A 57,671-nucleotide genomic window follows, 5' to 3' on the forward strand; every position below is an offset into this window, starting at 1 on the left:
CGACACGGCCTTTGACGTCATCAACATAGGCGACTGCGTACGCGCCTCCGACATCGTCAATGCCGTCCGCACCGGCTGGGACGCCGGCGCAACCGTCTGACATCAACGGGATGCCGCAAGCGCCCGCCGCTTACGGCATCCCGTCCGAAAAGCTCCCCCCGCACACCGCCTTCCCCTCTGCAAGGAGTGCCTTTATGTCCACCCTCCGCCTATCCAATCTGACGCCTACCAAATGGTTGTGTTTTGCCATCGTTCTGTTCTGCATGTTCGGCGCTCCCGAGCTGGTGTCCGGCACCGGAGCCATGACCGATCTCGGAGCAAGGATCATATGCATCTACGTGGGCATGGCCTTCGGCTGGCTGACGCTCGACCTTGCCTGGCCCAGCGTTCTGGGCATTCTCGCCGTGGGTCTCTCGGGCTACTCCAGCGTGAACAACGTGCTCAAGATGTGCTTCGGCAACAGCAGCGCCCTGCTCGTGTTCTTCGTGTTCATCATTACGGGCGTCATCGACAAGGCGGGCGTCTCCCGCTGGATAGCCCTTCACATCTGCAGTCTTCCCATCGGCCGCGGACGGCCCTGGGTCATGACCTTCTGCATTCTCGCCGCCATCATGACTCTCACCCTCTTCATCGGCGTGTCCCCGGGCGTGCTGGTCGTGTGGGCCATTTTCTACAGCATCTGCGAAGTGTACGGCATCAAGCCCGGCGAACACTGGGCAACCATGGTCATGGTGGCCATTCCGTTCTTCGGCAGCGTCACCGCCTCCATCTTCCCCTTCAAGTCGGTTCCCGTTGTGGCCCTCGGCGCGTATTCCCAGCTCAGCGGCGGCGACGTCATCGACTTCCCCCAGTATTTTGCCTGGTCCCTCATCGTGGACTCCATGATCGTCGTGCTTACGCTGGCCTTCATGCGCTTCGTGCTCAGGCCGGACGTGAGCAAGATCTATAACGCCAAGGTGTACTTCAATCCCGAAGAGCTGCGCCTCACCACCTATCAGAAGATCGTGCTTCTCTGGTTCTTCCTGTTCATCGTCATGATGATGGTCCCCTCCCTGCTACCCTCGCACTGGGAACTTACCAAGTTCTTCAAGAAGCTCGGCAACACCGGTTGCGCCGCCCTCATGTGCGCCATCTTCTTCGCCTTCGATTTCGTGCAGAACGAATCCATGCGTAAGACCATCGCCTCCAGCGTGCGCTACGACGCCCTGCTCGTGAACTTCTCCGCCATCGGCATTGCCGGCGTCATGTCCAACGACGCCAGCGGCATCTGCCAGTGGTTCGTGGATCTGGTCACGCCGCTGACCTCCGGCCAGAGCACCGTGGTTATTCTCATGCTTCTGGTGGCCATGGCCAGCCTGATGACTCAGTTCCTGAACAACCTCGGCAGCACGGCCATCTACATTCCCATAGCCTACAGCGTGGCCGTGGCGGCAAACATCAATCCGGCGCTCGTGTGCATGTGCTGCATCGCCGCCCTGAACATCGGCATCCTTACGCCTTCCGGCAGCAACCCCGCGGCCATGCTCTACTCCAACGCCGTGTGGGCTCCGGGACTGCGGCCTTACGCCTATGCCGCATGCTTCCTGGCCATCAACTTCGCCGTGCTCATGCTCGTAGGCGTGCCCATTGCCGAATTCTTCTTCCCCAGCATCCTTCCCAATTCCGTGCTGTAACGGTCTTTTTCCCCTGCCGTGAAAGTCGGTGGCGTTCCTCCAGCGCCGCCGACTTTTCACATTCTGCCTGGCTTTCTCCCGGAGCGCTCCGCGCTTCCGCCGAAGGGAAACACGGACATCGCCCGAAATTCGGAACATCACCCATCGCATGCCTTCGCGTGCCCCGTTTTTCTGAGTCGGGCGGCCCTACTGGCAACAGTGCTGAAATGCACGCCGTTGCAAGCCCGCGCTTCTGAGACTCCGGGCCCATGGCCCTGTCACGCCGATCCCGCGCAAGCGCCGCCCCCGCGAGCAAAGCCCTGCGTCACTCCCTCTGTTCCCCCAAAAACGCCGCAAAAAAAGGGCGGCAGCCTGAGCCGTCGCCCCTTTTTCAGCAATGTTTCCGCGCTACGGAACCAGCGGCGCGAAGTTCAGTCCCGTGTTCACGGGAAGGCCGAACATGAGGTTCGCGTTGGCCACGGCCTGACCGGACGCGCCGCGGCAGAGGTTGTCGATGGCCGAGGTAATGATGAGTCGTCCGGTGCGCTCGTCCACGGTCACGGCGATGTCGCAGAACATGGTGCCGCGCACGTTGCGCGTTTCCGGCAGCTTGCCTGCGGGCATCACGCGCACCCAGGGGCTGTTCTTCCAGAAGTCCTCATAGAGGGCCTGCACGTCGGCCTGCGAAAGCGGCGTGGACAGCTTCGTGTAGATGGTGGCCAGAATGCCGCGGCTGATGGGCAGAAGATGCGGATTGAACGACACCGTCATGGACGTGCCCGCCGCCACGGAGAGTTCCTGTTCGATTTCCGGAGTATGACGATGTTTGCCGCCGATGTTGTAGGGGCGGAAGGAATCGGCCACTTCGCAGTACAGGGAACTGACCACGGCCTTGCGGCCTGCGCCGGTGGTGCCGGACTTGGCGTCGATGATGATGTCGTCGGTGCGGACGAGGCCGTTTTTCAGGGCCGCGTACAGGCCGAGTATGGACGCCGTGGGATAGCAGCCGGGATTGGCCACCAGCCTGGCTTCGCGCACCTTGTCGCCGTAGATTTCCGGCAGACCGTACACCGCGCGGGCCAGATATTCCTTGCGGGTGTGCGGCTTGTACCAGGCTTCATACACGTCTGCGTCGCGCAGGCGAAAGTCCGCGGACAGATCCACGACCTTCACGCCTGCGTCGTAGAGATCCGCGCCTATTTCCATGGCTACGCCGTGGGGCACGGCGAGAAAGACCACGTCGCAGTTTTCGGCGAGCGCCTTCACGTCCGGCTCCATGAGCACGACGTCTCCGCCGGGAAGCCCCTGAAGGAAGGGATACACGGCGTCGAGCCGCTTGCCCGCGTCCTGTCTGGACGTGGCGGCGGTCAGCCTGATGGAAGGATGGGAGGCCAGAATACGGGACAGTTCCATCCCGGTGTACCCGGTGACGCCGACCAGTCCGGCACGCAGCATGGCAATACTCCAAAAAAAGGGCCGGAATATCCGGCCCGCTGATGGTGAGGGGGAAGTCAGGAACGGGCCACGAACTTCATGCGCAGTTCATAAAGCACGTCGCGCATGAGCTTGCTTTCCTCGGGCGTGAGACCGTTGCGCGTTTTGTCGTCGAGCATGGTGAGCACGTCGATGGCGTTGCGGGCCAGGGCCTCGTTGCGGGCGGTGCTTCCGGTTTCCGGGTTGGGCACCTCGCCGAGATGCACCAGCGCGGAAGAGGCCAGAGACAGCACAAAGGTGGAAAACGTCACTTCCGGCAATATGGGCGAGTCGTTCCTGTCAGACATGATACCCCCGAATAACCTGAAGAAATTATTCCTGATAGTTGGGCTTCGCGTTGACCTTGGTCGTGTCCAGCGGATACAGGTACACGGCGCAGCGCGTCTTGATGCCCGTGGTAAGACCGGCGTAGGAGTTCACGGCCACTATCAGGTCGAGCTTGCCGTTGTTGTTCGCATCCATCACGGCCACGTCGCACACCGTGCCCTTGATGCGGCGGGTCTTCCACAGAAGTTCCATGCCCATGCCGTTCCAGAGCATGGCGTGAATTTCGCCCTGCGGATAGGTGCGGTAGTTGGAGAACAGCTTGCCGGCCGTGGTGACGGGCTTGTTGGCAATGAGTTCGTAACGGCCGTCGTGATCGAGATCCACCACGGGCATGCGCATGGGCACGTAGTAGAGCACGGCGTCGGAGCTTTCGCCGCTCGAGGAGAGCGCGCCGATGCCGCGGTCGCCTTCCACGTACACGGAGCTGCCGCTGTAGGTGTCTTCCGTGCCGGCTACGCGGTTGCCGCGCGCATCGTAGGTGACGAGCGTTTCGTTTTCGGCAATGAGCGCCAGATGGTCGCCGCGCTTGCCCTTGTCGGCGGGAATCCAGGCGAAGTTGAACACCGTGGCCTGCTTGGGCAGATTGGAGAGCTTGCCGCCGCGCACCACGTCGTCGCCGGAAATACGGCCTTCGTACACCGCGCCGCTGACCACCTTGCTGCGGTCGCTGTCCTGCATGATGAGCGTGGACGCGTAGAGCGGAGGAATCTTGACCACGTTCAGATAACGGCGCACGTTGCGCGCCACCACGTTGAACTTGCCGTTCGCAAACTGCAGCACCTGAGAATAGGCCGCGGTGTCGCTCTTGCTGTAGCCGCTGAGAATGATGTAGTTTTTCTTGTCCTGAACAAAGGTGCGCACCAGCACGGGCTTCATGGAGGAAGGCAGGCGGTATTCGCCGATTTCCACAAGCTTGTTGCCGTTCTGCCACACGTAGGCGTTCAGGGAGTTGTCGTTGAGCAGCAGAATTTCGTTCTTGCCGTCGCCGTTGATGTCGCCCACTTCCATGCCGAGGCATTCAAAGCCGAGCATCTGGCTGCGGATCTGGGCTCTGTCGTCTTCGGTGCCCTGGTAGCGCAGCGAAGGATTGAGATACGCGCCGTCCTGCACGCGGCCGCGGCTTTCGTTCATGAGAAAGGCGCTGCTGGGGGAACCGGCGGAACCTCCGGCGCGGACCACGTCGGTGCGGCCGAACACTTCGATGTTGATGCTGTCGGCCACGTTCTGCAGGCCGCCGATGAGCGCGTTCACCGGGCTCGTGGCGGCTTCCTTCCACACCTTGCCGTCGGGCGAAAGTGCGCTCACGTCGAGGCTGGCCTGATCGCCCATGACGGTGATGCTGCCCCAGATGACGTAATCGGCCCCGAACTTGCGGGCCATGGCGGAGGCGGCGTCCCTGGAAGCGGGAGCCTTTTCCTTCAGCGCCGCATCCTGACGGCTGGACGGCTCAAACTGCCCCTGAAGGTAGAGGCGCGAAGTCAGCATGGAGGGAACGGCCTGCCCCAGATAGGAATAGCCCTGCGCGCCGGACACCGAAAACGGCGCCACCACATAGGTGACCGCCATCGCGGGCACTTGCATCATCAGGAACAGAAGGGTAAATGCCCATATGGCGGGCAGAAAACGTCTGGACATAAAAGACTCCTTAAAGGATTTGCAAGGGACTCTACACTTTCTCGCCCCAAACGGCAACAGCACGACGCCGGCCTTTTTGTAACAACCACACCATCAACAGCAGTTTCACAGACATGACGACCACCCCACGCCGCTCCTTCCGCTTTGCCTGCTCCACGGACGACATTCCCGTTGTCGAAGAAATGCTCCGTCTGCAGGGTTTCCGCTTCGAGCCCGACGCCTTCTTCCCGCCCGCGCGGCGTCTTGTGGAGGGGCCCGGGCCTCTGGGCAACAGTCTCGCCGGATTCTTCGGCCTCATCTACATTCAGGACAGAGCCTCCATGCTGCCGCCCATTGCGCTCAATCCGCCGAAGGGCGCGTCGGTGCTGGACATGTGTTCAAGCCCCGGCAGCAAGACCAGTCAGCTTGCGTGGCTGGTGGGGCCGCACGGCCTCGTGCTCGGCAATGAACCTTCCCCGGTGCGACTTGCCAATCTGCGCCGCAATCTGCACGTCATGGGACTCATCCAGACCGCGACCTGCTGCCAGAGCGGTGAGCATCTGCCCCTGCCCGACGCCTCGTGGGACTACATTCAGCTCGATCCTCCCTGTTCCGGCTGGGGCACCGTGGAAAAGAATCCCCGCGTCATGGACATCTGGAAGGACGACAAGGTCGCCCCGCTCATCCGTCTGCAGAAGGATCTGCTGCGCGAAGCGGAAAGGCTGCTGCGACCCGGCGGCGTGGTGGTGTATTCCACCTGCACTACCGACGTGGAGGAAAACGAAAAGCAGGTGCTCTTCGCCCGGGAGGAACTCGGCCTCGAACTCGAACCGCTCGGCGACGTGCCGGGCTTCGACCTCCAGCCGCCGCAGGGCTGTGAAGGCGTGTGGTGCCTTTCCCCGAAAATGGGCGACACGCAGGGCTTTTTCGTGGCCCGGCTCCGCAAGCCCGGTCAGAGCTCCGGGCCGCTGCCTTATACGGACAATCCCGTGCAGGCCGAGGTGCTCAGCGAGCAGCAGCTGCGCGAACAGGGGCTTGACCCGCGCTTCGTCCACGCCGAAATAGGACTTTTCGGCGGGAGCCTGCACGCGCTGCCCGTCCCGGCGCTTGCCGCCCTTCCCGATTCGCTGCACTGGCAGGGCCTGTACATGGGCAAGGCGGGCAAGAACGGCGATGTGCGCCTCTCCCCGCGCGTGCGCATCGAAGGCCCGTGCGCCCACGTGGATCTCGAAGGCGCGGAAGGGCTGCGCGTCATTTCAGGCCTGCTGCAGGGGCAGAGCCTGCCCGCGCCGTCCTCGGTTTCCGCGAAGGATCGCGTGGCGCTGCTGCGCTGGAACGGACTGCCCCTCGGACGCCTGAACGTGAAGAACAAGCGTCTGCTCTGGTCGGAACGCTGAACTATAACCGAAATAAACGGAAAACATACCGTTTCCGAAAAATTATCATGCGCCGCGTCCTCCCTGCCGAAGGACGCGGCCTTTTTCTGCTCAAGGGGGCGCGGCATGGTCGGAGCAGCGCCGACGCCGAGGAAGGCTGGACCAGACAAATGCCGTCGCACGGCAGCGAGCGCCGCAGATCTGCCGCAGCCTGCGCATTTCCGGCAGCGCTTGCCGCACTACAGCTCAAGCCTGTCCACGCGAAGGGCCGCCCTGCCGTTCTTTCGCGCCTCAAGCAGCACAAAGACGGCCGGAGCGTCGCGCCGCGTGAACACGAAGCGCAGCCTCTCCGGGTGCAGCCGCGCAGGCAATGCCGCCAGCATGTCCGCCGTGCGCTCCGCGCCGCTCACGGCGGCAAGGCGTCCGCCGTTTTTCAAAAGCGCGTCCGCCGCGCCGAAAAAGGAAGGAAACGTTTCCGCCGTGCCGAAAAGCGCGGTGCGGCGCATGTCCGAAGGCGGGAGGCGTCCCGCGCCCTCGCGCCGCCACGGAGGATTGCAGATGACGGCGTCGAAAAGCGGCAGAACGCCGTTCGGCGCGCCGGTCTCCCCGGTCAGCGCAAGCCGTGCCGCCCGAAGATCGGAAGAAGACGCCACGTCGCCCAAAAGCGCGCAAAAGCGCTCCTCAAGCCCGAGGCGGGAGGCGTTGCGCCCGGCCGCGGCCGCAAGGGCCGGCTGAATGTCCAGCCCCACGCCCTTCCACGACGCCGCCTTCCGCAGCACGGCGAGCGCCGCCACGCCGCACCCCGTGCCGAGGTCGGCAAAGCACGCGCCTTCCGGCAGAGAAAATTCCAGAGCAAAATCGGCCAGCAGCAGCGCGTCGCCGCTGAAGCGGAAACTTCCCTCCGGCTGTTCCAGTCCGGCGGGAAACGCCACATTCATGGTTCGTATTTCTTCCGCGCTCATGCCGCATTCCCCCTTTCCCGTCATTGCGCAACGTGCCCGTTCCCGCTATAACAGGTCAACTGTCCGACTGCCGACAGCGTTCTTCCTACCTTCTTCCGCCGCGAGTCATCCATGTTCCGAGCCGACCTGCATATCCATTCCCGTTTTTCCCGAGCCACAAGTTCGCGTCTCACTCTTCCCCATCTGGCGGCATGGGCCGGAGTCAAGGGCATCGACGTGCTGGCCACGGGCGACTTCACGCATCCCGTCTGGCGGCAGGAACTGCGCGACGCCCTCGAACTCGACGAAAGCGGCCTCTTCCGCCTGAAAACGCCGCTTTCCCGCGAAGATCTGGCCCGCGAAATTCCCCACCTCGCCGGCATGGAACCGCGGGAACCCCGCTTCATGCTGGAGGCGGAAATCAGTTCTATCTACAAGAAGAACGGAGCGGTGCGCAAGATACACAGCCTGGTCTATGTGCCGGATTTCGAGTCCGCCGACAGGCTCTGCGAAAAGCTGGAAGCCATCGGCAATCTGAAGTCCGACGGGCGTCCCATTCTCGGTCTGGACGTCAAGGATCTGCTTTCCATAGTGCTGGACATTCCCCGCGCCTACATGATTCCCGCCCACATCTGGACGCCGTGGTTCGCGCTCTTCGGCTCCAAGTCCGGCTTCGACAGTCTGGACGAATGCTTTGAAGACCTCGCTCCCCATATTTTTGCGGCGGAAACCGGCCTTTCCTCCGACCCGGACATGAACCGCTGCTGGAGCCATCTCGACAGGCTGCTCATGGTGTCGAGTTCCGACGCGCATTCGGGCGAGAACCTCGCGCGCGAGGCCACGCTCTTTGACGGCGCCATTTCCTACGACGGCATCTTCGACGCGCTGCATCAGAAGAGAGGCGACACGACCTACGCCGGAACGCTGGAATTCTTTCCCGAGGAAGGCAAGTACCATCTCGACGGCCATCGCGCCTGCGGCGTGGTGCTCGAACCTGCGGAATGCATGAAGCTGAACAACATCTGCCCCGTGTGCGGCAAGCCTCTCACCGTGGGCGTGCTGCACCGCGTGCTGGAGCTTGCCGACCGCACCGAACCGCCCTGCCCGGGCAAGGATTTTCAGTCGCTCATTCCGCTGCCGGAAGTACTCGGCGAAATACTGCACTGCGGCTCGAAGACCCGGAAGGTGCAGGAAAAATACGCCGACCTGCTGGATCATTTCGGTTCGGAAATGACCATTCTGCAGGACACGCCGGAACACGATCTGCGTCACGCCTGGCCGGAGCTCGGCGAAGCCGTTTCCCGCATGCGGGCGGGCAAGGTCATCCGCCACGCAGGCTACGACGGCGAATACGGCACCATCCGCCTGTTTGAGGATGAGGAAAACGCCCCCTCCCTGCTGGAGCGCGTGCCCGCCGCCCGTCGCGCGCCCCTGAAAAAAAGCAGGGCTCAAAAAAAAAATCTGAACGCCGACACGTCGCCGACTGACGGCGGAAGCTGCAAAAAAAGCGCCGAAAATCGTCCCGACTTTTCCCCGGAATCCTTCAGTCCCATGCAGCGCAAAGCGCTGGAGGCCGGCCCCGGCCCCGTGCTGGTGCTGGCGGGCCCGGGCGCGGGCAAGACAAGAACGCTCGTGGGCAGGCTCGTGCGGCTGCTTCGCTCCGGCACTCCGGCTTCGGACATCGTGGCCATCACCTTCACGCGCCGCGCGGCCGAAGAAATGCGTTCGCGCCTTGCCGCCGCCATGGACGGCGAAGAAAACGCCCCGCTGCCGGAAGCCGACACCCTGCACGCGCTGGCCCTCAGGCACTGGCCCGGCGAGGCTCCGGTGGTGCTCTCCGAAGAAGGCGCGCGCAAGGCCTTTGCCTCGGCCAATCCCACGCTCGACAAGAAGGACGCCTCGCGCCTCTACGATCAGCTTGAGCTCGGCCGCGAAACGCTGAACGTTCCGGGCGAACTTGCGCCCCTGGCCGAACGCTACCGGCAATGGAAAAAAGAAAGGAATCTTGCCGACTACACCGATCTGCCGGAAACGTGGCTTGCCGAACTCAGAAGCCGGAACTACGGCGCGGCCAAGCCCTGGAAGCACATTCTCGTGGACGAAGTGCAGGATCTCTCGCCGTTGCAGAAGGCGCTCGTGGAAGCGCTGACCCCGGCGGACGGCTCGGGATTCTTCGGCATCGGCGATCCGGATCAGTCCATCTACGGTTTCCGCGGCGCGGATGCAGGCATTGAAGAATCCCTCCGCGCCCGCTGGCCGCAGCTGTGCGTGCTGGGCCTCACCGAGAGTCACCGTTCCGCGGCCGCCATTCTCGCGGCCGGACACGACGCTCTGGCCGGGCACGGCGCCTGCGGGGAGCTCTCCTCCGTCACCGGGACCTCGGCCACGCTCCAGTGGATGGGCGCGCCGACCGCCGAACGGGAAGCCGCCTGGATTGCCGACCGCATTGCCTACCTCATCGGCGGCACGTCCCATCAGCAGGCCGACCTGCACGAAACGCTCGCGGGCTGCCATCTCGATTCCGGTTCCTGCAGCCCGGGAGAAATCGCCGTGCTCTGCCGCATCAAGGCGCTCATTCCTCCCATCCGTGCGGCGCTGGAACGCCGGGGCATTCCCTGCTCCGCGCCCGAAGCCGACGCCTTCTGGACCGACGAGAGCGCCGACGCCCTGCTTCAGGCCGCGGCGCGCTTCCACCGGCAGGAGGAACACTCCCGCAAGGAAGCCGCCTTTCTCGACGCCGACCGCTTTCCCCTGCTGGCGGCCATGGCTTCCGCCGCGCCGACCGATGAAGGACGCAAGGAAGACGTGCTCGACGACGTGCCCGCCGAAACCTGGGCCGAAGGCCCGGACGCCGTGGTGGCCCGCTGCCCCGAGCGTTTTGCTCCGCTGTTCAGCGACTCTGCGGCGTTCAAGCGCCTCCGCCAGGCCTGGAAGGAACACGGCGGCTGGCCGAAACTTCTGGACTATGTATCGTTCCGGCGGGAAATCGACATGGTGAAGGGGCAGGCGGAATACGTGCAGCTCATGACCATGCACGCCTCCAAGGGCCTGGAATTCAAAGTCGTGTTCATTCCCGGCGCGGAAGACGGCCTGCTGCCCTTCCGCGGCGTGGGCGCGCTGCTCGGCAAAAGCGACGACTTCGCGCCGCCCCCCGTGGAAGAAGAGGAAAGGCTGCTCTACGTGGGCATCACCCGCGCCTCGGAAGCGGTGTTTCTGTCCTCCGCGGCAAGCCGCACCCTCTACGGGCACAAGCTTGCGCTGCCGCCTTCGCCCCTGCTGCCGCTCTCGCACTTTCACGCCGTCAGGCTGACGCGCCACACCAAAACCACGGCAAGTCAGCTGAGCCTGTTCTGACGCGCCCCGCGCGCCCGCCTGCGGGCAGACTTCCGGCGTCATCGAAAAAACAAAGGCCGTTCTCCCCAGGGAAAACGGCCTTTGTTTTTTTCGGAATCCGCGTCAGGACGCCTGCCCCGACGGCTCCCGCTTCCTGAACACGATGAGCGGGCAGTTCTGGCAGATGTCCGCCCCAGGGAAGGGGTGGCCCGAACGCGTGATGGACACGCCGCCCGTTTTTTCCACGCGGTCGGCCATGCGTTCCACCACGGCGCGGATGTGAGAGCCGGGAATCATCACGTTGACTTCCCCGCGCTCCATCTTGCCGGAATTGTAGCTGCCCGCGCAGGCCAGGGTCAGATTGGCCTGACCGTGAATGCAGCTGAACGCCGTGCCGCCGCACACCGCGGAATTGATGCACAGGGACGGGCGGAAGGGATGCACGCCGGTAACGGCCATCCAGTCGCCCACAAGATGATACGCCTGCATGTTGTCGCAGCAGAAATGCACGACGTCCGGCATGTTCTTCTGTTCGCGCAAAGGCCGCATGACCACGGCCAGCGGCGCTTTTTCCATGCGGGGCTTGCTCTCCACAAAACCGCGCACCTGCGCCTCATCCGTGCCGAAGCGCAGAAGATCGCGCACCACCGCGTCGCTCACTTCGTCCACGCCGAAGCAGCAGCGGGCGTCGAGACACCAGAGCTTCTTCATCTCCAGAAGCACGGTGCGCCCCTCCATGCGGGCCCCGAGCTCCGCCTGACAAAACGTCAGCGGCCGCACCGGCTCGCAATATTCGTTCTCCGCCCGAAACTGCTCCACGCTCTTTTCGTCGAACAGAAACGTGATGCCCACAGGCTCGTGCATGAGGCGAAGAAAACGCATGAGACACTCATGCATGCGCGCGTAATCCATATTCATCTTCTCTCCTCCCGCAGCGCGCCGGATCCCCGAAGGCCTCCGTCACGCCCTTGCCGTCGTCCGGCCCGTTCACGGCAGAACCCGCCTTCCGGTTTTGCCGGAAAGCGGGCCTCACTTCGCCGCAACGCGTCTGCAACGCGCTTCGCGGCGCTCTTCAACAGGAACAGTTCCGCATCAGTTGTCGGAATCCAGCGCCTTGACCTCAACCTGCTTTTCTTCGTTGAGCCCAAGGGAGAACCTGCGGCCGTACCTCAGCAGAAAATCGCCGTCGGCAATGAAGGTGACGTCTTCCACGGTCACGCTTTCATCCTCGTCCTCGTCCTTTTCCTCCAGAGCGAGCCCCAGAATGATGCGGGAACGGCAGCCGCCTCCCAGCGTGTATTCGCGCAGGCGCACACAGGTTCCTTCATCTTCGTCTTCCAGCATGGAACGGAGTTTCGCCAGCATTTCTTCATTGACAGTCACTGTGAACATGGTCTTCTCCCGTGTTGCGCAGGCACTTCTGCCGACGGTTCCGCCCCGTATCCTGCTTCCGGGCCTCCCGGAAAACGGATCCTGTCCCGACGCCTTTCCTAAGCGTTCAGAGCCGTCAGCACGACCTGCTTCTCTTCATTGAAGCTCAGCTCGTAAGCCTTGCCGTACTTTGTCAGAAAATCATTGTCTGCGATGAAGGGGACGTCTTCGACGAGAATCTTTTCATCCTCGTCTTCGTCCATTTCGTCCATGCCCAGACCGAGCACGATCTTGCAATGTCATCCGCCGCCCACTTTGTATTCGCGCAGACGCACGCAGATTTCCTCATCTTCATCTTCCAGCATGGCGCGAAGCTTTTCCAGCATTTCGTCGCCTATGGTCACGGTAAACATAGCTGCTCCTGTTGATTTTGCGCTGTCACACGACAACGGTGGAAAGGCCGTGTCTTCTGAAGCGTTCCCGAACTTCCCTGAGGGCTTCCGGCGTGTACTGTTCCACCGGCGGCAACGGCTTTCCGAGGGCCTGATACTTGCTTTTTCCAAAGGCATGGCACGGCATGATCTCTATTTCGGAACGGCCGTACCTGCCGAAAAACTGCGCCATGGCTTCAAGATTCTCGTCCGAATCGTTGAGGCCCGGCATGAGCGGCATGCGGATGCGCACTTCCTTGCCCGACTCCAGCGCCGCGCCCATGTTGCGGAGTATGAGGGCGTTGTCCTGCCCGGTAAGCTCCCGGTGTCTTGCAGGATCCATGTGCTTGCAGTCGAAAAGGAAAAGATCCGCCAGCTTGAGGGCCTTGTCGAAGCGTTCTTCCGGGCAGAAGCCGCAGGTGTCCACGGTCACGTGCCAGCCCTCATAGAGAGAGGCTTCCGCAAGATCGAGAAAAAACTCGCCCGCCGCCGTGGGCTCTCCGCCCCCGAAGGTCACGCCGCCCCCGGAATTTTCATAGAAAAGCGCGTCCTTGCGCACAACGGCGATCACTTCGTCCACGCTCATGACCCTGCCGCTCATTTCTCTGGCCTTGGTCGGACACGCCGGGGCGCAGGCTCCGCAGGAAAGGCACTTTTCCCTGTCGAGCAGAGACACGCCGTTTTCCATGCGCACGGCGCCCGCGGGGCAGACCTTTTCGCAGGCTCCGCAGCCCGTGCACAGATCCTGAAAGAACAGAAGCTGAGGGGCAAAGCTCTGGGATTCGGGATTGCTGCACCAGAGGCAGCGGAGCGGGCAGCCTTTCAGAAACACGGTGGTTCTGATGCCGGGGCCGTCCTTGGTGGACATGCGCTGAATGTTGTAAACCGTTCCCTTGCTCATGGATCCCCTCCCCGCGGGCGGCCCGTGCCGTTCCGGCGGCCTTCTGCGGCCCCCGTTTTCCGAAACCCCCGGGCGACCGGTGTTCCGCTCTTATGCGAGGCGGCGGAGCCGGGCCCCGCCGCCGTTCGTTTTACTGGGCGTACTCGGTACGCTTGATTATTTCATTCTGCACGCCGCGGTCGAGGCGGGTGAAGTAGGCGCTGAATCCGGCCACGCGGACCACGAGATCCTTGTAGTCCTGCGGATGATCCTGCGCGTCCTGCAGCGTGGCGGAGCTTACGCAGTTGAACTGAATGTGCGAACCGCCGTAGTCGCAGTAGGTCTTGATGAGCGAAATGAGATTGCGCGCGCCCTGCGGACCTTCCAGCGCGGAGGGCAGGAACTTCACGTTGAAGTGGTTCGCGCCGTAGCGCACGGTGTCGATGGCTTCCGCACCGGACTTGATGAGGGCGGTGACGCCTTCATGATCGGTGCCGGGCATGGCGGACACGCTGCCGTCGGTAAGGGCCACGCCTGCCTTGCGGCCCGTGGGCAGAGCGCCCATGAGCGAGCCGAAGTAGTTGTGGTAGGAGAGCGAGTAGGCGTCCAGAGGCGTTCTGTGGCCGAAGCAGTCCGGGCCGACGGAGCTGTGGATTTCATCCACGTCGCGGTAGAATCGCTGCACGAATTCTTCCACTTCGGGATAGTCGTTGCCGTGCTTGGGAGCCTCGAAGCACATCTTGCGGATGTCTTCATAGCCTTCAAAGTTGGCGTTGAGGGCTTCCAGCAGCTGTTCCATGGTGAGCTTCCTGGTGTCGAACACCAGATGCTTGATGGCGAGCAGCGAGTTGGCGGCGTCTATGCCCGCGGTCATGATGGGGTTCACCTGCGGATACTTGGTGCCGCCGGCTTCTTCGCACATGCCCTTTTCCACGCAGCCTTCGTACATGACCGAGCGGAAAATGCTCGGCACCACCTGCAGACGGGCCATCTGGCTGAGATCGGAGTGATGGCGGGAAATGGTGAACAGGTGCTTGAGCTGCGCCTTGCAGGCGTCGTACACTTCTTCAAAGGTCTTGAATTCGCGAGGATCGCCGGTTTCCGCGCCCACCACCTTCTTGGTGGAGGGATCCTTGCCGTTGTGGAGCAGAAGTTCCACGACCTTGGCGAGGCAGGGCTGGTCTTCCTGCGTGATGAAGCTGCCCATGCCGCAGATGCCCGTGGACACGCAGCCGTAGTTGCCGCAGTTGCGGGCGTCTTCGAGCGTGATGCCGCCTTCGTACTGAGAGAAGCGGGCGAGATTGCGTTCGATGACCACGGTGTTGTTGAGAATCTGAGGCTGGCCGGAGCCGCCGCGGATGCAGTCCACCACCTTGTTCATGTAGGAAGTCTTGAGCTTCGGATGATAGAGCAGGGTCAGCGTGGGCTGAATGCCGCGCATTCTGATCTGGGTTTCCAGCAGCAGTTCTTCCAGTTCGGTGCTGGCGTCGCGGCCGTAGGCGTCCACGCCGCCGATGGTGATGGTCTGGCCGGTGTGGCCGGAAAGCGTCTTGGCGTAGGAGCCGCCCTGGTATTCGCCGAGTTCCATGTGCTTGATCCACTGGAACTTCAGCAGGGTGATGACCTGTTCGCGGGTCAGCTTTCCTTCGTCGATGTCCTTCTTGTAGAAGGGATACATGTACTGACCATAACGGCCGGGGGAGGTGGCGCAGGCCATCTGTTCCACTTCGATGGCGAGGTGAATGAACCAGAAGGACTGGATGGCTTCACGGAAGTTGCGGGCGGGATATTCGGGCACGCGACGGCAGATTTCCGCGATTTCCAGAAGTTCGGCCTTGTTCTTGGGATCGGTTTCGGCTTCGGCCGTCTTTTCCGCAAGGTCGGCATAGCGGTGGGAATGGGCAATGACGGCTTCCGTGGCCACGATCATGGCGCGGTAGAGGTCATGCTTTTCCTTGTTTTCCAGCGTGGTGGGGCAGTCGAGGAGGCGCTTTTTCAGATCGTCCACCACCCAGCGCAGGCCCTTGTTGAGCGCCTTGGGATAGTCGGCGATGCCGGAACCGGAAGCCACGCTCACGTTGTCGTAGTACATGCCGGCCTTGGAATACTGCGCGGGATTCACACCGTACTTGTCCTTGTACATCTTGTTGTTCAGGGCAATGCAGGTGCGGTTCTTCCACTTCTTGTACACCTTTTCGAGCAGATCCTGGGTCTCCTGCGGAATCTTCATTTCGCCGAGAGAGGTCATCTTGGCGAGCTGCATTTCGTCCTTGATCCAGGACACGTTCCATTCAGGATACGGATTCACGCCGCAGCGGATGCCCGTAAGCGTGCCCACGATGGGGTTGCCGTCCAGAAAAATCTTCTTGGTCAAGAGCACGCGTTCAAACAGTTTCGCCCGGATGTAGAGCGTGGATTCGCCGGCGAATTCATCATACACGTCCAGAAGGCAGCGGAGGCGTTCCGGATCCATGACCTGAGGCGCGGTCATCAGGAAGTCCTTCAGCTCCTGAACGCGCTGTTCGGCGGTATCCCAGTTGATGCCGTAGCCCTGCCCTTCCACCGGGGCAGGCGAGGTGAACTGCATGACAGACATGAGGGGTCTCCTGTAGGAATGTTTTATGGGGACAGGAAAAAATTGCTTGCTTGTTGCCGTACACTATGCACAAAGCGTGCCAACTTTTTCTCAATGTAAATAATTTATTGAAATATTTAATTTTTATAAAACATGCCGCGCGCAAAATCCGGAATAATCTTTTTTCGGACCTAAAAAAACTTTCTTTTTAGAAAGAAATTTTCTATACATGAGAAAAATTTATCAGAGCATTCCAGCAAAGGATTCCGCATGCTCATAGACAGCAAGAACTTCAGCGACGTCAGCATGAACGACGTGATGACGCCGGCCATGCGGGCCATATGGGATCATATGAGCATAGGCGTGGCCATCGTGGACGGCAAAGGCATCTGCGTGTACATGAACGAGATTCAGGCGCGCGTGGACGGCTTCACCACGTCCGGCGTGGTGGGCAAGCACATCACGGAACTGTACGTGCCCAACGGCATGGCCCGCATTCCCACCATGGAATGCCTGTACCGGGGCGAGCCGCTTCTGCGCAAGGCCTACTGGTACAAGACCATCAACAATTCCCTCTTCTCCTCCGTCACGGACTTCTATCCGCTGTTCGATCACGGCATGAAGGACGGCGTGCTGGCCTTCACCATCTGGGTGGACAGCGCCCTGCTCACCGGCGAGGCAAAAATGAACACCCGCGCGCCGGCCTCAGCCAGCGACAGCACAAGATACACCTTCGAGAGCATCATCGGGCACGATCCGGCCCTGCGCGGAGCCGTCAGCGACGCCAAAGTGGCCGCCAAGAGCCCGGTTCCGGTCATGATCTGGGGAGAGAACGGCACGGGCAAGGAACTGTTTGCGCAGGCGATTCATGCGGCAAGTCCGCGAAGAAATCATCCGTTCATTGCGGTCAACTGCGCGGCCATTCCGGAAAATCTGCTGGAAGGCATACTGTTCGGCACCTCGAAGGGAGCCTACACCGACGCCGCGGACAAGCCCGGACTTTTTGAAAAGGCCGACGGCGGAACCCTGCTGCTCGACGAACTCAACTCCATGCCTCTGGGCCTTCAGGCCAAGCTGCTGCGCGTGCTTCAGGAAAAAAGAATACGCCGCCTCGGCGCCAGCTCGGAAAAGGACGTCGACGTCCGGGTCATCAGCATTCTGAACGAGCCCCCGCTCACGGCCGTGAGCCGCGGCATTCTGCGCAACGACCTTTATTACCGCCTCGCCGTGGTGGGCATTGCCGTGCCGCCGCTTCGGGAACGGTTGGAAGACATTCCGCTGCTCATCGCTTCGTTTCTTCAGCGCGCCGAAGACGCTCCCGCCGGCGTGCGCGTTTCCGACTCCGTCATGAAGCTGTTCTGGGGCTATTCCTGGCCGGGCAACATCCGCGAGCTTCTGCACGTCATCGAGGGCAGTCTGGCGCTGCTCGGAAGCCGCAACGTCATTACCGAAGACAGTCTGCCCCGGCAGTTCCGCGAATCCTGCCTCAGCAGACGCGCCGCCGAAGCCGCGCCTGCGGCCGTGCGGGAAGAGGACCTTCCCCTGCTGGACGACTACCGCAACGTGCGCCGCAACAGCGTGGTTCCTCTTAAAGAAAAGATCAACGCCTTTGAATCCCGCTGCATCCGCAACGTGCTGCGCGTGACCGGCGGCAACGTGTCCAAGGCCGCAAAAATCATGGAACTCACCGGCCCCGGACTGCGCTACAAAATGAAGCAGCTCGGCATCACCGAAGAGGATTATTGACGAAACATACCGATATCACACAAAATTCACTCGTTTTTCCGACGATTCCTAAAGGCCGCGCTCCGCAAAAAGTCCGCGGCCTTTTTGCCGCTCCTGCCGCTGCGTTCAGGCATGACGCCGCCGCTTTTCGTTGCGAAAATCCCCTTCCGCGCCCTTGCCGCACAAAAGAATAGGGGCGGGCGACACTTCCCGCCGTGCCACGGCTGCGCAGAAAAACCGGGGCCTCGTCGTCCGACGGGCGGCCAGTCCGATTTCTGCGTCGGACGATGCGCCGCTCAAAAGACCCTGCGCATGTCTTTGCCCTCCGAAATGGCAGGAATTTTCATCCGCAGCGTCAGCATTGCACCGACGCTCCGCAGGCGTGGAATTTCGCAGGCGTGCGCCGCGGCTGCGCGCCGAAAACGTCGTTTCGCGCGTCAGACCAGCTCCGCGTCGGCTGGATTCCGTCTTTCGATATGATATTTTTTGCACAAATTCAGCCGACTTTTCCGCTTCCATCCTCGCCTTTTGTCGCTTTTATTAATTATGATAGCTCTATTTTTCACATATTTCTTTCAAAAAAGAAAAAATTTTTTATTTTTTGATTATTTTCTTTTTTAAGATAATGATTTTTATTATCGGTTAAAAAAATTATCTTTTATTTTCATGATATTATCTGTATAGTCTCTTTCATTATCGGTTTTGGCATGGTTCTTGCTTCACGTGACCCATCTCACATTATCTCATTCAAACCCCTTCCCCAAAAGTTGTTTGCTTGTTGTCGGTCCGCAGTGCCCGAACCTCCCTTTTCGGAGATTCCCCGGGCGAACCTCGCCTGCTTCCGCAGGTTTCCCCTCTTCATTCAGCAGGAACTCACCATGTCAGAAGCCAAACTTACGAAATCCTTGTCTCCCATGCAGGTTTGCGCGCTCGCGCTAGGTTCCATTGTCGGTTGGGGCTGCTTTGTTCTTCCCGGCGACATGTTTCTTCCTTCCGCAGGACCTCTCGGCACCCTGCTCGGCTTCCTTGCCGGCGCCATCCTCATTTCCTTTGTGGGTGTGTGCTACAGCTACATGGTCAAATACGCCCCCGTGGCCGGCGGCGCATTCACGTATGCCTACATAGGCTTCGGCCCCACCGCCTCGTTCATCTGCGGCTGGGCGCTCGTCATCGGCTACATCGCCATCGTCATGATCGACATAGCCGCACTCTCGCTCATCTTCCGCTTCCTCTTCCCCGGCGTGTTCGAGTTCGGCGAACTCTACACCATCGCAGGATGGAAGGTGTATGTCGGCGAAGTGCTGCTCATGACCGCCGGCACCATCGTCTTCGGCTGGCTCAACTACCGCAGCGTGGGCATGGCCGGCAAGCTCCAGCTCATCCTCGCCTTCATGCTCACCTTCGGCATCGTGGCCTTCTTCTTCGGCTCCGCCTCCCTGGATTCCGCCGGCATCAGCAACCTCGTGCCCCTCTTCGCGGAAAACAAGTCCCAGGCCGCCTGCATCATGAGCATCTTCGCCCTCTCGCCCTTCCTCTTCGTCGGCTTCGACACCGTGCCCCAGGCCTCGGAAGAGTTCGCCTTCGAGCCCAGCCGCTGCCGCAACATCATGGTCGTTTCCATCTTCGTGGGCATGATCCTCTACGCCATGGTCATGCTGGGCGTGGCCATCGCCATCCCCTACCCTGAACTCCTCGCCAAGATGGAAGAAATGAGAGCTTCCGGCGGTCATGCCTGGGCGACCGGCTACGTGGCCACCCTCGCCTTCGGCAAACTCGGCTCCATCATTCTGGCCTGTGCCGTGTTCGGCGCCGTCTGCACCGGCATCAACGGCTTCTTCGTGGCCGCCAGCCGCCTGCTCCTCGCCATGTCCAGAGGCCGCATCCTCCCCGAATGGTTCGGACGCATCCATCCCACCTACCATACCCCCTACAACGCCATTCTCTTCACCGCCGTTCTCGCGCTCCTCACCCCCTTCGCCGGCCGCTCCGCCGTCGGCTGGACCGTGGACATGAGCTCCGTCGGCACCGGCATCGGCTACCTGTTCACCTGCCTCGTCGCCCGCCGCGCCATCCTCAACAGCGGCGAAACCCGCGGCAGAAGCATCGGCCTGTTCTGCTGCGTCATGGGCACCATCTGCTCCATCCTGACCCTCATCCTGCTCCTCACTCCCGGCTCCCCCGCCTACATCTCCTTCGCACCGCGCTGCGTGCTCGCCGTGTGGGTCATCATGGGATTCGTGTTCTACTTCTCCAACAAGAAAGTCTGGAGCAATCTCTCCACTGAGGAAATTTCCAGGAACATTCTCGGCGGCACCGACATCCCCATCCTGTTCAACAAGAAAACCGCCCCCTGCACCATCGAACGCGAAAACGCCTGAAAACCGCGCTCATAACTGAAGGAACGGGCCACCGGCAAAACCGTCGGCGGCCCGTTCCTCTCCCTCCTGCGCGCCGGAGGCGTCCCCCCCCTGCCGCCTCCGGCGCCGCCCTGATTTCTTCGCCGCAGCAAGACGCGCCGACCCCCGGCAGCGCGTCTCGCCCCAAAAGGCCGACGCCCTTCCAAGACGGGCTCAGCGATCCTCCCCGCTCCGACGCGTCACCCTTCTGCGGACTCTCTTCTTCCCTTTCTGAGGCGCAGGTCTGCGCCATCCGGCCCAAAACTCTCCGAAGCGCTCCATTTCTCCCACCTCGTATCGTCATCAGAGGCTCGTTCCATGGACACCACTTCGCTCATCGTTTTTCTCTGCTGGTTCGCGGGAGGCTTCGTCTCCGGCCTCACGGGCATAGGCGGAGCCATGGTCGCGGTTCCCGCGGCCGCCCTTGTTCTCCCCATGCACGTGGTCATTCCCCTCAGCTGCATCCTCAACGCGGCCATGGACGGGAGTCTGGCCTGCATGCACTTCCGCCACTGCCGCGTCAAAGCCCTCTGGCCTCTGCTGGTGGGCGCGCTGCCCGGATCGTTCGCGGGACTCTACATTCTTCAGATGGTGTCCGACGCCGTGCTTCAGGGCGCGGTGGGCGTGCTGCTCGTGGTCTATGTGCTCTGGCAGCGCGTGGCCAGGGCCGGAAGCAGGAAGGAAGATTCCTGGATTCTCGGCGGCACGGCGGGCTTCGGCGCGGGACTTCTCGGCACGGCCATCTCCTTCGACGGCCCGCCCGCCGGAGCCTACGCGCTCTACCGCGGATGGTCGCCGCGCGAAGTGCTGGGCACGCTCGGCGTCTTCTTTCTCGTGCGCAGTCTGTTTACCTGTCTTCTTCAGGCTCAGGCCGGATTCTACACGCCGCAGGTTCTCGGCTACGCCATGTACGGCATACCCGCCTGCATGCTCGGCGCCGTGTGCGCCTTTCCGGTGGTAAAGCGCATCCGCGTGGAACTGTTCCGCCGCGCGCTCATGGCCGTGATCGCTGTTGCCGGCCTCGTCTGCCTGTGGCAGGCCCTGCGCTGACCGCTATTTTGCGGCGGCGTCGAGCAGCAGTCCGGCAGCGAGCAGCAGACTGAAAATAAGAATGTTGCGCGACGTGAGCCCGAGGCAGCGGTTGAGCGCCCGGCCTTCGTAAATGGAAACAATGCGGCTCCACACCCGATAGTGCGGAACAAGGAAGAGCAGCGGCAAAAGTCCCGCCCAGAACAGACCATGCGGAATGAGACACAGCGCAAACGCGCAGGCGAATCCCCCCTGCGCCAGATAATACCGCAGGCCAAACTCCGCCCCGAAGCGCGCAATGAGCGTCTTCTTGCCGGAAACCTTGTCCTGATCGCGGTCGCGGAAGTTGTTGATGGTGAGCAGCAGATTGATGCACACGCCCACGGCAAGCCCGGCCAGCGTGGCCTGCGGAGACCATGCGCCGGCCTGCACGTAGTAGGTGAAGCCCACGGCCACCAGACCGAAGAACACCACCACGAGCACGTCGCCCCAGCCGTGCGCCGCAAGCGGATACGGCCCGGCGGAATACATGTAGGCGCACGCCAGGCACACCAGCGCCACGGCGGCCATGCTCCAGCCGCCGTACCAGACGAGCGGAAGTCCGGCGCAGAGCGCCAGCGCAAGATCAACGACAATGCCGATCTTCATTCTTCGGGGCGATATCCAGCCCTGAGCGCAGGCGCGGCGCGGCCCGAGACGGTCGTCCCTGTCGTTGCCCTGCTCGAAGTCGCACACGTCGTTGATGAAGTTCGACGCAATCTGCATGAGCACGGCAAAAAGCACACACAGAAAGGCCGGAACCGGACGAAAACAGCCCGCCCACACGGCAAGGGAACAGCCCACGACCACCGGAGCGAGCGCCGCCGCCAGCGTTTTCGGCCGACAGGCCAGTACCCACGCGTACAGAGAATCCTTGCGAACTTCAGTTTCCATTCCTTATGCTCCCGCGGCCTTGCCGCAAATGTCCGGCTTGACGCCCCTTCCCGGGCGAGGGCAGAATAGCGCATCTTACAGGCAAAGAAAAGAACACTCGCGCCGTGCGCGAACACGGCGTCTTTTTCCTGCACGCTCAGGCAACCTTCCGTTCGAGGGAGATCCTTCCATGACGGCGACATCCAGCACTCCGGCAGCGCGCGGCAAGGGCCGCCCCCGCAATTTCGACAGGAACACGGCCCTTCTCAAGGCCCTCGAAGTCTTCTGGCAACGCGGCTACGGCCCGGCTTCCGTTTCCGAGCTGTGCTCGGCCATGGGCATCAACGCGCCCAGTCTCTACGCCGCGTTCGGAAACAAGTCCGCCCTGTTTCTGGAAGCCGTAACCTATTACGAGCAGCGCTACTGGGCCGCCCCTTCCCGCAGATTCATGGAGGAAAAGGACTTCTACCGGGCCGTGAACAACTTCTTCATCGAGGCCGCAGGCATTCTGCGCTCCCCCGACACCCCCTGCGGCTGCATGGTCGTGCTTGCGGCGGTCAACATTTCCGAAAGCGAGCAGAACGTCATACGCACGCTGCGTCAGATGCGCCTCGACACAAAAAACATGTTCGCCGAAAAAATCCGGCAGGCCGTGCTCGAAGGCCAGCTTCCCGAAGACACGCATGTCGAAGCGCTGGCCGGAGCCTTCAACACCTTTCTTGAAGGCATGTCCCTCCAGGCCAGGGACGGCCTGAACGCGGAAGAACTCAGCAACGCCGCCTCCTACGCCGTGCGCATGCTGCCCAAGTGGCATAAGCGGCTGAAACCCGCACCCACGCTCAAACAACTGCCTTCTCATTATTAAAATAATAAATTACGAGCACTTATATATTTATATAACGTTCAATAAAAATATGTTGACTATTTTTATATCGTTCGATACATATTTAGACACATCAACGCATGAGGAGATCTCGCATGAGCAAGAACATTGTTATTCTCAACGGCAGCCCCAGAAAGCACGGCAACACCGCAACCCTTTGCGACGCCTTCGTCGAGGGCGCCGAGGCCGCGGGAAACCATGTGACGAGATTTGACCTTCAGACCATGAACATACACGGCTGTCTCGGCTGCATGAAAGGCGGCAAGGATCCGCAGAGCCCCTGCGTGCAGAAGGACGACATGGCCCTCATCTACCCCGCCTACAGGGAAGCCGACGTCGTGGTGCTGGCCTCCCCCATGTACTACTGGGGCTTTTCCTCCCAGCTCAAGGCCGCCTTTGACCGCCTCTTCGCCGTGGCGGAACTCGACAGCGAATACCGCAACCCCATCAAGAACTGCGTGCTGCTCATGGCGGCCGAAGGCAACACGCCCGAAAACGGCAAGCCTGTGCTCGACTACTATCACACCCTTCTTGAACAGCTCGGCTGGCACGACCTCGGCGACATTCTGGCCGGCGGCGTGCTCCAGCTCGGCGACATTCTCAAAAACGGCGGTCATGAAGCTCTGAAGCAGGCCAGGAAACTCGGCGCTTCGCTTTCCTGACGCAATCTTCGGCAAAGCCGCAGCGCCCCTTCCTCCCCGCTGCGGCCGAGCGCCCTTTTCGCCGTCGCGAATGTTCTTCGCGACGGCTTTTTTTGCTCATTTTCCCCGATCCGGCGGACTCCGACGCGCCTTCCAGAGCTGTCTCGCACCGCATTGCGCTTTTCCGGGCCCATGCGCATCCACGAAAACGCCCTCCCCCCCCCTTCCGGCAGGACGCCTCCCGCTTCGTCAATTGACCTTCCCCCGCGACAAAGGTATTCTTTTCAGCCGTCAGTCATTCAGGATATGCGCCCCGCCGCGAGGCGAGGGCGCATCGCTCCACCGCTGTTTCGCGCGCCCTGAACGCGCAGCAGCCAAACGACATGAGGCCTCCATGAGCCAGAACACCCCCGCCCCTGAAGCGGAACGTCCCCAGGGCGTCGATTTTCTCCGCGCCCGCATCAATCAGGATAATCTTACCGGCCGTTTCGGCGGACGCGTACACACCCGCTTTCCTCCCGAACCCAACGGCTATCTGCATATCGGCCACGCCAAGTCCATCTGCATCAACTTCGGACTGGCCAAGGAATACGGCGGCCTGTGCAACCTGCGCTTCGACGACACCAACCCCGTGAAGGAAGACACCGAATACGTCGATTCCATCCAGAAGGACGTGCAGTGGCTCGGATTCCAGTGGGCGGGCGACGTCCACTACGCCTCGGACTACTTTGATCAGCTCTACGAATACGCCGAAAAGCTCATCATGATGGGCAAGGCCTACGTGGACGAACTTTCCGCCGACGAAATCCGCGAATACCGCGGCACCCTCACCAGGCCCGGCACCCCCAGCCCGTGGCGCGACCGCCCCGCCGAGGAAAGCCTCGACCTGTTCCGCCGCATGAAGGCCGGCGAATTTGAAGACGGCAGATACGTGCTCCGCGCCAAGATCGACATGGCGTCTCCCAACGTCATCATGCGCGATCCCACCATCTACCGCATCCGTCACGCCACCCATCACCGCACCGGCGACAAGTGGTGCATCTACCCGATGTACGACTTCACCCACTGCCTCTCCGATTCCATCGAAGGCATCACCCACTCCATCTGCACCCTGGAATTCGACAACAACCGCGAACTCTACGACTGGGTGCTCGACACGCTGGGCGTCTATCATTCCCAGCAGATCGAATTCGCCCGTCTGCAGCTCACCTACACCGTGCTCTCCAAGCGCAAGCTCATCCAGCTCGTGAAGGAACACTACGTGCGCGGCTGGGACGATCCCCGCATGCCCACCATCTCCGGTCTGCGCCGCCGCGGCTACACTCCCGAATCCATCCGCGACTTCTGCTCGCGCATCGGCATCGCCCGCAGCGCCGATTCCGTGGTTCACTACAGCCTGCTCGAATTCTGCTGCCGCGAACATCTGAACGCCGTGGCTCCGCGCTGCATGGCCGTGCTCAATCCGCTCAAGGTGGTCATCACCGACTACCCCGAAGATCAGGTGGAGGAATTCGATCAGCCGCTGCATCCCGAAGACGCGTCCTTCGGCAGCCGCAAGGTTCCCTTCTGCCGCGAAATCTACATCGACCGCGACGACTTCCGCGAAGATCCGCCCAAGAAGTACTTCCGTCTCGCTCCCGGCGCGGAAGTGCGCCTGCGCTACGCCTACTACATCACCTGTCAGGAAGTCGTGAAGGACGCAGACGGCAACATCGTGGAACTGCACTGCACCCACGATCCTTCCTCCCGCGGCGGCTCCAGCCCCGACGGCCGCAAGGTCAAGGGCACGCTGCACTGGGTGAGCGCCCGTCACGCCGTTCCCACGGAAGTGCGCCTCTACGAGCAGATGTTCACCACCGAAAGCGACAGCGACATCGAAGAAGGCAAGACCTTCCTCGACTACTTCAACCCCGATTCCGAAAAGATCGTCACGGCCATGGCGGAACCCTATCTCGCCACGATGCCCGCAGGCAGCCACGTGCAGTTCGAGCGCGTGGGCTATTTCTGCGCCGATCCCGACGGCACGCCCGAACACCCCGTGTTCAACCGCACCGTGACGCTCAAGGACTCCTGGGCGAAGATAGAAAAGAAGCAGTAATCGACGGGCCTTCTCCCGCGCCTTCCGGCTCCGCGCTCTGCGGAGCGAAACGCCCGGAGAAGGGCCCGGTTGCGCCCGGCCCGGGATCGCAGAACGCGTCCGGCCCGGGCACGTCACACCGCATACCTTCGCGCGAACGCGCGACAACGGGCGGGAGCTTCCCGCCCATGAAGACCGGACTCCTCAGAAGGAGGCAGCATGTCCATTTTTGAGAAGAACCAGGCGCTGGCGACCCTCTTTGAACAGCACAAGGCCCGCCTGTGCGAAGAAGAAGGACTGACGGAAGAAGAAATCCGTTCCGCCATCGAAGCAGGCACCATGGTGCTGCTGGGCAACCCCAACCACAAGGACGTTCGTCCCATTCTGGTAGGTCAGCCCTCCAGAGTGAAGGTCAACGCCAACATCGGCACCTCTCCCTTCCACTGCAGCGTGAAGGGCGAAATGCGCAAGCTCAAGATAGCCCTGGACGCCGGAGCCGACACCGTCATGGATCTGTCCATTGCGGGCGATCTCGACGACATCCGCCGTCAGATGCTGGAAGCCTGCCCCGCGCCTCTCGGCACGGTTCCCATGTACGGCGTGGCCCAGATCTACATCGACCGCGGCGAAGACCCGGCCACCATTGATCCCGAAGTCATCTTCGCGGACGTGGAAAAGCAGGCCGAACAGGGCGTGGACTTCATGACCCTGCACTGCGGCCTCACCCGTCAGGGCGCGGAATGGGGCGCCAAGGGCGGCCGCGTTCTGGGCATCGTGTCCCGCGGCGGCAGCATTCTCTCCCGCTGGATGCTGCGCAACGACAAGGAAAATCCCCTGCTCACCGACTTCGACCGTCTGCTCGACATCGCGCTGCGCTACAACGTCACGCTGTCTCTCGGCGACGGCCTGCGCCCCGGAGCGAACAGCGATTCCGGCGACGCCGCCCAGTGGATGGAAGTCATCATGCTCGGCCAGCTGGCCAGGCGCGGTCTGGAAAAGGGCGTGCAGTGCATGATCGAAGGCCCCGGCCACGTGAGCCTGAACGAAGTGGAAGCGCAGATTCTCAGCATCAAGAAGCTCACCCACGGCGCGCCTCTCTACGTGCTCGGACCGCTCGTGACCGACACCACGCCCGGCTACGATCACATTGCCGGAGCCATCGGCGGCGCGCTTGCCGTGAAGGCCGGCGTGGACTTCCTCTGCTACCTCACGCCCGCCGAGCACCTCACCCTGCCCGACGAAGACGACGTGAAGCAGGGCGTGATGGCCTCCCGCGTGGCGGCGCAGGCCGGTGAAAACGCGCTAGGCACGCCCCGCGCCAGGGCCCGCGAAGCCAAGATGTCCAAGGCCCGCATGGAACTCGACTGGGACGCCATGCGCGAAGCCGCCATTGATCCGGAACTCATGGACAAGCGCCGCGAACCGCACAAGAATGAAGAAGCCTGCGCCATGTGCGGCAACTTCTGCGCCGTGCGCATGATGCGCGAAGGCAATCCCGCGGCTCAGGTGCCCAGCCACTGCCAGCACCATCGCAAGTAATCTCATCACTGCGCGGGCGTCTCAGGCGTCCGCGCCGCTCTTTTTCCGGAAAGGCCGCATCTTGCCGATGCGGCCTTTCTGCCTGCGGACTGAAACCATGCGCACAACGGCTGTTCTTCTCACGATACTGCTGATGCTGCCTTCCCTTGCTCTCGGTGCGGCTCCGCGCCACGCCGCGCCGCTGAGCGCGCGCCAGGCATTTGCCCTCATTCCCACCGAAATATTTGAAAATACGCGCGCGCCTCTGACCGAAGACGAAAGGGAGCTGCTGGCCGATCAGGGCGTGAACGCCCACTGGAGCATTGCCGAAGACAGCCCGGACGCCCTGCGCTTCTCCTCCGCGGACGGCTTTCCCGACGTGTGCCTGCGCCTGTTCCGCTCCGAACGCGGAGCCGTGGCGGCCTTCCGCACCGAAGACGACGACGGCGTGTGCATTTCCGAACTGTGGTACATCAGCGCCAAAGGCCACGCCGCGCCCCTGCCGCTGCCCCCGGAGCCTCCCGTCGATGACTTTTTCCGGCCCGAGCGCGACCTGCCGGGGCGTCTTTCCTCAAGCTGCACCTACTGCGTGTTCGACAGTGGCCTCGAAGTGCTGCCCTCCTTCGCCTCCGACGGCGTGCCCTGCGCGCTCAACCCGGACAACGCCGTGTATTACCTCTGGAACGGCCGAACCTTCGTCAAAAAAGTAAAGAAAATAAACAAGCAGCAGTGAAGTCCGGGCGCGCCTCTGCCGGAATTTCCCGGAAGACGCGCACAAAAAAAGGGCGGCCGAAGCCGCCCCGTCCTTTTTTGCGGACGCCCCTGCTACTTCACGATTTCGGTGCCGATGCCCTGATCGGTGAGCAGTTCCAGAAGCAGACAGTTTTCCACGCGGCCGTCCACGATGGTCACCTTGTCCACGCCCCTGGCCAGCGCGTCGAGGCAGCAGTTGATCTTGGGAATCATGCCGCCGCTCAGGGTGCCGTCTTCCAGCAGACGATGCGCGTCGGCCGTGTCGATGTGCTCGATGAGCTTTCCTTCCTTGTCCAGAATGCCGGCCACGTCGGTGAGCATGAGCAGGCGGCGGGCCTTGAGCGCGCCGGCCACGGCTCCGGCCACGGAGTCCGCGTTGATGTTGTAGGTGTTGCCCTCGGAATCCACGCCCACGGGCGCGATGACGGGCACGAATTCATCCTTGATGAGCGAGCGCAGAAGCTGCACGTTGACGGCCGTCACTTCGCCCACGTTGCCGAGATCGATGATTTCCGGCGGCTGCTGTTCGCCGTGGCTGATGGTCATGGCGAGCTTGCGGGCCTCAAGCAGCATGCCGTCCTTGCCGGAAAGGCCCACGGCTCTTGCGCCCGTCTTGTTGATGAGGTTCACCACGCTCTTGTTCACGGAGCCGACCAGCACCATTTCCACCACGTCCATGGTGGCCTTGTCGGTCACGCGGTGCCCCTGCCGAAATTCCGACTTGATCTCCAGCTTGCTCAGCATTTCATTGATCTGCGGGCCGCCGCCGTGAACCACCACGGGATGAATGCCCACCAGCTTGAGCAGACTTATGTTGCGGGCGAAGGCCAGCTTGAGGCTCTCTTCGGTCATGGCGTGGCCGCCGTATTTGATGACCACGGTTTCTCCATGATATTCGCGCAGATACGGAAGGCTCTCAATGAGCACCTTCGACTGCAGGCGGGCCTGTTCCACGGGATCGGCAAAAACGGCCATATGTGCTCCTTGCGCCGGGAATCGCCCGGACTTCGTGTTTTTTCCGCATAGTCCCCGCATTCGTGGCGAATGTCCAGCCCTTTCCCCACGCGGCGCAACGAAAAAAGTATGCCCGCCGAAGACGGCATCCGCCGCTTAAACCATTGCGTAAAAAGGCGCAACAGGTTAAGAAGGTGTGGTCAATGACGCGGACATCCTTCCGCAAAATCAATTCTGGAGAATCTATGTTCACTTCCATTGCCTACGCCGCCGGCAACGCGGGCGGCGCCGCTCAGAGCGGCCCCATGGGAGCCGTCGCCTCTTTCGTTCCCCTCATCCTCATGTTCGCCGTGTTCTACTTCCTGCTGATCCGTCCTCAGCAGAAGCGCAACAAGGAACACAAGGCCATGCTTGAATCCCTGGGCAAGGGCTCCTACGTCATCACCTCCGGCGGCCTGCTCGGACGCATCGTCGACCTGGAAGGCGACATCCTCGTCATCGATCTCGGCGAAACCAAGGTCCGCATGCCCCGCGGCTTCGTGAGCGGCACCTACGATCCCAAGGCCGTGAACAAGACCGCCGAAGCGGCCGCTCCCGCCGAAAACAAGTAAGGCCCGTTCCTTCGAGTCTTCCGACTCCACGCCCCTCCTTCCGGGGAGGCGTGGAGCTTTGTGCTATTCATTCACTAAGGTCTTCCGACCTTGTCATCGTGTTTCAAGGATACAACCATGAAAGCTCTGCGTTTGCGCCTGGCCGTCTCCCTCATCGTGCTGCTCGTGGTGCTTGCGTACGCCCTGCCCAACATTCCCGCCATCGGCAACTCCCCTCTGGGCGCGTTCATGCAGGACCGCATCAGTCTCGGCCTGGACCTCAAGGGCGGCATGAATCTCACCCTGGGCGTGGATGTGGAAAAGGCCGTGCAGAATACGCTGTCCGTCAACGGACAGGACATCCGCGACCGCGCCGAACAGGAAAAAATCACCGTCATGAAGCCCCGGCTCAACGCCGACGGCCTTCTCGAAGTCACGCTGCCCCGCGCCGATCAGGCCGGAGCCTTCGAGTCCATGATGGGCAAGTGGTTCCCCAATCTGCAGCAGGTCAGCTCCGACACTTCCGCCGCTGGCCGCGTCTATGTCTTTGAACTCTCTCCCGCCGCCCGCAAGCAGACGGAAGACATGACCATGGAACAGGTCGTGCGCACCATACGCAACCGCATCGACCAGTTCGGCGTGGCCGAACCCGACATCCGCAAGCAGTCGGACAATCAGGTGCAGGTGCAGCTGCCCGGCATGACCGACGCCGAACGCGCCATCCAGATCATCGGCCAGACCGCCCATCTGGAATTCCACATCGTGCGCGACGACGTGGATCCCACGTCCATCATGCTGCCCGCCGGCACGGCCCGCTATCCGCTCATCGTGAAGGGTCAGTACGGTTCGCAGACCGAGAGCACCATCATCCTCGACACCGAAGCCCTCATGGGCGGCGAGGACATCACCAACGCCCGCCCCGCCTTCAACGAATTCGGCCAGTCCTACGTGGCCCTGGAATTCAACAACCGCGGTGCCAGCAACTTTGAACGCATCACCGGCGAACACATCAAGAAGCGCATGGCCATCGTGCTCGACGGCAAGGTCTATTCCGCGCCCGTCATTCAGGACCGCATCGCCGGCGGCAAGGCCTCCATCACCGGCAACTTCACCACCGAAGAGGCGCAGGATCTCGCCATCGTGCTGCGCGCAGGCTCCCTGCCCACCCCCGTGTCCGTGCTCGAAGAGCGCACCGTGGGCCCCTCCCTCGGCAAGGAATCCATCAACAGCGGCATCAAGGCCTCCCTCGTGGGCGCGGCCGCCGTGGTGCTCGTCATGCCCCTCTACTACGGGCTCTCCGGCCTCATCGCCGACGTCATGCTCTGCTTCACCATCACCATTCTGCTCGCCGGCATGACCCTCTTCGGCGCCACCCTCACCCTGCCCGGCATTGCGGGCATCGTGCTCACCATCGGCATGTCGGTGGACGCCAACGTGCTCATCTTCGAGCGCATCAGAGAAGAGCTCAAGGCGGGCATGTCCGCCATGGAAGCCGTCAGGGCCGGTTTCAGCCGGGCCAGCATCTCCATCATCGACTCGAACCTGACTACGCTCATCACCGCGGCCATTCTGTACCAGTTCGGCACGGGCCCCGTCCGCGGCTTCGCCGTCACGCTGTCGCTGGGCATTCTGGCCTCCATGTTCACGGCCGTGTTCGTTTCCCGCGCCGTGTTTGAATCGTGGGTCGCCCGCTCCGCCAGTCAGAAAATCAGCATTTAGGACAAAGAGGTCCGTTCCATGGCATTCGCACTTCTTTCCCGTCAGACCAACATCGACTTTGTCGGCTTCCGCCGCATAGCCTACAGCATCTCCGGCTTCTTCATCATTCTCGGCCTGATCGCCATCTTCTGGAACGGCGGTCTGCGCTACGGCGTGGACTTCGCCGGCGGCGTCATGGTGCAGATTGAATTCGCCCAGCCCATTCCCGACGAACAGGTGAAAACCGCCCTGAAGGACGTCGATCTGCCCGGCCTCACCGTGCAGCAGGTCGATACCGAAGACCGCGACTATCTGCTGCGCTTCTCCATGCCCACGGCGGAAAATCAGGATCTGCGCGAGCAGGTGTCCTCCGCGCTGAAGTCCAGCATTCCCGACAACCCCTCCACCATCCAGCGCCTGGAATCCGTGGGCCCCAAGGTGGGCAACGATCTGCGCAACATGGCCATCGAAGCACTGTTCTACGCCGTGCTGCTCATCACCGTGTACATCTCCGGCCGCTTTGAATACAGCTGGTTCATGGCCGGAGCCATGGCCATCGTGCTCTGCGCCGCCGTGTACGGCGCTTCCTACCTCGACTTCAACCGGCTGTGGGGCGTGGCCATCGGCATGATCATCACGCTTCTCTGCTGCTGGAAGCTCAAGCTCAACTTTGCCCTGGGCGCCATTCTGGCCCTCATTCACGACGTGATCGTCACGCTCGGCCTGCTCACCCTGCTCGGCGTGGAAATAGACCTCAACGTCATTGCGGCTCTGCTCACCCTCGTGGGCTACTCCATCAACGACACCATCGTCGTGTACGACCGCATCCGTGAAAACCTGCGCGCCGTGCCCGCAGACGCCCATCCGAAGCCCACCATGGGGCAGATCATCAACAAGTCCGTGAACCAGACGCTCTCGCGCACCATCATGACCTCCGCCACCACGCTGGTGGCCAGCCTGGCCCTGTACCTGCTCGGCGGCAACGTCATTCACGACTTCGCCCTGACCATCACGCTCGGCATCGTGTTCGGCACATTCTCCTCCATCTTCGTGGCCTCGCCCATCCTCATCGCCTTCGGCGACGTGGATCTCTACCACTCCAAGACGAAGCAGAAGGACGACTACGAACGCCCCGGCGAACACGGCATCGTGTAGCGCCGCCGCGCCCGCAGCGCTTTTTCCTCCGCTTTCCTCCGGGAAGGCGGAGGATTTTTTATGCCGAAACTGCAGGGGGAAAACGAACGCGAGAGACTCCGGCCGACGGGATGCGCCGTCTTCCGCGCGACCTCCGGCCACCCGCAGCCAGCCTGAACGCCCGCGTATCGAGGTGCGCCGTCAAGGCTGCAACGTCGCGCGTGGACCTCGACTCTGAACTTCTGCCGCTCCTCGCTCCTCCGCCGCGCCGCCCCCCTCGCCGCCCGACGCTCCACGTCTCCCAAGCCTCGCGGCGTTCTCGATCACGAGTCGCGGCTGTTCCTTCCTGCGCCTTGCCCGCCGGGCCGCTCCGCCTTCTGAGCGTGCGCACGCGCGCCGCAACTTCCCTCTCTTTCGCCCCTAAAAAACACAACATCGCAGGCGCAAAAAAAGAGCGGCCTCCGTGGGGAAGCCGCCCTTTCATTCGCGTTTGCCGCAATCAGTCGAGATACTCGGTCAGATCGCTGCGCAGAATGTGATCCAGTTCCGCACGGTCGGAAGCCAGCGTCTCAGTGAACAGGAAGCCGAACACCGGACCGGCATGATAGTCGATGGGACGCAGTTCCATCACGTTGCGGAAGGAGGCGCGGAGCCTGTCGTAGTTGAACACGTCGGAAGGCTTGAGGCTCGCCGGCGGATTCAGCACGATGAAGGAATAGATCTTGTCTTCCTTGCCCTTCAGCAGGCTGTCCCAGTCGGGACGAACGTTCCGCAGGAAATAGTCGTAGGTGCGGAAGCCGTAGGCGTGCAGAGAAAGATCGGTGAGGCACCAGCCCGCAAAGCGCAGCGGATTGGCCTCGATGGGGATGATGCGGCCGTTGTCCACACGCAATTCCAGATGAATGGGCAGATTGCGCGCGCCCATTTCCTCATTCATGCGGTTGAAGAACTCAGTGAACGGCTCAAGATGCTCACGGATGATGGACGCGCCGGAGCAGTACAGTCTGTCGCTCACGTCGTCCGCCGAAGCGAATTCGTGATGGAAGATGTTCACGATGACGGCCCGGCCTTCGTCGTCGTAGTAGAAATCGACCGCGTATTCCTCGCCGCCGATGTACTGCTCAAGGATAAAACGGCTGCTCGCCACCACGCTTTCATCGTAGTGCTTCTTCCAGTCGTCGGAGTGCAGACGGATGTCTTCCAGCGCCTTCTTCCAGTCGTCCTCGCTGAAGATGGTGTACACGCCCACGCTGAAAAAGCCCACGGAAGGCTTGAGGATGAAGGGCGTCTTCAGTTCGCTGAAGTCGATCTTGTCGAGATCGGCCGTCTCGACTTCGCGGAACATGAAATCGGGATAGATTTTCGCGAGCATGCGGCGGAAGGCAGCCTTGTCCTTGCACAGGGCTATGCCCTTCTGCAGCCCTTTGTCGGGCGAATGCTTCAGCACCCACGAAAGGGAATTTTCGCAGGTGGTGTAGATGCGGTCGCCCTGCGCGAGCAGCGCGTCGGCCTCTTCGTCGGAAACGAGACGGAACGCCCCTTCGGGCGCGGCGGCCAGCGCGGCTTCGTTGCGGAGCACGGGCGTGCGGCTTTCAACAAGATAATCCCGAAGTTCCCGGGACACGTACTGTTTGTCAAGAATGATCATGCAGTCCTCACAGGGGGAAGTGGCAGCGCACGGCATGCCCTTGGTTGACGGCAACAAGCGGAGGCTCTTCTTCCCGGCACTGCGGTCTTGCGTGCGGGCAGCGGGGATGGAAGGCGCATCCGGCAGGCGGAGAAAGCGGACTCGGCATTTCTCCGGAAAGAATCGCGCCCCGGCCGCGGCGGGACGGATCCCGCGACGGCGCGGCGGCCATGAGCGCTTCCGTGTAGGGATGCGCGGCATGGGAAAAAAGTTCGTCGCAGGAAGCCATTTCCACAAGACGCCCGAGGTACATGACGGCCACACGGTCGCTCATGAAGCCGATGACGCCGAGGTCGTGGGAAATGAACAGGTAGCCGAGGCCCATGTTCTGCTGCATGTCCTTCAAAAGATTCAGCACCTGCGCCTGCACCGAAGCGTCAAGGGCGGAAACGGGCTCGTCGCACACCACCGCGCCGGGCCGCGCCACAATGGCTCTGGCCACGGCCACGCGCTGACGCTGTCCGCCGGAAAACTCGTGCGGATACCTGTCGATGTGCTCGGGCTGAAGCCCCACATGCACAAGAATCTCCTGCACCTTTTCCCGCCATTCGGCCCGCGACAGCGGCCGTCCGGCGGCCTGCGCGGCGAGGCGCAGCGGTTCGGCAATGCTGGATCCCACGCTCTGGCGCGGATCGAGCGAGGAAAACGGATCCTGAAAGATCATCTGAATGCGGCTTGCGCGCTCAAGAGGCGACCACGCTCCGATGGGCCGCCCCGAAAGCAGAACCTCGCCGGAAGAGGGCGAAAGCAGCCCCACGGCCATGCGGGCGAGCGTGGACTTGCCGCAGCCCGATTCTCCCACAAGCCCCAGAGTTTCTCCGGCGGAAAGCTGGAAGCTTACCTCGTTCACGGCCTTCACGCTTGCCGGACGGGGATCGAAAAAGCCCCGCCGCACGGCAAATTCCCGGCTCACCCGTTTCAGTTCCAGCAACGCATCCATAGAAGTTCCCGCATAGTTCCTGTTCGTCGAGGGGCGAAAGTTCCGCCCGGGCGACATCCTATCTTAGCCTTCCCCGTGCCGCAAGGGGATAAAATCTCTGGACATGGAGCCGTTCCGGCTTTAAGTAGGGAGGAAGGAGAGGAACCGCTGAGACATTCGAGCTTCATGCCGACAAGCCGACCGCCGCTGCGGTCATGTCCACGCGGCTCCTTTTGCATTCCAGGCTCCACACTCATTCATGGACAGCAAATCCCAATACTCAGGGAGTTACTTCCTATGTTTCACCGCATGATTTTTTCTTTCTGCCTGCTTGCGGCTCTTTTTGCGGCTCCTCTTTCCGCCGGCGCCGCGGCGCCCTTCGCCTTTGCCGACGTGCAGGCCAAGGCGCAGGATCTGGCCGGAACAAAGTACGTTCCCACCACTCCCGTGCCGGAATTTCTCACCAAGCTCAATTACGGCGAATGGAGCGGCATCCGCTACCTGCCGGAAAAGGCGCTCTGGGCCGAGGATAATCTGCCCTTCACGGTGCAGTTCTTCCACCCCGGACTGTACTACGACAGAACGGTGCGCGTACACATCGTCAACGACGAAGGCGTGGAAGACGTGGCCTTTGATCCTTCGCTGTTCCAGTACGGCAGCGAAGACCTGGCCAGGCAGGTCGCCCAGACCAAGGACATGAACTTCGCCGGATTCCGTCTGCATTATCCGCTGAACAAGCCCGAATACAAGGACGAAGTGGCCATTTTCCTCGGCGCGTCCTACTTCCGCGCGCTGGCTGCGGATACGCACTACGGCATCTATTCCCGCGGCCTCGCCCTGGACACCGCCACGGCGCAGGGCGAAGAGTTCCCCTACTTCAAGGAATTCTGGATCGTGAAGCCCGCCGCCGACGCCAGGGACATCACCATCTACGCGCTCATGGACAGTGAAAGCATGGCCGGAGCCTACCGCTTCATCATCACGCCCGGATCTCCCACGGTCATGGACGTGAAATGCGCGCTCTTCACCCGCAAGGGAGCCAAAAACTTTCAGAAAATCGGCCTTGCTCCCCTCACGAGCATGTTCTTCTACGGTGAAGAGAAAAACGGCCGTCCCGGCGACTACCGGCCCGAAGTCCACAATTCCGACGGCCTGCTCTTCGTGAACGGCGACAAGCACTGGTTCTGGAGCCCGCTCGCCAACTTCAAGCGCCTCAGCGTGAACACCTTCCCGCTTCAGAATCCGCGCGGCTTCGGCCTTCTGCAGCGCGACAGCGACTTCAAGAGCTATCAGGACATCGAAGCCGCCTATGAACGCCGTCCCTCCCTGTGGGTGGAACCCCTGGGCGACTGGGGCCCCGGCACGCTGAACCTGGTGGAAATTCCCACGGAAGACGAAATGCACGACAACATCGTGGCCTTCTGGACGCCCGACAAGCCCCGCGACAAAAACAATCCCGATCAGCCGGAAGCGGAACTGCGCTATCCAGACACGCAGATGTACAGCTGGAAGCTCTACTGGATGCAGCCCCAGACCCAGCAGCACGACCGCGGACAGGTCACCTCCACCCGCGTTTCCCGCAACGGCGACACCATGACCTTCCATGTGGACTTCGCCGGCGGCGAACTGGCCACGCTCCCTGCGGATACCGGCCTTTCGAGCATCGTGGAAACGCCCGAGCCCATTCCGCTGCTGGAAAAGAAACTGCTGCGCAATCCGGCCACGGGCGGCTGGCGGCTCACCTTCACCGTGCGTCTGCCCAAGGAAGAAGGCGTCATTCAGAGCCTCATGGCCGCACGCAAGGGGCCCGTCACGCTGCGCTTCCGCGCCCTGCTCAAGAAGGGCGAAAACCTGCCCGATCCTCTGACCGAAACCTGGATCTACGACTGGCAGCTGCAGCAGCAGTAAGCCGCCTCTGCCGGAACGCGCCCGTTCCCGGAGCGCCGAACGCAGGGAGAAAATTTTCCTGCCGCCCTGCCTCCGTCAACCTCTTCAAAAGGTCTTCGCATGAACGCCTATCAGGATATGGATTTCCGGGTCCGCGACCGCATTCTGCTCTATGCGCGCGGGCTGAACCTCTCGCCGAAGGCCAGCGTGGAACTCGCGCTGGAAAGCCTGAAACGCTGCGAATCCGATCATCCGAGCTACCACGAGGCCCTCGCCTGCCTCCACGCCATTCTGGCGGAAAAAGGCCGTGAACTCATTCCCGGCGACGAAGCGCCGCATCTCGTGTCCGCCCCGGGCATGACCCGCAGCTCCATGCTGGCCGAAGAACTCGACCGCACGCCGTGGCTGAGCATCTTCAAAAAAACGCTGAGCCGTCTGTTTCGCATCTTCCGCCCCTCCGGCATGGCCGCGCGCGCATCCTGGAAGGACAGCGCCGACAGACAGCGCCAGCAGCTGGAATGGGAACGCGTGGCGGGCCGCCGCCGCACCCTGCTCATGACGCTGATTCTCGTGCCCGCCGTCATCGGCGCGTACCTCATGTACAGCATTCTGCCGCAGCAGGGCATTGAAGCCGTCAAAATCATGACGGCCGTGCTGTTCGCCATTCTGTTCGGATGGATTTCCATCGGCTTCTGGATGTGCGTGGCGGGCTGCTGGGTGCTCTCCCACAAGGTGGACCGCTTCACTCCCACGCGCGGATGCGACGCCGTGAACATTCCCGACACGACCCGCACCGCCATTCTCTTCCCCGTGTACAATGAGGACACCCGCAAATACATGGCGGGCATTGCCGCCACCTGGCACTCCCTGGTGCAGACCGGCGAAAGCGACAAGTTCGACATCTTCATTCTCAGCGACTCCACCAGTCCCGACTCCTGGGTGGCCGAAGAGGAAGCCTGGTACGAATTCTGCCAGAGAGAAAACGTGTTCAACCACATTTTCTACCGTCGCCGCCGCAACAACACCAAGCGCAAGAGCGGCAACGTGGCCGACTTCTGCCGCCGCTGGGGCGCGCAGTACAAGTACATGATCGTGTTCGACGCCGACAGCGTCATGAGCGGCCGCACCATGGTGCGCATGGTGAAGTCCATGGAGCTGCATCCCGAAATGGGCATGATCCAGACGCCGCCGCTCGCCGTGAACATGAACAGCCTCGTGGCCCGCGTGCAGCAGTTCGCGAACCATCTCTACGGCCCCGTGTTCGCCACAGGCCTGCATTTCTGGCTGCTCGGCGACGCCCAGTACTGGGGACACAACGCCATCATACGCGTGGATCCATTCATCAAGCACTGTCAGCTTCCCACCCTGCCCGGACGCGGTCCCCTCGCCGGCGACATTCTGAGCCACGACTTCGTGGAATCCGCCCTCATGCGGCGCGCAGGCTACGGCGTGTGGCTGGCCTACGACCTCGACGGCTCCTGGGAAGAAAGTCCGCCTTCGCTCATCGACGAACTCATACGCGACCGCCGCTGGTGTCAGGGCAACCTGCAGCACAGCCGTCTCATCTTCTCGGGCGGCATCTTCCCCACGCATCGCGCGCTGTTCATCAACGGCATCATGTCCTACGCCTCGGCCCTGCTGTGGCTGTTCTTCCTGGTGTTCAGCTCCATTCAGGCCGTGACGGAAGCCTTCATTCCGCCCTCCTACTTCCCGAACGGCCCCACGCTGTTCCCCGTGTGGCCCACCTGGTATCCCAAATGGGCCCTGCTGCTGCTCGTCAGCACCTGCATCATGCTGTTCATGCCCAAGATTTTCGCTATCATTCTCACGCTGCGCAAAGGCGGCGCCAAAAACTTCGGCGGAGCCTTCAGCATGTGCATGAGCGTGCTCGGCGAAGTCCTCATTTCCACGCTGCTCGCCCCCGTGCGCATGCTCTTTCACAGCTTCTTCGTGGTCACCACCCTGCTCGGCTGGAAGGTTTCGTGGAACACCCAGAACCGCAGCGACACCGGCACAAGCTGGAGCGACGCCATCCGCTTCCACTGGTGGGGCACGCTCATCGGCCTTTTGTGGGGCGGCGTCATGTGGCTCATCAATCCGGGCTTCTTCATCTGGTTCTCGCCCATCGCCGTCGGTCTCGTGCTCTCCATTCCGCTTTCGGTGTTCACCAGCCGCGTGAGCTGGGGCCTGGCCGCCAAACGCATGGGCCTCTTCATCACCTCGTCCGAACTCAAGGCCGAGCCCGAACAGGCCGACATGCACAGGGAACTCGAACGCCCCGACCGCTATTCGCCCTTCACCATCGCGCGCGACAAGGGCTTCACGCGCGCCGTGGTCATTCCCCGCGTGCACGCGCTGCACATCGCCCTCATCCGTCGCCGCAAGTGGGAACGTCCCATCGGCGAAGAGCGCGAAAAGATGCGCCGCGCCCTGCTGGCCAAGGCTCTGGAAACCGGGCCGCGCGGCCTTTCCAAGCAGGAGAAGTCGGCGCTGCTCATGGATCCTCGCCTCTTGAACGAACTGCACAGGAACGTCTGGCAGCTGGATCCGGAAAAGGGGCACGACTGGGGCGTGGCGCAGAACTGACGCCGCGCTTCCCCGGCGAGCCTCGGCAAAAAACGCCGACGCCGTCCGACGACATCCGCTTCATCAAGGCCGATCCCACAACGGGGTCGGCCTTTTTCATGGTCAAGGCCGGACTCGACCGCCTTGCCGGAAAAGCTGCGCCGCAGGTGGCCGGACTCTCGGAAAATGCGCGTAAAAGACCGAATGCGCGCCGACTTTGCCGGGAAAGGCTTCGGACTCAAGGACGCCGCGCCTGAGCGCCGGACGCACGCAGCTCTTGCCGGAAACCGGAAAAGCCTCGGGAAATCACGCCGGAAATTTCCCCACTCCCTCCAGCACGCTTTCTCCCCCGTGCGCCGCACCTAAGAACTCGGAACATGAGGCAAACGGCCCCTTCGACTCCGGCGCCGACGCGCCTTCCAGAGTCCCTCTCCGCCGCTCTCCCGCGCTCTGCGCTTCCCTGAGCCCTTTGCTCAGGTCTTTCGGCTCCGCGCCGTGCAGGGCGCGCCACGGCCCGCAGCGCCGCAGGTATGGTATTCGCGCCCAGTCTGGCGACAAAAAAGGGCGGAAAGATCGCTCCTTCCGCCCCTCAGGGTATGTCATTGTCAGACGGCAGACGCCGCCCGTTCAACGCGCGCTCTTTGGATCATCAGTCCAGAGAGGCCGCTTCCTCCACCACTTCAAAGGCTTCGATGACGTCGCCGACCTTGATGTCGTGGAAGTTGTCGAGGCCCACGCCGCATTCAAGGTTGCGCACGACTTCGCGGGCGTCGTCCTTGAGGCGCTTGAGGGAAGCGATCTTGCCGGTGTACACCACCACGCCGTCGCGCAGCAGGCGCACGTTGGCGGTGCGGGTGAGCTTGCCGTCCGTAACCATGCAGCCCGCAATGAGGCCGACCTTGGGCACGGAGAAGGTCTGACGCACTTCGGCCTGACCGAGATACACTTCCTTGGACACGGGAGCCAGCAGGCCGGCCATGGCGCTCTTGATCTCGTCCACCAGCTTGTAGATGATGTCGTAGAAGCGGATGTCCACCTGTTCCTGTTCGGCCACTTCCTTGACCTTGGCCGTGGGACGGACGTTGAAGCCGATGATGATGGCATTGGACGCCGCAGCCAGCATGACGTCGGATTCCGAAATCGCGCCCGCGCCGCCGTGGATGATGTCGATGCGCACCTTGTCGGTGCTGAGCTTGCGCAGCGACTCGGTAATGGCTTCCAGAGAGCCCTGCACGTCGGCCTTGAGAACCACGTTGAGCACCTGCGTTTCCTGCGCGTCCGCGCTCTGCTTGAGGAAGTTTTCAAGGGTCACGCGGGACACCTTGGCCAGTTCCTTCTCGCGCAGCTTGGTGGCGCGGGATTCGGCGATGCGGCGGGCCGTCTTTTCATCTTCGAGGCACACAAACTCGTCGCCGGCTTCCGGCACGCCTTCAAAGCCCTGGATTTCCACAGGCATGGAAGGTCCGGCTTCCTTGATCTTGCGGCCCTGATCGTTGAAGAGCGCGCGAACGCGGCCGGAGAACACGCCGCACACGAACACGTCGCCCTGATGCAGCGTGCCTTCCTGCACGAGCACTGTGGCCACGGGGCCGCGGCCCTTGTCGAGCTTGGCTTCCACCACGTGACCGCGGGCGGGCTTGTCGGGATTGGCCTTGAGTTCCAGAATTTCGGCCTGGAGGGCGATGAGTTCCAGAAGATCGTCGAGGCCCTTGCCCGTTTTGGCGGAAACCATGGCCACCACGGTGTCGCCGCCCCAGGCTTCGGGCTGCAGTCCGAGTTCGGAGAGCTCGCGGAGCACGCGGTCGGGATTGGCGGTTTCCTTGTCTATCTTGTTCACGGCCACCAGAATGGGCACGCCGGCGGCGCGGGAGTGGTTGATGGCTTCGCGGGTCTGTTCCATGACGCCGTCGTCGGCGGCGACCACGAGCACCACGAGATCGGTCACCTGCGCGCCGCGGGCGCGCATGGCGGTGAAGGCCGCATGACCGGGCGTGTCGAGGAACACGATGTCGCCGCGCTTGGTCTTCACGAGATACGCGCCGATGTGCTGCGTAATGCCGCCCGCTTCGCCGCTGGTCACGCTGGTCTTGCGGATGGCGTCAAGCAGAGAGGTCTTGCCGTGGTCGACGTGGCCCATGATGGTCACCACCGGAGGACGGGGCTTGAGCATCTCGGGCGTATCCACCACGGTGGGCACGAGGTAATCTTCTTCGGAGAAGCCCACCTTTTCCACTTCGTAGCCGAATTCCGAAGCCACGAGCGTGGCGGTGTCGATGTCGAGGGCGTTGTTGATGGTGGCCATCACGCCGAGACCGAACAGAACCTTGATGACTTCGCTGGACTTCACGCCCATCTGATGGGCCAGTTCCGACACGCGGATGGATTCTTCCACGCGAATCTTGCGCTTGGTGGCCTTCATGGGCTGAGTGGACTGGCTCACCGCCTGATGCTGCTGCTTCTTGGGCTTGTGCGAGCGGCGGGTGCGGACCATGCCCTCGTCGTCATCCATGTCGGGGCCGCCGTGACGACGGCTGAAATCGTCGGCGTCCTGCGGGAAGTCGGTGGAACGACGGCTCTTGCTGTTGCGCTTCTTGCGGCTCTGCTCGTTTTCCATGGGAGGCTGCTGACCGAAGGGCGGCGTGAAGGAACCGCCGGCGGAACGGCCGCCCGCCGGACGATTGCCGGAAGGACGGTTGCCGCCGGAGCGACGGTTGTCGCGATTGTCTCCGTCGCGGCCGTCGCGGCCGTCACGACCGTCGCGACCGTCGCGGGCGTCGGGACGCACGGGACGCGCGTCGCGGCGACCTCCGTCGCGACGATTGTCGCCGTCGCGGGAAGAGCGGTTCTCCGAGGGAGACGCGGGACGAATGATGCGGGCCTGCGTGGGATCGGGGCGGGAAATGACGCGCACGCGGGGCGTGCCGTCGGCGGCGGGCTGGGCCTTCTTGCGGGCGTCTTCGCCTTCATGCTCTTCGGAGACGTGACGGCGTTCCTGCACGGGAGGCAGCAGGCTGGGCTGGGAAGAGCCTTCCGGCTCGGCGGAAGCCGCAGGAGCTCTGCGGGCGCGTTCGGACTTCGCCGGTTCAGCCGAAGCGGCAGGACGAACTTCCGGCTTTTCCTCCTTCGCGGGAGCGGGCGCGGGGCGGGGCGTCACGATGCGGGCAGCGGGAGCCTCCGTCCTGCGGGCGGGGGCCGTCTTGTCCGCAGCCTCGTCGGCGGGCTTTTCCACCACCTTGGCCGCAACGGGCTTTTCCGGCGCGCTCTTTTCCGCAGCGGGCTTTTCGACCGCAGGCTTCTCCACCACCTTGGCGGCAGGAGCCGGCGCGGGCTCGGGTTCCGGAGTCACCACGCGGGCGGGGCGCACGATGCGCGCCACAGGCGCGGCTTCCCGGGGCGTTCTGGCCTTTTTCGGGGCCTTTTCCGCGGCGGGCGCGGCCTTTTCCGCAGCTTCGGCTTCGGGAGCGGCGGGAGTCTGGGCTGCGGCGGGCGCCGCGGCCTTCTCTTCGACTACGGGAGCGGCAGGAGCTTGCGCCGCTGCCGGCTTGGAACGACGACGTATAATAACGTCCTTGCGGACAACTTCCACAGAGGCCTCCGACTTTTTAACCTTGACTTTTTCGTATTCTTCCGGGGAGATGGACCCTTTCACCGTCTTTTCTATCCCGGCCTCGCGCAGGCGGGCAACAAGCTCTTCGGGCTTCATGCCCTGTTCGAGCGCGGCATCTTTTATCTTTATCTTATCCATGCTTTCTCCCCTTGTGAGATTTGCGCCTGAATTTCATGCCCGCAAAACGCTCCCGGCAGACCGGATCATCGCACACGTACCAGCCTCGTCCGGGCCTGGTCTGCGCGTGATCTGCTTCAAGGCCGTTGCCGGCGGCAGCGCCTTCCGGGGCAGACACATGACGCAGGAGCCGCGACTTGGCAAAACGCCGTCGGCATACGACACACATGCGCACGGGCTCCTGCCTGTTCTCCATGCTCTATTCCTCTCCGGCTTCCGCCTTTTCCTCTTCGGCGCCTTCGCCTTCCACAACGGGGCTGAGGAAGTTCACGGCGGCGCGCAGATCGGCAATGCGCGCGGCGGAGAGCTCAAGCTTTTCGGCAAGCTCGTCGTCCGAGGCGGCGCGCAGGGCGTCGAGAGAACGGAAACCGGCGTCCATCAGTCTGTCCACGGGAATCTCGGCCACGCTGGCCACCTGTTCCAGACCGCGGCCGGCGGCGTTGGCTTCGTGGTAGCGGGACTCGGTGAAGATGTCGATCTTCCAGCCGAGGAGCTTGGCCGCGAGCTTCACGTTCTGACCCTTGCGGCCGATGGCGTTGGTGAGCTGATCGTCCGGCACGGTGACTTCCAGAAGGTTGGAAGCCTCGTCCACGTTGATGCGCGACACCAGAGCCGGAGCCAGCGCGTTGCGGGCGTAGGTGGCGATATCGGGGCTCCACACCACGATGTCGATGCGCTCGCCGTGCAGCTCCTGCACGATGTTCTGAATGCGGGATCCGCGCACGCCCACGCAGGCGCCCACGGGATCGATGTCGCGCTCGCGGGAGAGCACGGCCACCTTGGCGCGGGAACCGGGATCGCGGGCCACGCCCATGATCTGCACGCTGCCGTCGTCCACTTCGGGCACTTCGCGGCGGAAGAGCGCGGCCATGTAGTCGCGGTGCGCGCGGGAAATGATGACCTGCGGACCGCGGCCCTCGCGGCGCACGTCGATGATGAGCGCCTGAATGCGGTCGTTGCGCTTGTAATGTTCTCTGGGAATCTGTTCCTCGCGGGGCAGCAGGGCCTCGGTACGGCCCAGGTTGATGACCCAGCCGCCCTTGTCGCGGCGCTGCACCATGCCGCTCACGATTTCGCCCACGCGGTCCTTGAATTCCTCGTAAATGAGTTCCTGCTCGGCGTCGCGCATGCGCTGGATGATGACCTGCTTGGCGGACTGGGCGGCAATGCGGCCGAGATCCTCCACCTTGAGGCGGAAACCCATTTCGTCGTCGATCTGAATGGAAGGATCGTGCTGACGGGCCTCTTCCAGGGAAATCTGAGTGAGCGGATCCTCCACCTCGTCCACGACGAACTTGAACTGGAACACCTCGATGTCGCCGGTGTCGTCGCTGTAATGCACTTCCACGTCCAGATCATCGCCGTACTTGCGGGTCACCGACGTGCGCACGGCTTCCTCAAGAGTGCTGATGAGCATATCGCGATCCAGCCCTCTGTCCTTGCTGATCTGTTCAATGGCTTTCTTCAGTTCCAGGCTCATGCTTGCTTACCTCCGCCTTTGCCGGCAGCTTTTTTCGCGTTCTTTCCGGCTCCGGGCTTGCTGGTGTCAGGAAAAACAGGGACGAGGCGCGCCTTTCTTACCCAGTCCCATCGAATGGAAACATTGGAGGGAACGGGCTTTTCGCCCGCAACGGGCGCAAGAAGCACCTCCACGACGAAGGCGTTGTCCGAAGCGCTCACGAGCGGTCCCCGGAACTTGCGCCGACCGGCGATCTCGGGATGGGGATCCGCAAGAGTCACGTCTATCTCCTGCCCGACGTAGGGAGAAAGCTGCGCGGGCTCAAAGAACAGCCGATCCATGCCCGGGGAGGACACTTCCAGCACCCAGGCGTCGGCAAACACCTCGTCGACCTCAAGGGCCAGACCCACCATACGGGAAATTTCCGCGCACTGATCCACGGACACGCCTTCCAGCATGCCGTCCTCACCGTTGTTGCCACCCTCGGCAACGTCGCCGCCGGCGGGGGCGTCCACATACACGCGCACCACTGTGCGCCCGCCCGCCACAACCTCGATGCCCCAGAGCATCAGGCCGAACGACGCGACGACAGGTTCCGCCGCCTCGCGGACGCGGCGGACGATCTGTTCAGGAGAAAGTCCTTTTCCCATGCATCATACCTTATATAATAAAAAAAGGGAGGCCGTCGTCAGGCCACCCCTACCAGACCGCCTTGCGCGGTGCATCAGGATGTAGAAAGACAGAGCTGAAACAGCCCCCGCCTTCCACTGCGTGAAGACGTTTTACCCATGACGACGGCCCTTGTCAAGAGCTCCTCCGCGCCCCCCCGCTGCACAAAAATTTTTTTGGGCCGCCCGGGAGCCGCGCCCCGAGACGAATCTCATCATGAGAGCATCGGATAACCTTCAGTTCTTTTCCAAACGATGCTTGACCCACTCCCCTCGGCACGCTAGGCTCTTCTTCTCAGGTCGGTAAACATGCCTTTTCATCCTGGCTCCGCGCATCGAAAAACGTGCGCCGCAAGGCATGAGTCCCGAGTATTTTTGTCTTTATATCCGCGCAGTTGCCACAAAAGCCGGGTAGCTGCGTCTTTTCCTGGCCTCTCCAGGATTCCCCAGGCTTCACAAGGAATACACAGGTTGTACAGGTTATGATTCGCTTCATCAAAAAACGCGATTCTCGAGTGGTTCCCTTTGACATCGCCAAGATAGATGAGGCGATCTTCCGAGCGGCGAAGGCTCAGGGCGGCACCGATCGCGCCATGTCCCGCAACCTCGCCGATCAGGTGCTCGACATGCTCGAGGCCGAAGGCGGCGACACGCCCGACGTCGAACACGTGCAGGATCTCGTGGAAAAGGTGCTCATCGAAGCCGGTCATGCCCGCACCGCCAAGGCGTATATTCTCTACCGCAACGAACGCACCCGCGTGCGCGAAATGAAGACCAGACTCATGAACACGCTGAAGGATCTCTCCTTCACCGACGCCAAGGAGCTGGACCTCAAACGCGAAAACGCCAACATCGACGGCGATACGCCCATGGGCACCATGCTGCGCTACGGCAGCGAGGCTGCCAAGGCCTTCTACAAGAACTATCTGCTCTCGCCCGAATACAGCCGCGCGCACGAGGAAGGCGACATTCACATTCACGACCTCGACTTCCTCTCCCTCACCACGACCTGCTGCCAGATCGACATCAAGAAGCTGTTCAACGGCGGTTTCAACACCGGTCACGGCTTCCTGCGCGAACCCAACAGCATTCAGTGCGCGAGCGCCCTCGCCTGCATCGCCATCCAGTCCAACCAGAACGATCAGCACGGCGGCCAGAGCATTCCGAACTTTGAATACGGTCTCGCTCCCGGCGTGGCCCGCAGCTTCATCAAGAACATCGACCTCGCCCTCGACATGCGCGACGCGCCCGAAGACTTCCGCAACGAAGTGAAGACCGCGCTGCGTTCCCGCGCCTTCCCCACGGGCGAATACGCCTCCTTCCGGTCCATCCTCAACGAGGAAGGCCTCGACTTCGTGAAGCAGCAGCTCATGACCCGCCTTTCCGAAAAGGAAGCCGCCCACGTCATCGACAAGGCCCTCGCCAAGACCGACAAGGACACCTATCAGGCCATGGAAGGACTGATCCACAACCTGAACACCATGCACAGCCGCGCCGGCGCTCAGGTTCCCTTCAGCTCCATCAACTACGGCACCGACACCACGCCCGAAGGCCGCATGGTCATCAAGAACACCCTGCTGGCTGAAGACGCGGGTCTCGGCAACGGCGAAACGCCCATTTTCCCCATCCACATCTTCAAGGTGCGCGACGGCTACAGCTTCAACCCCGGCGATCCCAACTACGACCTGTTCAAGCTCGCCTGCCGCGTGTCCGCCAAGCGCCTGTTCCCCAACTTCTCCTTCATGGACGCGCCCTTCAACGCCCCCTATCTTAAGGGCGACGATCCCAACCATGAAGTCGCCTACATGGGCTGCCGCACCCGCGTCATGGCCAACCGCTACGACCCCGAACGCGAAACCACCTTCGGCCGCGGCAACCTCTCGTTCACGTCCATCAACCTGCCCCGCCTCGGCCTCAAGCACCGCGGCGACGTGGAAGGATTCTTCGAGGAACTCAACGAAAAGATCGATCTCGTCTTCGGTCAGCTTCTTGAGCGCCTCGAAATTCAGAGTCACAAGCGCTGCCGCAACTATCCCTTCCTCATGGGACAGGGCATCTGGCTGGATTCCGAAAGCCTGGCCCCCGGCGACGAAGTGGGCGAAGTGCTCAAGCACGGCACCCTGACCACCGGCTTCATCGGCCTCGCCGAATGCCTGAAGGCGCTCATCGGCGTGCATCACGGCGAATCCGAAGAAGCGCAGGAACTGGGCCTGCGCATCGTGCGCACCCTGCGCGAGCGCTCCGACGCCAAGGGCGAGGAAACCGGACTGAACTTCACCGTGATCGCCACCCCCGCCGAAGGCCTCGCCGGCCGCTTCGTCAAGTACGACCGCAAGCTCTTCGGCAGCATTCCCGGCATCACCGACAGGGACTACTACACCAACTCCTTCCACATTCCGGTGTACTTCCCCATCAACGCGTTCAACAAGATACGTCTTGAAGCGCCGTACCACGCCCTGACCAACGGCGGCCACATCAGCTATGTGGAAGTGGACGGCGATCCGCTCAACAACCTTGAGGCCTTTGAAGACATCGTCAAGGCCATGAAGGAAATGGGCATCGGCTACGGTTCCATCAACCATCCCGTCGACCGCGATCCCGTATGCGGCTATACTGGAATCATCGGCGACGTCTGCCCCCGCTGCGGCAGACACGACGGCGAAGGCATTCCTCTTTCCGTTCTGAAACAGATCAAGGGCTATATCCGCGACAGCCGCACCAGCGACGAACGCAGCGAAGCCCATGACAAAATTCCGAATATCAAACTCTAAGGAGCGTTCTCATGATCCATTGCAAGTCCGATGTGGCTGCCACCACCGATCAGATTCTCGTCGGTTCCAATGTCAAGTTCGAGCGTATCCGCCGCATCACCGGTTACCTCGTAGGTACTCTCGACCGCTTCAACGACGGCAAGGCCGCGGAAGAGCGTGATCGCGTCAAGCACTGCAGCATGGACAATTGGAAGTAATCCGGTCCTGCGGCTGAAAAACATGCGGGACGGGCCTTTTGGGGCCCGTCCCTTTTTTCATGCCCAAAGCGTGAGGAGCTCTCGCCGCCTTTCCAAAAAAGCGCCCGGGGCTGAGCCCTGCCGCGGCGCAGGAGCCTCGCTCCGGCGCGGATTCCCCGGTTCCTCAGGATTTCCCCGGAGCTCCACGGATCTCCACGGGGCCGCACGCGCCGCCTGAGGCGCAGAATGATCCGGCCCGACTTCCTGATGAAAAAAGCGAATACTGTGCCGCAAACGGGCCCGTGAGCGCGGAAAACAGCTATACCGGCCCCCCCGGCAAAACACACGGACAGCCCTGTTCGCGGAAAATCCGCCCGCCGCTCCGCCAGACGCCCCGTCTTCTCCCCCTCGTCCGACATTTCAAGCACAGCGGGCTGAATTTTTCGTCACACGGGGGCACTGTCCGTCGCATGCGCAAAACACCTCTCTCCGTCCGACAGCCCAGGCACGGCAGGCTGCGCTTTTTTGCGCCGCGCCTCTCTCTCCGTCTGCCACTCCAGAGCAGCGGACTGCACCTTCCGTCATGTTCCGCCAGAGGTCTGCTCATCTGCCGAAGTCCCTCCCGTATCGCCGGCTCCGACAGTTGAGGCTCCGCCCCTCTCCGCGCTGCCCCGAGCCCGCCTGTGCGTCCATTCCGCGTCCCAGAGGCCTGATGCCTTCGCAGGCAAAGCCGTCAAAAACACCTTTGCGCCGAACAAAAGCGTCCGCCCCGCGGACAAAAGCCCATGAAAAAACGCGGAGAAAAGCCGCCCACAAAAGGGAGACTCTTCCCCGCGCCATGCGTCAAAAGGCGTCAAAAATGCCTAGCGCTCGATAGGCCCGTTCAGCGCGTCCAGCACGGGCGTCCAGCCGGCGTCTCTGGACGCGGCCAGATTCAGAATGCGCTGATTGCGCGAGCCGCGGAAACGCAGCTCCAGCGATTTTTCCTCCTCAATGAACGGTCCGTCCACAAGAAGATCCAGAAGGGAAAGCAATTCGCGACAGCCGGGCTTCGGCAGAAGCTGCTCGAAGGTGTAGCCGCTGAACGCCATGAGATGATAGCCGCGCCGCTTCAGTTCGGCGGCCAGAGGCAGCAGCGCCTGCGCCTGCTCAAAGGGCTCGCCGCCGCTGAAGGTGATGCCGTGAACCAGGGGATCGCCCTGAATGCGGGCCAGAACGTCCTCAGCCGAAACCAGCGTGCCTCCGTTGAAGTCCCAGGTCTGGGGATTCTGGCAGCCTTTGCAGTGCGTGCGGCAGCCCTGAAGAAAAAGCACGAAGCGGAGCCCCGGTCCATCGACGATGGACTCCTCGATGACGCCAGCCACGCGCAGCATGATGTCCTTCAGAGCGTCCATGTTATTCCTTGTTCGGTTCGGGAATGACGCTTTCTTCCGTTGCCGGAGCCACCTTGCCTTCGGTGTCGTCCACGCGGCCCTGCATCCAGAAGATCATGTCCACGTCGTCGCCTTCCTTGGGCTCGTAGCCCTTGTAGCAGATGCGCTCGGGCGCGTAGATGATGGCATAGACCGGCTTTTCGGGATTGCCGAATCCCACGCCGAAACGATAAATCTTCATCTGCGACTTTTCCGGCCCGAACATGAAGCTGTCCACATCAAAGATTCTGGCGCGGCACTGATACTCGCAGCAGTGATCGGTGATGTCGATGATCGTTTTTCCCTTGAGCGGTATCTTGAGCGCGGGCACGTCGAGACGGGTCTTGTCGGGATGCTGCTTCATCCATTCCAGTGCGTGCTTTTCATAGGCGGGGCCCTGGGTCACGGTCAGTTCGTCGAGAAGGGCGCGGCGAATGCCGTAGCACAGGCCGGAAAGGAGAAAGTTGAAGCTCTTGTCCTTCACATCTCCGGCTCCGTCGCGGAAAAACAGCGGAGCGTAAAACCAGAACGGCGGAAAATCGTCGGTTCCGGCAAGAATTTCGCCGGCGTGCTCGCCCTTCCAGGGATAGACGTCCCTGACGGTGAGCGTGTTGGAGAAGCCTTCCATGAGAGGAGCCACGGCCACGGCGGAGAGCTTGCCGTCCGGCTTGCCCGCCATGAGCACCGACGAGCGCAGAAGCGACTCGCTCGGCCAGGCCATGAGCATACGCTCCACCTGTTCGTCCTTCATGCCCCACACGGGGCGGCTGCCGCCGAGTTCCAGAGTGGTGGCCATCACGCCGACAACCTGCCTGGCATCAACTCCGAGGACAAACCACTTGTCCCCCATGCTTTCAATATGCTGCATATGACTTTCCATGGTAATTGAGATTCCGACGCGCTTTCCCTGCCGGAAAACGACGTCGGAGGAGAGAATAGCACAGGGGACGCCGGCAGAACAATAGAAACCTGCCCCCTAAAAAAAATGCCGAAGGCAATCGCCTGCGGCATTTTACATTTTCCGAACAGGAAAAAAACTACAAGGAAGAGGCCCGAAGCTCTATAGCCTTCTGCACAGCCTCGCGGGAGGCCATTTCGCTCTCAAGCGATACAGGCACGTCCGTATAGTAAATGGCTCCCGCCGAGATGTCGAACCTGGCCTGCTGATCCCTCGAATGCCGGAGTGGGGGCACCACGTCGTACACCCAGGGGAGAAATTCCCCCAGAAACAGCCATGTGACAATGCTGAGCGCCACAAGCTTGAGCCATGCGACTTTTCTGCTGGAAGAAGAGGAGAGAGAAATCATTTTCAAGAAATCCAGTGTCCGCACCGTCTTTCGACGGTGCGGACCGAGTTCAACGGTTCAGGTTAGATGCTGGCGGTGATTTCCGGGAACACCTTGTAGAACATGATCCAGGCCATCAGCAGGGTCAGAGCCAGGTTGAAGGACTGACCGCAGACGTACAGGATGATGGGCTTGCCGCCCTTGAAGTAGCCGGCGAGTTCCTTGAAGTTGGTGGCCAGACCGATGGAGATGAAGGCCAGGGCGAAGAACCAGCCGCGCAGAGGCACGGTGATCTTGTTGGTGCCGTTGGAGATCAGGGCGTTGCCGAGATCAGCGCCGAGGTTGCCGGCGATGGTGGACAGCACGATGGAGGCAGCGAGGAAGCCGATGACGAACTTGGGGAAGCGGTTCCAGATTTCCATGGGACCGACCTTCGTGCCTTCTTCATGGGCTTCGACCTTGGTGGCGAAGTAGATGGCCACGCAGAAGGCGCTCACGCCGATGAGCACGTTCTGGATCATCTTGATGGTAGCGGCGACCTGCAGAGCCTTGGGACCGATGAAGGCGCCAGCGGCGGCCACGGAGCCCGTGGCGTCGATGGTGCCGCCGATCCAGGCGCCGCCGAGCACTTCAGGCATGCCCACGGCCTTGATGAAGGCAGGCATGGCGATCATCATGATGGCGGTGAACACCATGGAGAGGCCGACGGAGAGGGTCAGTTCTTCCTTCTTGGCGCGGCAGGCGGCGGCCACGGCGATGGCGGCGGAGGTGCCGCACACGGACATGTCGGCCGAAATGGTGATGTTCAGGGTCTTGGAGGGCATCTTCAGCACGGTCTGGCCGAAGATGTAGGTGGAGATGAGCACGATGGGCGTCACCACCCAAGCCACGAAGATGCCGGGGATGCCGATGGCGAGAATCTTGTTGAAGAGCACTTCGGCGCCGAGCAGCACGAGGCCGGCCTTGATGAAGTATTCCACCTGCACGGCGGGCTTCATCCACTTGGGCGTGCCGATGGTGTTGGCCACCACCATGCCGACGATGATGGACCAGATTTCGGCGTTGAGGCCGTAGGTGGCCGTGGGCTTGTAGCCGCCGAGGAAGTTCGCGAACACGCACAGCACGTACACGCCGATGAAGCCGATGAAGTACTGAACGACGTTGGCGCCCATGACGCCCATGCCGACGGCGGTGATCACGCCCAGGCTGATGCCGAGAATGATGAGGCTGGGAATGAGGTTGGTGTCGGAACCGATCTTGGCCTTGGCCTTGGAAGCGGCGCTGTCGGCCTTCTGCCAGTCGGCGATGGCGGTTTCGGCAACCTTGTTCAGGTCGGCGTTCTGGAAGGAGGCGGCGGAAGCGGCGTCCTGCGCGGCCTTGGCGACGGTGAGAGCTTCGGCGGCAGCCTTGGCGGCGGCTTCAGCGGCGGGCTTGGCCGATTCGTCCGCGTGCGTCACGAAGGAGTTCATCGGATTGCCGGACCACTTGGCGGGAGTCTTGAGGTAGCCGATGATGGTCTTGGCGGCGGGCAGCTTGTTGCCGGCCACGGCCTTCTTGCCGGCCTGGGCCTGAATCAGTTCGATGGTTTTGATGGGCTTGGCCTTCTCAGCGGCGATGACAGCGTCGTACTTGCTGAGCTGGGCTTCGATGTCGGCACGGCCGTTCATCATGATGAGACCGGAAATGATCAGGATGAAGAAACCGATCCAGATCGCCCAATAGTCTTCCTTCAGCCAGAGGTCAGACCATTTTGCACGGCCATCGTCAACGACTATGTTCTCATTAGCCATAAAAAGTCCCCTGCTTAAAAAATTAGAAACAAACTCTCCTCAGGCCCATTTGTACCTTCAATAACAAACTCATGCCCCATTGACAAGTATTTGTCTGATAGTTGCCGCTTTTCCTGCAAAGAACTCATGCGCACACTGTGCGTCTTCGTCACGAGCCCGACATAAAAAAACCGGCGACAAAGCCCTGTTATGCAGACTTTGCGCCGGTAGGAAGGCGGCTTGCCGCCCCGAAAAAAATTATTACGCAGATTCGCCGGAAGACTTTTCTTCCGCCTTCTCGCAGGCCTCCGTGAGAAGCTTCCAGTAGTCGTCGGCGACATCGTAACCGAATTCACACGCTTTTTCCGCGTATTCCTTGGCCTTTTCCACTTCGCCGAGCTCAAAGCAGGCCAGCGAGAGGTTGTTCCACGCGGGAGCGAAGGAGGGTTCCTGCTGAATGACCATGCGGCTCATTTCGGCGCTTTTTTCGTATTCGCCCTTCATGTACAGGGCGGAAGCGAAGGTGGCGCGGGCCTGCAGATACTTGGGATCCCAGGTCAGGGCCTTGTGCAGGGCGGCAATGGCCTCGTCCACTTCGCCCTTCTGCAGATGCACGAAGCCGATGTTGCCCCAGGCGACCGGGAACTTGGCACGGCACTGGGCCGCTTCCTTGTTGTACTGCATGCAGCCGTCGAGATCGCCGCGGCGCAGGCAGAGTCCGCCGAGCTGCACGAACGCTTCGGCCATGTGACCGGAGTTGCGAACGGCGTTCAGAAAGCATTCCTCAGCCTCGGCGTAGTCGCCGAGAGAGAGCATGGCCACCCCGAGATTGTAGTGGTGGATGGCGCACTTGGGATCCTTTTCGATTTCTGCCTGAAGATCGTGAATATATTCGTGAATATCGGTATAACGGTCTTTCATTGCACGTGACCTTCCTTCTTTAGGAGTTCATGGTACCAGGCGGCGAATTCATAGGCGCCGAGGAACTTGTCCTGCTTGTTCACCACGCCTATGGCGGCTTCCATGGCGCCCTGAATGAACGCTTCGCTGGAGTCTTCCGCTTCGCCGGAAAGCTGCGCCTCGCATTTCTTGGCGCGCATAAATTCCTTCATGAGCTGCTGCGCCGTGCGCTTGGTGACGTCGGTGCGAATTTCCACAGGATCGTTGGGCTCGGGGAAAGGATCCCACTTGTCGTAGCCTATGCGGTCGATGAACTTGCGCCGACGGGGCGAGATTCTCTCGTACAGCTCGCGCTTGAGCTTTTCCTCTTCGGCGGTAAGCTCGCGGGGCTTTTCGCTGCGCAGAATGGAAGCAATGGACATGGCTACTCCTTGGGAATGGGACCGACGCCGAGATAGGCGTCATCGTACTTGGTGATGAGCGCCATGGACACCGGAACGTACACGCGGTGCAGTTCGCGGAAGCGGGAGCCTATGGCCGCGCCGATGCGGCGGCTCATGTCGGCCAGACGATCCTGAATGCGGTCGAGAGCCACGGTGGGGTAGGCCTGTCCTTTTTTGAAGCGGCATTCTCCACACACATGCGCCTTGCCGTGTATGGAGGTGGAAATGCCGTAGAGCCGGCAGGTGATGGGCCGGTGCTCATAAAGCAGGCAGGTGTCGTCGAGTCCGAGAAGAGGGCAGCGCACCCGTTCTTTGGCGGCTTCCACCATGATTTCTTCGTCGGACATGCCCTGTCTGGCCTGCTGGAAATAGTGATGCTTCAGCCGGGCAAGCTGCCGGTCGGCGTCGCCCGCGGCCTGAAGCACGGCGGAACGACGAATGCCGAAGTCAAATTCCTTGTTGAACGCCCGGTTCAGCGCCATGGCCTCCACAAGGGAAAGATCGAAGGCCGCATGGCAGCAGCTGCTGCAGCCCGAGGCGCAGGCCACCTCTTCAGGATACTGGTTCTTCACTCGCTCGAAAAGCTGATCGGCCTGCGCGGCAAGCTGTTCATATTCCTGAAAAATAGCGTCCAATTCCGGGTTGGTCATCATAGTTCCCACTGAAAAACGGTTAAAAAACCGCCGGATGAGCAACGCCCATCCGGCGGCAACAGGCTCACATGGGCCGCTGCAGGGCAGCGGTTCAGTCAGCGTTGCGGATGACTCCGATCATCCGCCGGCCTTCGGCGCAAGCGCGTCGGGCCCGGACGGCCTGAGCCGCCCTCGCCGAGGAATTCCTCAGGCGTTAGTCTTCTTCGATGGTGATGGCGTCGTGTTCGCAAACGCCGGTGCAGGATTCGCAGCCCAGGCATTCTTCAGCGTTCACGGGATCGCTCTTGCCGTCGTGCATTTCCCAAACGGAAACGGGGCAGATGTCCACGCACTGGCCGCAGCCGACGCACTTGTCCGCATCAAAAGTAATCTTGTAGCCCATAACAGCCTCCAGTGTTCGGCCGAACAAAGTTCGGCGCAAGTTAATAATTCCGAGTTGAGCGGATACGCCGTCCGGAGTATCCGATGCATGAGGGATAGCCTGTGCGACACACGCTGTCAAGCGGCATCTCCTCAAAACGCCGGGTCTTCCGGCTCATTCCGCGGCCTGGAGACCGGCGGCCTTCGCCACCGCCAGCGCCGCGGCTCTGGTGAACTCTCCGGCGGGCAGCGCGGCGCGCTCTTCGGCCGTGAGCAGCAGCTTCGGATGATTCACCAGTTCCGGCCGGGCCTTCACGCCGTATTCGGCGGGGAAGGAGTCTTCAAAATACATGTTCTGGAATCCGGCGAACTTCAGGGCGTGCGCCGTGGAGTCGAGCACGCAGAATTCGTTCTCGCCGAGCAGGCCGAGTTCCTGCGCCTTCAGCATGCCGGCAAAGCTTTCGCCGCCCTGCGTGCAGGCGATGTGTCCGTGGCGGTTGGCCAGAATCATGGAGTCCATGATGGCCTGTTCGGTCACCTGCACCACGTCGAAGCGGCCGCCGAGCGCCTCGAACTTCTCCACGAGATTGCGCACCCGGGGGAAGGACACCGGATTGCCTATCATGGCGGCCTGCGCCACGCTGGGCTGCACCGTCACGGCATGGTATTCGCGCTTTTCCCTGGGCTGGCTGTAGTATCTCCACACCGGATCGGCGTGTTCGGACTGCACGCCCACAATGTGCGGAAGTTCTTCAATGATGCCGAGGCGATACATCTTGAGACAGGCGGAAATCATGGACGTGATGTTGCCCGCGTTGCCTATGGGCATGAAGAGCGCCTTGTCCTTCATGTTCCAGGCGTACCACTGAGCCACTTCGTAGGCGTAGGATTCCTGACCGAGCACGCGCCAGCTGTTCTTGGAATTGAGAAGGGCCACGCGGTAGTGTTCGGCGAGGTATTCGACCACCTTCATGCAGTCGTCGAACACGCCGGGCACTTCCAGCACCTGCGCGCCGGAGCCGAGCGGCTGGGAAAGCTGGGCGGGGGTTACCTTGCCGTGGGGCAGCAGCACCACGGTGCGGATGGGCGCGCCCACATAGGCCCCGTACATGGCCGCCGCGGCCGAAGTATCGCCCGTGGAGGCGCAGATGGTGAGCACTTCCTTCCAGCCGTTTCTGCGCACGAGCGACCTGAGATAGCTGTACGCGCCGGCCATGCCGCGGTCCTTGAACGAGGCGCTGGGATTCATGCCGTCGTTCTTGTAGGCGAAGCGGCGTCCCACCCTGGCCTGAAGCGCCGCCGACGCCTCGACGATGGGCGTGTCGCCTTCGCCGAGGTACACGATGTCTTCTTCTTCCAGAACGGGAGCCATGAGTTCGTAGAAGCGGAACACCCCGCGCAGGGCCGTGGTACGGGTGGCTCGGCGGGCGTCGAACAGATCGCGCCAGTACTGCGCGCCCTTTGCCTTCATGTCGTCGAAGTCGAGATCCTCAAGAAGAAGGACTCCTCCGCAGTCGGGGCAGGTGTAGAGCAGGGCGTCCACCGGATGGCGATGGCCGCAGTTCATGCATACGTATTCCATGCGCGCGCGGCGCGTGGGGAAATCCTGTGACATATCATACTCCTGAGTGATGGTCGAATCTGAGGCGCAAGCATAGAATGTTTGCCGCCCGGCCGCAACAACTTCCGGGCCGGACGACAAAAAACGACGCGTCCGGTTAGATCCGGCGCACCGGCACGCCGGCCTTTTCCATGTAGTCCTTCAGCTCGGCGATGGTGTACTGGCCGTAATGAACGATGGAGGCCACGAGCGCCGCGGAAGCGCCGCCGCGGGTGACGGCGTCCACAAGATGCTGCGGCGCGCCCGCGCCGCCGGAAGCGATGACGGGAATGGTCACGGCGTCGCAGATTTTGCGGGTCAGGTTGAGCTCGTAGCCGTCGAGGGTGCCGTCGGCGTCGATGGAGTTCACGCACAGCTCGCCCGCGCCGAGTTCTTCGCAGCGACGCGCCCAGGCTATGGCGTCTATTCCCATGGGCTTGCGGCCGCCGTGAATGACGATTTCATAGCCAGAAGGGCAGGCTTCGCTCACAGGCACCTGCTTCACGTCCATGCCCACCACCACGGCCTGCGAACCGAAGGCGTCGGCGCCGCGGCTGATGAGGTAGGGATCCTTCACGGCCGCCGAGTTCACGGACACCTTTTCCGCGCCTGCGAGCAGCACGGCGCGCATGTCCTCCACGGAAGCGATGCCTCCACCCACGGAAAACGGAATGAAAATGTTGCTCGCCACCTTTTCGACCACGTCGAGAAAGATGCCGCGCGCCTCGCAGGAGGCCGTAATGTCGTAGAAGACTATTTCGTCCGCGCCTTCCTCATAGTAGCGGCGGGCGGTTTCCACCGGATCGCCGATGTCCACGTTGCCCGCGAACTTGACGCCCTTGGTGAGGCGTCCGTTGCGCACGTCGAGGCAGGGAATGAGTCGTTTGCTCAGATGGCTGATTTCAGACACGGGCGGCCTCCTGACAATAGCGGTAGAAGTTCGTCAGCAGCGCAAGCCCGGGGCGGCCGCTCTTTTCCGGATGAAACTGCACGGCCCACAGGCCCGGACGTCCGTACATGGCCGTGAA

48 protein-coding genes (2 of these 48 running past the window's edge) are annotated in these 57,671 nt (G+C 61.9%); 20 read left to right on the forward strand and 28 right to left on the reverse strand.

The features are described 5' to 3' along the window. Positions 1-100, forward strand: partial view of an NAD(P)/FAD-dependent oxidoreductase gene (locus ABGT79_RS06390; RefSeq protein ID WP_346665498.1) — the final stretch only. Its footprint begins 1,889 nt before the window's first position; the window shows 100 of its 1,989 coding nt (coding positions 1,890-1,989); its start codon lies off the left edge, out of view; its stop codon occupies positions 98-100. Positions 101-194: 94 nt separating this feature from the next. Then, positions 195-1,673 carry an SLC13 family permease gene (locus tag ABGT79_RS06395; RefSeq protein ID WP_346665499.1) on the forward strand — a complete coding sequence of 493 codons (1,479 nt, stop codon included), beginning with the start codon at positions 195-197 and terminating at the stop codon, positions 1,671-1,673. A gap of 387 nt (positions 1,674-2,060) precedes the next feature. On the opposite strand, the gene argC is transcribed toward ABGT79_RS06395, so the two are convergent. Genes argC through ABGT79_RS06410 form a run of 3 tightly spaced genes read right to left on the reverse strand, consistent with a single transcriptional unit; the run spans position 2,061 to position 5,108 of the window. Continuing rightward, positions 2,061-3,107 carry an N-acetyl-gamma-glutamyl-phosphate reductase gene (gene argC, locus ABGT79_RS06400; RefSeq protein WP_346665500.1) on the reverse strand — a complete coding sequence of 349 codons (1,047 nt, stop codon included), beginning with the start codon at positions 3,105-3,107 and terminating at the stop codon, positions 2,061-2,063. A gap of 56 nt (positions 3,108-3,163) precedes the next feature. Further along, positions 3,164-3,433, reverse strand: a complete 270-nt coding sequence (locus ABGT79_RS06405; RefSeq protein ID WP_294484229.1) for a DUF1844 domain-containing protein — start codon at positions 3,431-3,433, stop codon at positions 3,164-3,166. A 25-nt stretch (positions 3,434-3,458) separates the two neighbouring features. Then, positions 3,459-5,108 (reverse strand): VCBS repeat-containing protein, encoded by a 1,650-nt coding sequence (locus ABGT79_RS06410; protein ID WP_346665501.1) that lies wholly within the window; start codon positions 5,106-5,108, stop codon positions 3,459-3,461. A 113-nt stretch (positions 5,109-5,221) separates the two neighbouring features. Between ABGT79_RS06410 and ABGT79_RS06415 the strand changes: the two genes are divergently transcribed. Continuing rightward, positions 5,222-6,484, forward strand: coding sequence for an RsmB/NOP family class I SAM-dependent RNA methyltransferase (locus tag ABGT79_RS06415; protein WP_346665502.1), 1,263 nt, complete (start codon positions 5,222-5,224; stop codon positions 6,482-6,484). A gap of 218 nt (positions 6,485-6,702) precedes the next feature. Here the strand turns inward: ABGT79_RS06415 and ABGT79_RS06420 are convergent, their stop codons facing one another. Further along, positions 6,703-7,425: a methyltransferase gene (locus tag ABGT79_RS06420; protein WP_346665503.1), complete on the reverse strand. Its 723-nt coding sequence runs from the start codon at positions 7,423-7,425 to the stop codon at positions 6,703-6,705. Positions 7,426-7,536: 111 nt separating this feature from the next. Here ABGT79_RS06420 and ABGT79_RS06425 point away from each other — a divergent pair, with 111 nt between their 5' ends. Then, positions 7,537-10,758: a UvrD-helicase domain-containing protein gene (locus ABGT79_RS06425; RefSeq protein WP_346665504.1), complete on the forward strand. Its 3,222-nt coding sequence runs from the start codon at positions 7,537-7,539 to the stop codon at positions 10,756-10,758. A 102-nt stretch (positions 10,759-10,860) separates the two neighbouring features. Here the strand turns inward: ABGT79_RS06425 and ABGT79_RS06430 are convergent, their stop codons facing one another. From ABGT79_RS06430 to ABGT79_RS06450, 5 genes are all read right to left on the reverse strand, one after another. Beyond that, a complete protein-coding gene (locus ABGT79_RS06430; RefSeq protein ID WP_346665505.1) occupies positions 10,861-11,655 on the reverse strand; it encodes a DUF169 domain-containing protein in 795 nt (264 codons plus the stop codon). A 174-nt stretch (positions 11,656-11,829) separates the two neighbouring features. Further along, positions 11,830-12,129: an ErpA-related iron-sulfur cluster insertion protein gene (locus tag ABGT79_RS06435; protein ID WP_346665506.1), complete on the reverse strand. Its 300-nt coding sequence runs from the start codon at positions 12,127-12,129 to the stop codon at positions 11,830-11,832. 98 nt (positions 12,130-12,227) lie between these two features. After that, entirely contained in the window at positions 12,228-12,521 is a 294-nt protein-coding gene (locus ABGT79_RS06440) for an ErpA-related iron-sulfur cluster insertion protein (RefSeq protein ID WP_346665507.1), read from the reverse strand. Positions 12,522-12,546: 25 nt separating this feature from the next. Then, positions 12,547-13,440, reverse strand: coding sequence for a glycyl-radical enzyme activating protein (locus ABGT79_RS06445; protein WP_346665508.1), 894 nt, complete (start codon positions 13,438-13,440; stop codon positions 12,547-12,549). 130 nt (positions 13,441-13,570) lie between these two features. Further along, entirely contained in the window at positions 13,571-16,015 is a 2,445-nt protein-coding gene (locus ABGT79_RS06450; RefSeq protein ID WP_346665509.1) for a glycyl radical protein, read from the reverse strand. A 249-nt stretch (positions 16,016-16,264) separates the two neighbouring features. Here ABGT79_RS06450 and ABGT79_RS06455 point away from each other — a divergent pair, with 249 nt between their 5' ends. The 4 genes from ABGT79_RS06455 to ABGT79_RS06470 all read left to right on the forward strand — a co-directional run bounded on the left by ABGT79_RS06455 (position 16,265) and on the right by ABGT79_RS06470 (position 21,165). Beyond that, positions 16,265-17,740, forward strand: coding sequence for a sigma 54-interacting transcriptional regulator (locus ABGT79_RS06455; RefSeq protein WP_346665510.1), 1,476 nt, complete (start codon positions 16,265-16,267; stop codon positions 17,738-17,740). A 194-nt stretch (positions 17,741-17,934) separates the two neighbouring features. After that, the gene (locus tag ABGT79_RS06460) at positions 17,935-18,324 is read left to right on the forward strand and encodes a hypothetical protein (protein ID WP_346665511.1); all 390 of its coding nucleotides are present in this window, start codon (positions 17,935-17,937) and stop codon (positions 18,322-18,324) included. 273 nt (positions 18,325-18,597) lie between these two features. After that, positions 18,598-20,097 (forward strand): APC family permease, encoded by a 1,500-nt coding sequence (locus ABGT79_RS06465; protein ID WP_346665512.1) that lies wholly within the window; start codon positions 18,598-18,600, stop codon positions 20,095-20,097. 336 nt (positions 20,098-20,433) lie between these two features. Continuing rightward, complete coding sequence (locus ABGT79_RS06470; protein WP_346665513.1) at positions 20,434-21,165, forward strand: sulfite exporter TauE/SafE family protein; 732 nt, start codon at positions 20,434-20,436, stop codon at positions 21,163-21,165. Positions 21,166-21,168: 3 nt separating this feature from the next. Here ABGT79_RS06470 and menA read toward each other — a convergent pair whose 3' ends face one another. Beyond that, positions 21,169-22,077: a 1,4-dihydroxy-2-naphthoate octaprenyltransferase gene (menA, locus tag ABGT79_RS06475; protein ID WP_346665514.1), complete on the reverse strand. Its 909-nt coding sequence runs from the start codon at positions 22,075-22,077 to the stop codon at positions 21,169-21,171. A gap of 169 nt (positions 22,078-22,246) precedes the next feature. On the opposite strand from menA, the gene ABGT79_RS06480 reads away from it, so the two are divergent. The 5 genes from ABGT79_RS06480 to ABGT79_RS06500 all read left to right on the forward strand — a co-directional run bounded on the left by ABGT79_RS06480 (position 22,247) and on the right by ABGT79_RS06500 (position 27,908). After that, positions 22,247-22,921: a TetR/AcrR family transcriptional regulator gene (locus ABGT79_RS06480; protein WP_346665515.1), complete on the forward strand. Its 675-nt coding sequence runs from the start codon at positions 22,247-22,249 to the stop codon at positions 22,919-22,921. 113 nt (positions 22,922-23,034) lie between these two features. Further along, entirely contained in the window at positions 23,035-23,601 is a 567-nt protein-coding gene (locus tag ABGT79_RS06485) for a flavodoxin family protein (RefSeq protein WP_346665516.1), read from the forward strand. A 373-nt stretch (positions 23,602-23,974) separates the two neighbouring features. Further along, a complete protein-coding gene (locus ABGT79_RS06490) occupies positions 23,975-25,678 on the forward strand; it encodes a glutamine--tRNA ligase/YqeY domain fusion protein (RefSeq protein WP_346665517.1) in 1,704 nt (567 codons plus the stop codon). 198 nt (positions 25,679-25,876) lie between these two features. Continuing rightward, entirely contained in the window at positions 25,877-27,196 is a 1,320-nt protein-coding gene (thiC, locus tag ABGT79_RS06495; protein ID WP_294484263.1) for a phosphomethylpyrimidine synthase ThiC, read from the forward strand. A 97-nt stretch (positions 27,197-27,293) separates the two neighbouring features. Then, positions 27,294-27,908 (forward strand): hypothetical protein, encoded by a 615-nt coding sequence (locus ABGT79_RS06500; protein WP_346665518.1) that lies wholly within the window; start codon positions 27,294-27,296, stop codon positions 27,906-27,908. A 92-nt stretch (positions 27,909-28,000) separates the two neighbouring features. Here the strand turns inward: ABGT79_RS06500 and argB are convergent, their stop codons facing one another. Further along, positions 28,001-28,903, reverse strand: a complete 903-nt coding sequence (argB, locus tag ABGT79_RS06505) for an acetylglutamate kinase (RefSeq protein ID WP_346665519.1) — start codon at positions 28,901-28,903, stop codon at positions 28,001-28,003. Between the two features lie 224 nt (positions 28,904-29,127). On the opposite strand from argB, the gene yajC reads away from it, so the two are divergent. From yajC to secF, 3 genes are all read left to right on the forward strand, one after another. After that, positions 29,128-29,493, forward strand: coding sequence for a preprotein translocase subunit YajC (gene yajC, locus ABGT79_RS06510; RefSeq protein ID WP_346665520.1), 366 nt, complete (start codon positions 29,128-29,130; stop codon positions 29,491-29,493). 117 nt (positions 29,494-29,610) lie between these two features. Then, a complete protein-coding gene (gene secD, locus ABGT79_RS06515) occupies positions 29,611-31,191 on the forward strand; it encodes a protein translocase subunit SecD (protein WP_346665521.1) in 1,581 nt (526 codons plus the stop codon). A gap of 18 nt (positions 31,192-31,209) precedes the next feature. Beyond that, positions 31,210-32,325: a protein translocase subunit SecF gene (gene secF / locus ABGT79_RS06520; RefSeq protein ID WP_346665522.1), complete on the forward strand. Its 1,116-nt coding sequence runs from the start codon at positions 31,210-31,212 to the stop codon at positions 32,323-32,325. Between the two features lie 478 nt (positions 32,326-32,803). Here the strand turns inward: secF and ABGT79_RS06525 are convergent, their stop codons facing one another. Both ABGT79_RS06525 and ABGT79_RS06530 read right to left on the reverse strand, forming a co-directional pair. Next, entirely contained in the window at positions 32,804-33,952 is a 1,149-nt protein-coding gene (locus ABGT79_RS06525) for an ATP-grasp domain-containing protein (protein WP_346665523.1), read from the reverse strand. 7 nt (positions 33,953-33,959) lie between these two features. Beyond that, positions 33,960-34,931 carry an oligopeptide/dipeptide ABC transporter ATP-binding protein gene (locus tag ABGT79_RS06530; protein ID WP_346665524.1) on the reverse strand — a complete coding sequence of 324 codons (972 nt, stop codon included), beginning with the start codon at positions 34,929-34,931 and terminating at the stop codon, positions 33,960-33,962. A 288-nt stretch (positions 34,932-35,219) separates the two neighbouring features. Between ABGT79_RS06530 and ABGT79_RS06535 the strand changes: the two genes are divergently transcribed. Continuing rightward, positions 35,220-36,818, forward strand: coding sequence for a glucan biosynthesis protein G (locus tag ABGT79_RS06535; RefSeq protein WP_346665525.1), 1,599 nt, complete (start codon positions 35,220-35,222; stop codon positions 36,816-36,818). Between the two features lie 99 nt (positions 36,819-36,917). Beyond that, positions 36,918-39,383, forward strand: a complete 2,466-nt coding sequence (mdoH, locus tag ABGT79_RS06540) for a glucans biosynthesis glucosyltransferase MdoH (protein ID WP_346665526.1) — start codon at positions 36,918-36,920, stop codon at positions 39,381-39,383. A gap of 628 nt (positions 39,384-40,011) precedes the next feature. Here the strand turns inward: mdoH and infB are convergent. From infB to ABGT79_RS06560, 4 genes are read right to left on the reverse strand one after another with little or no spacing between them, the layout of a single operon-like run. Further along, complete coding sequence (gene infB / locus ABGT79_RS06545; RefSeq protein WP_346665527.1) at positions 40,012-43,107, reverse strand: translation initiation factor IF-2; 3,096 nt, start codon at positions 43,105-43,107, stop codon at positions 40,012-40,014. Further along, positions 43,100-43,342 carry a YlxR family protein gene (locus ABGT79_RS06550; RefSeq protein ID WP_294484278.1) on the reverse strand — a complete coding sequence of 81 codons (243 nt, stop codon included), beginning with the start codon at positions 43,340-43,342 and terminating at the stop codon, positions 43,100-43,102. Before ABGT79_RS06550 ends, infB begins: the two co-directional genes overlap by 8 nt. A 3-nt stretch (positions 43,343-43,345) precedes the next feature. Further along, complete coding sequence (nusA, locus tag ABGT79_RS06555; RefSeq protein WP_294484279.1) at positions 43,346-44,626, reverse strand: transcription termination factor NusA; 1,281 nt, start codon at positions 44,624-44,626, stop codon at positions 43,346-43,348. Continuing rightward, on the reverse strand, positions 44,623-45,255 hold the full coding sequence (locus tag ABGT79_RS06560; RefSeq protein ID WP_346665528.1) for a hypothetical protein: 633 nt from the start codon (positions 45,253-45,255) through the stop codon (positions 44,623-44,625). Before ABGT79_RS06560 ends, nusA begins: the two co-directional genes overlap by 4 nt. Before the next feature lie 500 nt (positions 45,256-45,755). Between ABGT79_RS06560 and ABGT79_RS06565 the strand changes: the two genes are divergently transcribed. Both ABGT79_RS06565 and nrdD read left to right on the forward strand, forming a co-directional pair. Beyond that, entirely contained in the window at positions 45,756-48,044 is a 2,289-nt protein-coding gene (locus ABGT79_RS06565) for an anaerobic ribonucleoside triphosphate reductase (RefSeq protein ID WP_346665529.1), read from the forward strand. A gap of 11 nt (positions 48,045-48,055) precedes the next feature. Continuing rightward, positions 48,056-48,241: an anaerobic ribonucleoside-triphosphate reductase gene (gene nrdD / locus ABGT79_RS06570; protein ID WP_294484282.1), complete on the forward strand. Its 186-nt coding sequence runs from the start codon at positions 48,056-48,058 to the stop codon at positions 48,239-48,241. 842 nt (positions 48,242-49,083) lie between these two features. On the opposite strand, the gene nrdG is transcribed toward nrdD, so the two are convergent. The 11 genes from nrdG to hisH form a co-directional block, all read right to left on the reverse strand. Further along, positions 49,084-49,614, reverse strand: coding sequence for an anaerobic ribonucleoside-triphosphate reductase activating protein (gene nrdG / locus ABGT79_RS06575; protein ID WP_346665530.1), 531 nt, complete (start codon positions 49,612-49,614; stop codon positions 49,084-49,086). Between the two features lies 1 nt (position 49,615). Continuing rightward, positions 49,616-50,500, reverse strand: coding sequence for a hypothetical protein (locus ABGT79_RS06580; RefSeq protein ID WP_294484285.1), 885 nt, complete (start codon positions 50,498-50,500; stop codon positions 49,616-49,618). A gap of 169 nt (positions 50,501-50,669) precedes the next feature. Further along, positions 50,670-50,939 carry a hypothetical protein gene (locus ABGT79_RS06585; protein ID WP_346665531.1) on the reverse strand — a complete coding sequence of 90 codons (270 nt, stop codon included), beginning with the start codon at positions 50,937-50,939 and terminating at the stop codon, positions 50,670-50,672. 62 nt (positions 50,940-51,001) lie between these two features. Beyond that, entirely contained in the window at positions 51,002-52,708 is a 1,707-nt protein-coding gene (locus ABGT79_RS06590) for a putative sulfate exporter family transporter (RefSeq protein ID WP_346665532.1), read from the reverse strand. Between the two features lie 240 nt (positions 52,709-52,948). Beyond that, positions 52,949-53,608, reverse strand: a complete 660-nt coding sequence (locus ABGT79_RS06595) for a tetratricopeptide repeat protein (protein WP_346665533.1) — start codon at positions 53,606-53,608, stop codon at positions 52,949-52,951. Beyond that, the gene (locus ABGT79_RS06600; protein WP_346665534.1) at positions 53,605-54,009 is read right to left on the reverse strand and encodes a hypothetical protein; all 405 of its coding nucleotides are present in this window, start codon (positions 54,007-54,009) and stop codon (positions 53,605-53,607) included. The genes ABGT79_RS06595 and ABGT79_RS06600 overlap by 4 nt, the downstream gene beginning before the upstream one ends. Before the next feature lie 2 nt (positions 54,010-54,011). Then, on the reverse strand, positions 54,012-54,680 hold the full coding sequence (locus ABGT79_RS06605) for a YkgJ family cysteine cluster protein (protein WP_346666657.1): 669 nt from the start codon (positions 54,678-54,680) through the stop codon (positions 54,012-54,014). Between the two features lie 196 nt (positions 54,681-54,876). Further along, positions 54,877-55,200: a 4Fe-4S dicluster domain-containing protein gene (locus tag ABGT79_RS06610; protein WP_346665535.1), complete on the reverse strand. Its 324-nt coding sequence runs from the start codon at positions 55,198-55,200 to the stop codon at positions 54,877-54,879. 18 nt (positions 55,201-55,218) lie between these two features. Further along, positions 55,219-56,658 (reverse strand): threonine synthase, encoded by a 1,440-nt coding sequence (gene thrC, locus ABGT79_RS06615; protein WP_346665536.1) that lies wholly within the window; start codon positions 56,656-56,658, stop codon positions 55,219-55,221. 103 nt (positions 56,659-56,761) lie between these two features. Next, entirely contained in the window at positions 56,762-57,544 is a 783-nt protein-coding gene (gene hisF, locus ABGT79_RS06620) for an imidazole glycerol phosphate synthase subunit HisF (RefSeq protein WP_294484510.1), read from the reverse strand. A gap of 1 nt (position 57,545) precedes the next feature. Then, positions 57,546-57,671: the end of an imidazole glycerol phosphate synthase subunit HisH gene (hisH, locus tag ABGT79_RS06625; RefSeq protein WP_346665537.1), read on the reverse strand. The gene runs 510 nt beyond the window's last position; the window shows 126 of its 636 coding nt (coding positions 511-636); its start codon lies beyond the right edge, outside the window — the gene reads right to left on this strand; it ends in the stop codon at positions 57,546-57,548.

It is taken from the genome of uncultured Mailhella sp. (assembly GCF_963931295.1).
Taxonomy (GTDB): domain Bacteria; phylum Desulfobacterota; class Desulfovibrionia; order Desulfovibrionales; family Desulfovibrionaceae; genus Mailhella.

Bases quoted from the DNA above. Each gene is read 5' to 3' on its own strand.
- ABGT79_RS06405 (WP_294484229.1), bottom strand. From the start codon at position 3,433: ATGTCTGACAGGAACGACTCGCCCATATTGCCGGAAGTGACGTTTTCC.
- menA (WP_346665514.1), bottom strand. From the start codon at position 22,077: ATGGAAACTGAAGTTCGCAAGGATTCTCTGTACGCGTGGGTACTGGCC.
- ABGT79_RS06430 (WP_346665505.1), bottom strand. From the start codon at position 11,655: ATGAATATGGATTACGCGCGCATGCATGAGTGTCTCATGCGTTTTCTT.
- yajC (WP_346665520.1), top strand. From the start codon at position 29,128: ATGTTCACTTCCATTGCCTACGCCGCCGGCAACGCGGGCGGCGCCGCT.
- ABGT79_RS06480 (WP_346665515.1), top strand. From the start codon at position 22,247: ATGACGGCGACATCCAGCACTCCGGCAGCGCGCGGCAAGGGCCGCCCC.
- nusA (WP_294484279.1), bottom strand. From the start codon at position 44,626: ATGAGCCTGGAACTGAAGAAAGCCATTGAACAGATCAGCAAGGACAGA.
- infB (WP_346665527.1), bottom strand. From the start codon at position 43,107: ATGGATAAGATAAAGATAAAAGATGCCGCGCTCGAACAGGGCATGAAG.
- ABGT79_RS06425 (WP_346665504.1), top strand. From the start codon at position 7,537: ATGTTCCGAGCCGACCTGCATATCCATTCCCGTTTTTCCCGAGCCACA.
- argB (WP_346665519.1), bottom strand. From the start codon at position 28,903: ATGGCCGTTTTTGCCGATCCCGTGGAACAGGCCCGCCTGCAGTCGAAG.
- mdoH (WP_346665526.1), top strand. From the start codon at position 36,918: ATGAACGCCTATCAGGATATGGATTTCCGGGTCCGCGACCGCATTCTG.
- ABGT79_RS06435 (WP_346665506.1), bottom strand. From the start codon at position 12,129: ATGTTCACAGTGACTGTCAATGAAGAAATGCTGGCGAAACTCCGTTCC.
- nrdD (WP_294484282.1), top strand. From the start codon at position 48,056: ATGATCCATTGCAAGTCCGATGTGGCTGCCACCACCGATCAGATTCTC.
- ABGT79_RS06445 (WP_346665508.1), bottom strand. From the start codon at position 13,440: ATGAGCAAGGGAACGGTTTACAACATTCAGCGCATGTCCACCAAGGAC.
- ABGT79_RS06580 (WP_294484285.1), bottom strand. From the start codon at position 50,500: ATGCAGCATATTGAAAGCATGGGGGACAAGTGGTTTGTCCTCGGAGTT.
- ABGT79_RS06465 (WP_346665512.1), top strand. From the start codon at position 18,598: ATGTCAGAAGCCAAACTTACGAAATCCTTGTCTCCCATGCAGGTTTGC.
- ABGT79_RS06410 (WP_346665501.1), bottom strand. From the start codon at position 5,108: ATGTCCAGACGTTTTCTGCCCGCCATATGGGCATTTACCCTTCTGTTC.
- ABGT79_RS06585 (WP_346665531.1), bottom strand. From the start codon at position 50,939: ATGATTTCTCTCTCCTCTTCTTCCAGCAGAAAAGTCGCATGGCTCAAG.
- ABGT79_RS06470 (WP_346665513.1), top strand. From the start codon at position 20,434: ATGGACACCACTTCGCTCATCGTTTTTCTCTGCTGGTTCGCGGGAGGC.
- secD (WP_346665521.1), top strand. From the start codon at position 29,611: ATGAAAGCTCTGCGTTTGCGCCTGGCCGTCTCCCTCATCGTGCTGCTC.
- ABGT79_RS06395 (WP_346665499.1), top strand. From the start codon at position 195: ATGTCCACCCTCCGCCTATCCAATCTGACGCCTACCAAATGGTTGTGT.
- secF (WP_346665522.1), top strand. From the start codon at position 31,210: ATGGCATTCGCACTTCTTTCCCGTCAGACCAACATCGACTTTGTCGGC.
- ABGT79_RS06530 (WP_346665524.1), bottom strand. From the start codon at position 34,931: ATGGATGCGTTGCTGGAACTGAAACGGGTGAGCCGGGAATTTGCCGTG.
- ABGT79_RS06595 (WP_346665533.1), bottom strand. From the start codon at position 53,608: ATGAAAGACCGTTATACCGATATTCACGAATATATTCACGATCTTCAG.
- ABGT79_RS06490 (WP_346665517.1), top strand. From the start codon at position 23,975: ATGAGCCAGAACACCCCCGCCCCTGAAGCGGAACGTCCCCAGGGCGTC.
- ABGT79_RS06590 (WP_346665532.1), bottom strand. From the start codon at position 52,708: ATGGCTAATGAGAACATAGTCGTTGACGATGGCCGTGCAAAATGGTCT.
- ABGT79_RS06535 (WP_346665525.1), top strand. From the start codon at position 35,220: ATGATTTTTTCTTTCTGCCTGCTTGCGGCTCTTTTTGCGGCTCCTCTT.
- ABGT79_RS06485 (WP_346665516.1), top strand. From the start codon at position 23,035: ATGAGCAAGAACATTGTTATTCTCAACGGCAGCCCCAGAAAGCACGGC.
- thiC (WP_294484263.1), top strand. From the start codon at position 25,877: ATGTCCATTTTTGAGAAGAACCAGGCGCTGGCGACCCTCTTTGAACAG.
- ABGT79_RS06450 (WP_346665509.1), bottom strand. From the start codon at position 16,015: ATGTCTGTCATGCAGTTCACCTCGCCTGCCCCGGTGGAAGGGCAGGGC.
- ABGT79_RS06525 (WP_346665523.1), bottom strand. From the start codon at position 33,952: ATGATCATTCTTGACAAACAGTACGTGTCCCGGGAACTTCGGGATTAT.
- ABGT79_RS06420 (WP_346665503.1), bottom strand. From the start codon at position 7,425: ATGAGCGCGGAAGAAATACGAACCATGAATGTGGCGTTTCCCGCCGGA.
- ABGT79_RS06550 (WP_294484278.1), bottom strand. From the start codon at position 43,342: ATGGAGAACAGGCAGGAGCCCGTGCGCATGTGTGTCGTATGCCGACGG.
- ABGT79_RS06455 (WP_346665510.1), top strand. From the start codon at position 16,265: ATGCTCATAGACAGCAAGAACTTCAGCGACGTCAGCATGAACGACGTG.
- thrC (WP_346665536.1), bottom strand. From the start codon at position 56,658: ATGTCACAGGATTTCCCCACGCGCCGCGCGCGCATGGAATACGTATGC.
- ABGT79_RS06605 (WP_346666657.1), bottom strand. From the start codon at position 54,680: ATGACCAACCCGGAATTGGACGCTATTTTTCAGGAATATGAACAGCTT.
- argC (WP_346665500.1), bottom strand. From the start codon at position 3,107: ATGCTGCGTGCCGGACTGGTCGGCGTCACCGGGTACACCGGGATGGAA.
- ABGT79_RS06415 (WP_346665502.1), top strand. From the start codon at position 5,222: ATGACGACCACCCCACGCCGCTCCTTCCGCTTTGCCTGCTCCACGGAC.
- ABGT79_RS06565 (WP_346665529.1), top strand. From the start codon at position 45,756: ATGATTCGCTTCATCAAAAAACGCGATTCTCGAGTGGTTCCCTTTGAC.
- ABGT79_RS06560 (WP_346665528.1), bottom strand. From the start codon at position 45,255: ATGGGAAAAGGACTTTCTCCTGAACAGATCGTCCGCCGCGTCCGCGAG.
- ABGT79_RS06600 (WP_346665534.1), bottom strand. From the start codon at position 54,009: ATGTCCATTGCTTCCATTCTGCGCAGCGAAAAGCCCCGCGAGCTTACC.
- ABGT79_RS06500 (WP_346665518.1), top strand. From the start codon at position 27,294: ATGCGCACAACGGCTGTTCTTCTCACGATACTGCTGATGCTGCCTTCC.
- nrdG (WP_346665530.1), bottom strand. From the start codon at position 49,614: ATGGACGCTCTGAAGGACATCATGCTGCGCGTGGCTGGCGTCATCGAG.